General features: G+C 73.1%; 48 protein-coding genes, 1 tRNA gene and 2 riboswitches (2 of these 51 running past the window's edge). Of the genes, 20 read left to right on the plus strand and 29 right to left on the minus strand.

Annotated features, from left to right (window positions below; all coding sequences use genetic code 11):
• From dxs to ACIP37_RS09565, 14 genes are all read right to left on the minus strand, one after another.
• A protein-coding gene (dxs, locus tag ACIP37_RS09500) for a 1-deoxy-D-xylulose-5-phosphate synthase (protein ID WP_363585868.1) crosses the window boundary here: on the minus strand, window positions 1-51 show its beginning. It extends 1,860 nt beyond the left edge of the window; the window shows 51 of its 1,911 coding nt (coding positions 1-51); the start codon lies at window positions 49-51; its stop codon lies beyond the left edge, outside the window.
• Window positions 52-177: 126 nt separating this feature from the next.
• The gene (gene hpnH, locus ACIP37_RS09505) at window positions 178-1,206 is read right to left on the minus strand and encodes an adenosyl-hopene transferase HpnH (RefSeq protein WP_063350100.1); all 1,029 of its coding nucleotides are present in this window, start codon (window positions 1,204-1,206) and stop codon (window positions 178-180) included.
• A gap of 2 nt (window positions 1,207-1,208) precedes the next feature.
• Complete coding sequence (locus ACIP37_RS09510; protein ID WP_350875555.1) at window positions 1,209-1,889, minus strand: 1-hydroxy-2-methyl-2-butenyl 4-diphosphate reductase; 681 nt, start codon at window positions 1,887-1,889, stop codon at window positions 1,209-1,211.
• A complete protein-coding gene (gene shc, locus ACIP37_RS09515) occupies window positions 1,886-3,970 on the minus strand; it encodes a squalene--hopene cyclase (protein WP_363616924.1) in 2,085 nt (694 codons plus the stop codon). Before shc ends, ACIP37_RS09510 begins: the two co-directional genes overlap by 4 nt.
• 7 nt (window positions 3,971-3,977) lie before the next feature.
• A complete protein-coding gene (locus ACIP37_RS09520) occupies window positions 3,978-5,066 on the minus strand; it encodes a polyprenyl synthetase family protein (RefSeq protein WP_400805306.1) in 1,089 nt (362 codons plus the stop codon).
• 221 nt (window positions 5,067-5,287) lie between these two features.
• On the minus strand, window positions 5,288-6,724 hold the full coding sequence (gene hpnE / locus ACIP37_RS09525) for a hydroxysqualene dehydroxylase HpnE (RefSeq protein ID WP_400805235.1): 1,437 nt from the start codon (window positions 6,722-6,724) through the stop codon (window positions 5,288-5,290).
• A gap of 142 nt (window positions 6,725-6,866) precedes the next feature.
• Window positions 6,867-7,724, minus strand: coding sequence for a presqualene diphosphate synthase HpnD (gene hpnD, locus ACIP37_RS09530; RefSeq protein WP_350875695.1), 858 nt, complete (start codon window positions 7,722-7,724; stop codon window positions 6,867-6,869).
• Window positions 7,725-7,765: 41 nt separating this feature from the next.
• Window positions 7,766-8,746 carry a squalene synthase HpnC gene (hpnC, locus tag ACIP37_RS09535; protein WP_400805304.1) on the minus strand — a complete coding sequence of 327 codons (981 nt, stop codon included), beginning with the start codon at window positions 8,744-8,746 and terminating at the stop codon, window positions 7,766-7,768.
• A gap of 258 nt (window positions 8,747-9,004) precedes the next feature.
• Window positions 9,005-9,814 carry an ABC transporter ATP-binding protein gene (locus ACIP37_RS09540; protein ID WP_350875547.1) on the minus strand — a complete coding sequence of 270 codons (810 nt, stop codon included), beginning with the start codon at window positions 9,812-9,814 and terminating at the stop codon, window positions 9,005-9,007.
• A complete protein-coding gene (locus ACIP37_RS09545; protein ID WP_363585864.1) occupies window positions 9,807-10,748 on the minus strand; it encodes an ABC transporter permease in 942 nt (313 codons plus the stop codon). Before ACIP37_RS09545 ends, ACIP37_RS09540 begins: the two co-directional genes overlap by 8 nt.
• Before the next feature lie 136 nt (window positions 10,749-10,884).
• Window positions 10,885-11,784 (minus strand): glycosyltransferase, encoded by a 900-nt coding sequence (locus tag ACIP37_RS09550; protein WP_363585863.1) that lies wholly within the window; start codon window positions 11,782-11,784, stop codon window positions 10,885-10,887.
• Window positions 11,781-12,518 carry a CDP-alcohol phosphatidyltransferase family protein gene (locus ACIP37_RS09555; protein WP_400805302.1) on the minus strand — a complete coding sequence of 246 codons (738 nt, stop codon included), beginning with the start codon at window positions 12,516-12,518 and terminating at the stop codon, window positions 11,781-11,783. Before ACIP37_RS09555 ends, ACIP37_RS09550 begins: the two co-directional genes overlap by 4 nt.
• 91 nt (window positions 12,519-12,609) lie before the next feature.
• Window positions 12,610-13,671 carry an iron-containing alcohol dehydrogenase family protein gene (locus ACIP37_RS09560; protein ID WP_400805232.1) on the minus strand — a complete coding sequence of 354 codons (1,062 nt, stop codon included), beginning with the start codon at window positions 13,669-13,671 and terminating at the stop codon, window positions 12,610-12,612.
• Window positions 13,659-14,414 (minus strand): phosphocholine cytidylyltransferase family protein, encoded by a 756-nt coding sequence (locus tag ACIP37_RS09565; RefSeq protein WP_363616914.1) that lies wholly within the window; start codon window positions 14,412-14,414, stop codon window positions 13,659-13,661. The genes ACIP37_RS09560 and ACIP37_RS09565 overlap by 13 nt, the downstream gene beginning before the upstream one ends.
• A 493-nt stretch (window positions 14,415-14,907) precedes the next feature.
• Here ACIP37_RS09565 and idi point away from each other — a divergent pair, with 493 nt between their 5' ends.
• Window positions 14,908-15,564: an isopentenyl-diphosphate Delta-isomerase gene (idi, locus tag ACIP37_RS09570; protein ID WP_350875539.1), complete on the plus strand. Its 657-nt coding sequence runs from the start codon at window positions 14,908-14,910 to the stop codon at window positions 15,562-15,564.
• Between the two features lie 32 nt (window positions 15,565-15,596).
• Here the strand turns inward: idi and ACIP37_RS09575 are convergent, their stop codons facing one another.
• Complete coding sequence (locus ACIP37_RS09575; RefSeq protein WP_400805300.1) at window positions 15,597-16,124, minus strand: ATP-binding protein; 528 nt, start codon at window positions 16,122-16,124, stop codon at window positions 15,597-15,599.
• 384 nt (window positions 16,125-16,508) lie between these two features.
• Here ACIP37_RS09575 and ACIP37_RS09580 point away from each other — a divergent pair.
• Window positions 16,509-16,593 (plus strand) — tRNA-Leu (locus ACIP37_RS09580).
• Window positions 16,594-16,932: 339 nt separating this feature from the next.
• Window positions 16,933-18,606: an APC family permease gene (locus ACIP37_RS09585; RefSeq protein WP_363585862.1), complete on the plus strand. Its 1,674-nt coding sequence runs from the start codon at window positions 16,933-16,935 to the stop codon at window positions 18,604-18,606.
• A gap of 130 nt (window positions 18,607-18,736) precedes the next feature.
• On the opposite strand, the gene ACIP37_RS09590 is transcribed toward ACIP37_RS09585, so the two are convergent.
• Window positions 18,737-19,726, minus strand: coding sequence for a class I SAM-dependent methyltransferase (locus ACIP37_RS09590; RefSeq protein ID WP_363585861.1), 990 nt, complete (start codon window positions 19,724-19,726; stop codon window positions 18,737-18,739).
• A gap of 591 nt (window positions 19,727-20,317) precedes the next feature.
• On the opposite strand from ACIP37_RS09590, the gene ACIP37_RS09595 reads away from it, so the two are divergent.
• Window positions 20,318-21,748, plus strand: coding sequence for an aldehyde dehydrogenase family protein (locus tag ACIP37_RS09595; protein WP_363585860.1), 1,431 nt, complete (start codon window positions 20,318-20,320; stop codon window positions 21,746-21,748).
• A 106-nt stretch (window positions 21,749-21,854) separates the two neighbouring features.
• Here ACIP37_RS09595 and ACIP37_RS09600 read toward each other — a convergent pair whose 3' ends face one another.
• Window positions 21,855-23,345 (minus strand): glycine hydroxymethyltransferase, encoded by a 1,491-nt coding sequence (locus ACIP37_RS09600; RefSeq protein WP_400805113.1) that lies wholly within the window; start codon window positions 23,343-23,345, stop codon window positions 21,855-21,857.
• A 29-nt stretch (window positions 23,346-23,374) separates the two neighbouring features.
• Window positions 23,375-23,470, minus strand: a riboswitch (ZMP/ZTP riboswitch).
• Between the two features lie 305 nt (window positions 23,471-23,775).
• Here ACIP37_RS09600 and ACIP37_RS09605 point away from each other — a divergent pair.
• From ACIP37_RS09605 to ACIP37_RS09620, 4 genes are all read left to right on the plus strand, one after another.
• Complete coding sequence (locus ACIP37_RS09605; RefSeq protein WP_363585858.1) at window positions 23,776-24,741, plus strand: ABC transporter permease; 966 nt, start codon at window positions 23,776-23,778, stop codon at window positions 24,739-24,741.
• 75 nt (window positions 24,742-24,816) lie between these two features.
• Window positions 24,817-26,568, plus strand: a complete 1,752-nt coding sequence (locus tag ACIP37_RS09610; RefSeq protein WP_363585857.1) for an ABC transporter substrate-binding protein — start codon at window positions 24,817-24,819, stop codon at window positions 26,566-26,568.
• Window positions 26,569-26,691: 123 nt separating this feature from the next.
• A complete protein-coding gene (locus tag ACIP37_RS09615) occupies window positions 26,692-27,684 on the plus strand; it encodes an ABC transporter permease (RefSeq protein WP_063350084.1) in 993 nt (330 codons plus the stop codon).
• Between the two features lie 106 nt (window positions 27,685-27,790).
• On the plus strand, window positions 27,791-29,431 hold the full coding sequence (locus ACIP37_RS09620; RefSeq protein WP_363585856.1) for an ABC transporter ATP-binding protein: 1,641 nt from the start codon (window positions 27,791-27,793) through the stop codon (window positions 29,429-29,431).
• Here ACIP37_RS09620 and ACIP37_RS09625 read toward each other — a convergent pair.
• Window positions 29,428-29,694: a hypothetical protein gene (locus ACIP37_RS09625; protein ID WP_400843575.1), complete on the minus strand. Its 267-nt coding sequence runs from the start codon at window positions 29,692-29,694 to the stop codon at window positions 29,428-29,430. The two genes, ACIP37_RS09620 and ACIP37_RS09625, sit on opposite strands and share 4 nt — an antisense overlap.
• A 41-nt stretch (window positions 29,695-29,735) precedes the next feature.
• Between ACIP37_RS09625 and ACIP37_RS09630 the strand changes: the two genes are divergently transcribed.
• Window positions 29,736-30,167: a cytidine deaminase family protein gene (locus tag ACIP37_RS09630; RefSeq protein WP_400805106.1), complete on the plus strand. Its 432-nt coding sequence runs from the start codon at window positions 29,736-29,738 to the stop codon at window positions 30,165-30,167.
• Between the two features lie 118 nt (window positions 30,168-30,285).
• The gene (locus ACIP37_RS09635; protein WP_400805104.1) at window positions 30,286-30,849 is read left to right on the plus strand and encodes an EF-hand domain-containing protein; all 564 of its coding nucleotides are present in this window, start codon (window positions 30,286-30,288) and stop codon (window positions 30,847-30,849) included.
• Window positions 30,850-30,931: 82 nt separating this feature from the next.
• On the opposite strand, the gene ACIP37_RS09640 is transcribed toward ACIP37_RS09635, so the two are convergent.
• Window positions 30,932-31,507, minus strand: a complete 576-nt coding sequence (locus ACIP37_RS09640; RefSeq protein WP_363585852.1) for a TetR family transcriptional regulator — start codon at window positions 31,505-31,507, stop codon at window positions 30,932-30,934.
• Between the two features lie 149 nt (window positions 31,508-31,656).
• On the opposite strand from ACIP37_RS09640, the gene ACIP37_RS09645 reads away from it, so the two are divergent.
• From ACIP37_RS09645 to ACIP37_RS09670, 6 genes are all read left to right on the plus strand, one after another.
• Entirely contained in the window at window positions 31,657-32,250 is a 594-nt protein-coding gene (locus ACIP37_RS09645) for a dihydrofolate reductase family protein (protein ID WP_363585851.1), read from the plus strand.
• A gap of 121 nt (window positions 32,251-32,371) precedes the next feature.
• A complete protein-coding gene (locus ACIP37_RS09650; protein WP_063350078.1) occupies window positions 32,372-32,791 on the plus strand; it encodes a gamma-glutamylcyclotransferase family protein in 420 nt (139 codons plus the stop codon).
• Window positions 32,792-32,894: 103 nt separating this feature from the next.
• Window positions 32,895-34,133, plus strand: coding sequence for a precorrin-6y C5,15-methyltransferase (decarboxylating) subunit CbiE (gene cbiE, locus ACIP37_RS09655; protein ID WP_363585850.1), 1,239 nt, complete (start codon window positions 32,895-32,897; stop codon window positions 34,131-34,133).
• A complete protein-coding gene (gene cobM / locus ACIP37_RS09660; protein WP_387814506.1) occupies window positions 34,130-34,891 on the plus strand; it encodes a precorrin-4 C(11)-methyltransferase in 762 nt (253 codons plus the stop codon). Before cbiE ends, cobM begins: the two co-directional genes overlap by 4 nt.
• Window positions 34,892-34,896: 5 nt before the next feature.
• Complete coding sequence (locus ACIP37_RS09665; RefSeq protein ID WP_400805102.1) at window positions 34,897-35,640, plus strand: cobalt-precorrin-6A reductase; 744 nt, start codon at window positions 34,897-34,899, stop codon at window positions 35,638-35,640.
• 138 nt (window positions 35,641-35,778) lie between these two features.
• The gene (locus ACIP37_RS09670) at window positions 35,779-36,282 is read left to right on the plus strand and encodes a DinB family protein (protein ID WP_400805100.1); all 504 of its coding nucleotides are present in this window, start codon (window positions 35,779-35,781) and stop codon (window positions 36,280-36,282) included.
• A 71-nt stretch (window positions 36,283-36,353) separates the two neighbouring features.
• Here ACIP37_RS09670 and ACIP37_RS09675 read toward each other — a convergent pair whose 3' ends face one another.
• Window positions 36,354-37,883 (minus strand): UDP-N-acetylglucosamine 1-carboxyvinyltransferase, encoded by a 1,530-nt coding sequence (locus ACIP37_RS09675; RefSeq protein WP_363579107.1) that lies wholly within the window; start codon window positions 37,881-37,883, stop codon window positions 36,354-36,356.
• A 137-nt stretch (window positions 37,884-38,020) separates the two neighbouring features.
• Window positions 38,021-39,190, minus strand: a complete 1,170-nt coding sequence (locus tag ACIP37_RS09680; RefSeq protein WP_400805290.1) for a cobalt-precorrin-5B (C(1))-methyltransferase — start codon at window positions 39,188-39,190, stop codon at window positions 38,021-38,023.
• Window positions 39,191-39,588: 398 nt separating this feature from the next.
• Here ACIP37_RS09680 and ACIP37_RS09685 point away from each other — a divergent pair, with 398 nt between their 5' ends.
• Window positions 39,589-41,328, plus strand: coding sequence for a TIGR03767 family metallophosphoesterase (locus tag ACIP37_RS09685; RefSeq protein ID WP_400805097.1), 1,740 nt, complete (start codon window positions 39,589-39,591; stop codon window positions 41,326-41,328).
• Window positions 41,329-41,416: 88 nt separating this feature from the next.
• Here the strand turns inward: ACIP37_RS09685 and ACIP37_RS09690 are convergent, their stop codons facing one another.
• The 3 genes from ACIP37_RS09690 to ACIP37_RS09700 are packed head-to-tail and all read right to left on the minus strand — an operon-like array spanning window position 41,417 to window position 44,870.
• Complete coding sequence (locus ACIP37_RS09690; RefSeq protein ID WP_400805096.1) at window positions 41,417-42,937, minus strand: precorrin-2 C(20)-methyltransferase; 1,521 nt, start codon at window positions 42,935-42,937, stop codon at window positions 41,417-41,419.
• Window positions 42,934-43,560 (minus strand): precorrin-8X methylmutase, encoded by a 627-nt coding sequence (locus ACIP37_RS09695; protein ID WP_063350072.1) that lies wholly within the window; start codon window positions 43,558-43,560, stop codon window positions 42,934-42,936. Before ACIP37_RS09695 ends, ACIP37_RS09690 begins: the two co-directional genes overlap by 4 nt.
• Window positions 43,557-44,870: a hypothetical protein gene (locus ACIP37_RS09700; RefSeq protein WP_400843578.1), complete on the minus strand. Its 1,314-nt coding sequence runs from the start codon at window positions 44,868-44,870 to the stop codon at window positions 43,557-43,559. Before ACIP37_RS09700 ends, ACIP37_RS09695 begins: the two co-directional genes overlap by 4 nt.
• A gap of 167 nt (window positions 44,871-45,037) precedes the next feature.
• Window positions 45,038-45,123, plus strand: a riboswitch (cobalamin riboswitch).
• Between the two features lie 301 nt (window positions 45,124-45,424).
• Here ACIP37_RS09700 and cobN point away from each other — a divergent pair.
• The gene (cobN, locus tag ACIP37_RS09705) at window positions 45,425-49,123 is read left to right on the plus strand and encodes a cobaltochelatase subunit CobN (RefSeq protein ID WP_400805092.1); all 3,699 of its coding nucleotides are present in this window, start codon (window positions 45,425-45,427) and stop codon (window positions 49,121-49,123) included.
• A gap of 89 nt (window positions 49,124-49,212) precedes the next feature.
• A complete protein-coding gene (lnt, locus tag ACIP37_RS09710) occupies window positions 49,213-50,883 on the plus strand; it encodes an apolipoprotein N-acyltransferase (RefSeq protein ID WP_400805090.1) in 1,671 nt (556 codons plus the stop codon).
• 100 nt (window positions 50,884-50,983) lie between these two features.
• Here the strand turns inward: lnt and ACIP37_RS09715 are convergent, their stop codons facing one another.
• The 4 genes from ACIP37_RS09715 to gdhA all read right to left on the minus strand — a co-directional run bounded on the left by ACIP37_RS09715 (window position 50,984) and on the right by gdhA (window position 55,351).
• On the minus strand, window positions 50,984-51,748 hold the full coding sequence (locus tag ACIP37_RS09715) for a VOC family protein (RefSeq protein ID WP_400805088.1): 765 nt from the start codon (window positions 51,746-51,748) through the stop codon (window positions 50,984-50,986).
• A 76-nt stretch (window positions 51,749-51,824) separates the two neighbouring features.
• Window positions 51,825-52,733 (minus strand): NADP-dependent oxidoreductase, encoded by a 909-nt coding sequence (locus ACIP37_RS09720; RefSeq protein WP_400805086.1) that lies wholly within the window; start codon window positions 52,731-52,733, stop codon window positions 51,825-51,827.
• A 243-nt stretch (window positions 52,734-52,976) separates the two neighbouring features.
• On the minus strand, window positions 52,977-53,846 hold the full coding sequence (locus ACIP37_RS09725; RefSeq protein WP_363616867.1) for an AraC family transcriptional regulator: 870 nt from the start codon (window positions 53,844-53,846) through the stop codon (window positions 52,977-52,979).
• Window positions 53,847-53,962: 116 nt separating this feature from the next.
• Window positions 53,963-55,351 (minus strand): NADP-specific glutamate dehydrogenase, encoded by a 1,389-nt coding sequence (gene gdhA, locus ACIP37_RS09730; RefSeq protein WP_363579129.1) that lies wholly within the window; start codon window positions 55,349-55,351, stop codon window positions 53,963-53,965.
• 349 nt (window positions 55,352-55,700) lie between these two features.
• On the opposite strand from gdhA, the gene ribA reads away from it, so the two are divergent.
• The gene (gene ribA / locus ACIP37_RS09735; protein WP_363579131.1) at window positions 55,701-56,330 is read left to right on the plus strand and encodes a GTP cyclohydrolase II; all 630 of its coding nucleotides are present in this window, start codon (window positions 55,701-55,703) and stop codon (window positions 56,328-56,330) included.
• Window positions 56,331-56,373: 43 nt separating this feature from the next.
• Here the strand turns inward: ribA and ACIP37_RS09740 are convergent, their stop codons facing one another.
• Window positions 56,374-57,056, minus strand: the end of a protein-coding gene (locus ACIP37_RS09740) for a hypothetical protein (protein WP_400805083.1). The gene runs 2,734 nt beyond the window's last position; only the last 683 of its 3,417 coding nucleotides appear in the window; its start codon lies beyond the right edge, outside the window; its stop codon occupies window positions 56,374-56,376.

The raw sequence follows: 57,056 nt of genomic DNA on the forward strand, positions 1-57,056 counted from the left end.
CGGAAGCTTTCGCAGTTCGGCCGGGGACGTGACGCTGGAGAGCAGTGACATGGGTACACCTCACGACTCGGAGTGGTGCGGTGGTGCCGCCGCCCGGCGGGAGCGGGGCCGGCCCGGGCGCGGGGCCCGGGCCGGATGGGGTGTCCTCGGGAGCGGTGGCGCGGTCGAACGACCGGCTCAGTGGCCGCGGTTGGCGCCGATGGTCTCGGTGATGGCGCGCAGCGACTCCTTGAGCGAGCCCATGGTGGCGAGTACGGCGGTCGGCTCGTAGCCGCAGTGCGCCATGCAGTTGGCGCAGCGCGGGTCCTTGCCGCGGCCGTACTTGCTCCAGTCGGTCTTCTCGACGAGTTCGCGGTAGGTGGGCACGTAGCCGTCGGCCATCAGGTAGCAGGGCCGCTGCCAGCCGAACAGCGAGTAGTTGGGGATGCCCCAGGGGGTGCACTCGAAGTCGGCCTTGCCCTCCAGGAAGTCCAGGAAGAGCGGGCTGTGGTTGAGCCGCCAGCGGCTCCGGTTGCCGCCGGCGAAGGCCTTGCGGAAGAGCTCCCGGGTCTGGTCGACGCCGAGGAAGTGCTCCTGGTCGGGGGCCTTCTCGTAGGCGTAGGCCGGGGAGATCATCATCTCGTCGACCTTGAGCTCGTCGTTGAGGAAGTCCAGCACCTCGATGATGGTCTGCGGGGTGTCGGTGTTGAAGAAGGTGCTGTTGGTGGTGACCCGGAAGCCGCGCCGCTTGGCCTCCTTGATCGCCGCCACCGCCTCGTCGAAGGTGCCCTCCTTGGCCACCGACTCGTCGTGCCGCTCGCGCATGCCGTCGATGTGCACGGCGAAGGTGAAGTACGGCGAGGGCTTGAACTTGTCCATCTTCTTGCGCATCAGCAGCGCGTTGGTGCAGAGGAAGACGTACTTGCGGCGCTCGACGAGCTGGCGGACGATCTCGTCGATCTGCGGGTGCATCAGTGGCTCGCCGCCGGCGATCGAGACCATCGGGGCACCCGACTCCAGGACCGCGCCGACCGCCTGGGCCACCGGCATCCGCTGCTTCAGCACACCCGCCGGGTGCTGGATCTTGCCACAGCCCTCACAGGCGAGGTTGCAGGCGAACAGCGGCTCCAGTTCGACGATCAGCGGGAACTTGTCCCGGCGCTTGAGCAGCTTCTGCTGCATGAGGTAGGTGCCGACCCGCACGGTCTGGCGCAACGGCATGGCCATGGCTAGCTCGCCTCCTGGGGGAGCGTCGAGGATGTGGGGTGGTTCAGGTCCGCGGGGCCGGGCCGGGACTCCTGCCGGTACCAGTCGACCAGGGCGGGTACCGCCGCCCGCAGGGTCCGCCAGGCACGCACCCCGGCCGGGAGGGTTCCGAGCCGCAGCAGTTCGCGCTCGGGGGTGTCCACGACCACCCGCAGGACGGCGGCGGGCAGCGTCGGCCGCCGTTCCCGCAGCGCGGCCAGCACGGCGGCGGCCTCCATGTCGACGGCGAGCGCGCCCTGGAGGTGCAGGGCCCGCCGTTCGAGGCCGCGGACGACGTGGTCGGCGGTGTGGTGCACCCCGGCGTGCGCGGTCAGGCCGAGCTCCTTGAGGGCCCTGGCGAGCTCCGGTCCGGAGTCGACGGGGTACAGGTGCCCCTCCGCGTCGCGCACGCCGTCGGCGACCACGATGTCGCCCGGCAGCACGCCCGGACCGACCGCGGCGCCGAAGCCGGCCACCACGACCGCGCCGTAGCCGCCGGGGGCGGAGCCGAGCAGCCGGCGGACGGTCAGCGCGGCCCGCCGCCGGCCCATGCCGGTGCGCACCAGCACCGGCGGCCCGCCGGCCGCGCCGCGCCAGTCGCCGCCGCGCAGCGCCCAGACCTCGGGGCCCAGCGCGCAGAGCACCAGCAGCGGTGCGGTGGTCACCGCGCCGCCCCGATCGCCGGGGTGTCGCCGTTCCTGCCGCCGAAGGCGGGGCTGCCGTGCAGGTAGCGGCCGAGCGCGGTGACCGGGAAGACCAACCGGTACAGGTGGTAGTTGATGGAGAAGTCCCACGGGAAGCCGGTGCCGGTGAACTGCGGCTCGTCCCAGGTGCCCTCGGGCAGCTGGGTGCGCACCAGCCAGTCCACGCCGCGTTCCACCGCCGGGTTGGCCCGGCCGTCCGGGCCCTCCCCGGCCGCGAGCAGCGCCATCAGCGCCCACGCGGTCTGCGAGGCGGTGGAGTCGCCGCGCCCGGCCCAGCGGGCCGGGTCCTCGTAGGAGCGCATGTCCTCGCCCCAGCCGCCGTCGGTGTTCTGCCGGTCCTCCAGCCAGCGGACGGCCCGCCGGATCGCCGGGTGCTCGTCCGGGACGCCGGCCGCGACCAGGGCGGGCAGCACCGAGCCGGTGCCGTAGATGTAGTTGGTGCCCCAGCGGCCGAACCAGGAGCCGTCCGCCTCCTGGTTGTGCAGCAGCCACTCGACGCCGCGCCGGGTGCGCCGGTCGCGGGCCCGGCCGGTCTCGGCGAGCATCTCCACCACGTGGGCGGTGACGTCGGCGGACGGCGGGTCGACCACCTCGCCGAAGTCGCAGAACGGCAGCTTGTTGGGCAGCGTGCTGGTGTTGTCGACGTCGAAGGCGCCCCAGGCCCCGTTCTTGGACTGCATGCCGAGGTTCCAGAGCACGCCGCGGTCCATCGCCGCATCGACCTTGGCCGGGTCGGGGTGGTCGACCCGGCCCAGCGCGAGCACCACCTCGGCGGTGTCGTCGATGTCGGGGTAGGTGTCGTTCTCGAACTCGAAGGCCCAGCCGCCGGGGGCCAGCGAGGGCCGCTGGACGGACCAGTCGCCGTCCTTGCGGATCTCCTCGCCGAGCATCCAGTCGACGGCCGAGACCAGCGCCGGGTGGTCGGCCGGCAGCCCGGCGTCGACCAGCGCGATGGTGGCCAGGCAGGTGTCCCAGACCGGGGACTGGCAGGCCTCCAGCCAGCGGCGGCCGTCCTCGGTGTGCACGGTGAAGCGGTCGAAGGAGGAGAGTCCGGCCTTCATCACCGGGTGCTCCAGCTCGTAGCCCTCCAGGTGCAGGGCGATCAGCGAGTACACGGCCGGCGGCTGGATGCCGCCCCAGCAGCCGTCGGCCTCCTGCCGTTCGACGATCCAGCGGCAGGCCTGGGAGACGGCGAGCCGGCGTAGCGGGCGCAGGGCGCGGTGGTGGTAGGCGTGCAGGACCTTGTCGAGGCGCTCGAAGAGGCCGTCCCAGCTGGTGGCGGGGGCGAGCGGCCGGTCGGGGTAGGGGTGGTCCGGGTCGGTGTGCAGCTCGGTGAGCGGGAAGGGCGCCGGACGGACGGGGCGGTGGGCCGAGACGACGGTCAGCGGGACGATGGTCTGGCGGGCCCAGCAGCCGAAGGCGTAGATGTTCAGCGGCAGCCACTTGGGCAGGAAGATGATCTCGGGCGGCATCTCGGGGAGCCGTTCCCACGGCCACCAGCCGAAGAGCGCGAGCCAGATCCGGGTGAAGACCCGGGCGGCCGCGATGCCCCCGGCGGAGCGGACGTACCGCGCGGCGGCCACCATGTGCGGGGCCTCGGGGTCGTCGCCGGCGAGTTTGAGGGCGACGTACGCCTCGACGGTGGTGGACAGTTCGGCCGGCCCTCCGTGGAAGGTGGCCCAGGTGCCGTCCTCCCGTTGCTGGGACCGGATCCACTCGGCGGTGGCCTTGGTCTGGTCCTCGGTCCGGATCCCGAGGAACTGCCGCAGCAGTAAGTCCTCGGCGTCCATCGTGACGTTGGTCTCCAGGTCGCCCTTCCACCAGCCCTCGGAGCTCTGCAGCGAGAGCAGGTGGGTGGTGGCACGGGCCAGGGCCTCCTGCGCGTCGGCCGCTCCGAGGTCCGCCTCACCGGCCGGCCGGAGCTGGTCGGTGTCTTCGGGCTGCCACCGCCCGGCGCCCAGCAGGGTCGGGGGGCGGTCGCCCACCGCGACCGGCTCGGAATCGTACTCAGGGTCGAGCCGGCCGTCCGCGGTTGCTGTCAACGTAACGTCACCTCTCTCGTACCACCACGAATTCGGCGAGTGCGACGAAGTGCTCGCGCACCTCGTCGGACATGGGCACCTCGTCCAGGGCGGCGAGGGCAGTCGTGTGCTGGCGGCGGGCTTCCTCCTGGGTCCAGGCGCGGCCGCCGGCCTCTTCGATCAGCGCGGCCCGGGCGGCGAGCTCGGGCTCGCCCTCCTCGCCGCGGCCCTTCGGGTCGGCCAGCTGCTCGGCGAGCCGGCGCGAGGCCGCGCCGCCCTCGGCCAACGCGGCGGCGACCGGCAGGGACTTCTTGCGCTGGCGCAGATCGCCCCAGTGCGGCTTGCCGGTGACCTCGGTGGCGCCCCAGATGCCGAGCAGGTCGTCCACCGCCTGGAAGGCCAGGCCCAGGTGGTGGCCGTAGCGCTCGAGCGGTTCGGAGACCTTGTCGTCGGCCCCGGCCAGGACGGCGCCGATCGCCGAGGCGGCCGCCAGCAGCGCCGCGGTCTTGCCGCCCTCCATCTCCAGGCACTCGGCGACGGTGACGCTGTCGCGCTGTTCGAAGGCGACGTCCATGGCCTGGCCGTCGATCAGTCGGCGGGTCGCCGTGGTGAGCAGCCGGACGGCCCGCGCGGCGTCGGTGGGGCTCGTACCGCCGGGCACCGCGGCGTCGAGCAGCACCTCCGTGCCGAGCGTCGCCAGGGCGTCGCCGACCAGGATCGCCTGAGCCGGACCGAAGACCGTCCAGGCGGTGGCCCGGTGCCGCCGGGTCTCGTCACCGTCCATCAGATCATCATGGAGCAGGGAGAAGTTGTGCACCAGTTCAACCGCGACCCCGCCCGGCACGCCGACCTCGGCGGCGGCGCCGGTGGCCCGGGCGGAGAGCAGGGCCAGGGCGGGGCGCACGGCCTTGCCGCCGTCGCCCTTGGACGGAGTGCCGTCCCGGTCGATCCAGCCGAAGTGGTACGCGGCGACGGTGTCCATCGGTGCGGCCAAACGGGCGACGGCGGACCGTAGCGGCGGGGTGCAGAGCGTGCGGCTGCGGGCCAGCAGCTCCGGCACCGAGACCGGTTCGGCGTGCGCCGTGCCTCCGACGGCGCTGCCGGTGCGTGACTCCACGTGCGTTCCCTCTCCCTCGTGGTGCCGGACCGCCCGGGGCTGCCGGGTGCTTGCGCTGTCGGTGCGGCTGGTGTCGATGTGGCCGGTGTCGATGCGGCTCGGGTCGGTGCGGCTGGTGCCGGTGTCACCGCTGTCAGTGCCGCCGGTGCGGCCGGTGTCGTTCCCGCCGCGGTCGACGGGAGGCCCGCCGGCTCTGGCGGGGTCCCCGGCGGCGCCCGCCGTCACCGGGGCCACCTCCCGTCGCCCCGATCCACCGGGAGCCGGCTGCCGGCCGCGGCGAGCGCCGCGTCGGCCGCGGCGTGGCCGCTGCGCACGGCCCCCTCCATGGTCGCGGGCCAGCCGGTGGCCGTCCACGCGCCGGCCAGCAAGAGGCCGGGGACGTCCGTGCGGGCCGACGGGCGCAGCAGCGCGCTGCCGGGCGCCGGGTCGAAGGTGGCGGTGCGCTCACGGGTGACGAAGAAGTCCAGCACCTCGGCCCCGGCGGCGGCCGGGAGCAGCCGTGCCAGCTCCGGCAGGTACCGGCGGCGCAGCTCGGCGACCGGCAGGTCGATCTCGTCCTGGACGGCGGACTGCGAGAGCGCCAGGTACTGGGCTCCGGGGTGGGCCCGGCCGAGCCCGGTGCCGGCCAGGCCGGAGTGCGCGGTGCGGTCGAAGACCCACTGCACCGGGGAGCCGAGGGCGGCGAAGAACGGCCGCCGCAGCACCTTGCGGTCGTAGACCACGTGCACGTTGAGGATCGGCGCGGTGCCGAAGTCGGCCAGCCGGTCCTGGCCGGGGAGGGCGTTCGGGGGCAGCAGGGCGGCCGCGCTGTCCTGGGCGCCGGCCAGCACGACGGTCTCGGCGGCGAGCGGCTCCGCGTCGCCTTCCAGATGGACGGCGTGCTGGGGCACCGCCGGCTTGAGCTCCGCGACGCGGGCGCGCAGCAGCACCTTCACGCCGGCGCGTTCCAGCTCGGCGAGCGCCCGGTCGTGGTGGATCACGCCGAGCGGGACGGCGGCCGTGCCGATGTCGGAGGCGCCCGGGTCGGAGAGCAGGCCGGTCTTGAAGACCATCGCCGCCAGCGCCAGCGACACCTGGTCGGCCCGGGCGTTCAGGGTGGCGACGCCGACCAGGTCCCAGAGCGCGGCGAGGGTGTTCGCGTTCTGCCCGTTGCGGCGCAGCCACTCGCCGAAGGAGATCTCGTCCAGTGCCGGGTCGGCGAGGTCCAGGCCCTGGAGCGCCAGCGCGCCGCGGACCACCCGGGCGCGGTCGGCCGGCCCGAGGTGCGGGTAGCGGGCGAGGCTGCCGGCCAGGTGCAGCGGGACGGGCAGGCCGGCCCGGCGCAGCCGCCCGAGGGTGCGCACCGGGGCCGCGTCCGGCCCGGAGACGGAGAGCACCGGGACGTCCAGCCGGTCCTGCAGGTGGACCAGCCGGGCGGCGCCGAGCCGCTCCAGCAGGCCGCGGTAGGCGGTGCAGCAGCGCAGGTACACGTGCTGGCCGTTGTCGACGGTCAGCTCGCCGCGCTGGAAGGAGAACGCCAGCCCGCCGAGCCTGGGCCGCCCCTCGACCAGCGTGACCCGGTGGTCGGCCTCGGCCAGCCGCAGCGCGGCGGTGATCCCGGCCAGGCCGCCGCCGACCACCACGGCGGCCGGGCGCGCGGCATCGGCTCGCCCGGTCATCGGCCCTCCCCCTCGCGATTGCTGGACCGCCCTGCGGCGGTCGCTCCGGCCGGCACGCTCGTGACCGGCCCGGTCGTGGTCAACACTGCTCTGCCCGCTTGTGATTCCCCGCTGACACAGCGTGACAGAACTGCGGTGAGAATCAAGAACGCCCCCCGGCGAGCCCGGAAAGCGCGACGTACGCCTTCTCCCAGCCCGGCAGCGAGACCCGGCCGCGCAGTACGGACTCGGGGTCGGCGGCGATCCGGCCGAGCAGCCGGTGGTAGATCCCCGCCATCGCGGCGGTGCAGGCCCGGCTGCGGCGGTCGAGCATGGGCAGCAGCCGCAGGCCCTCCTCGAAGGCGGCCTGGGCGCGGGCGGCCTCGAAGGCCACCAGGCCGGTGAAGTCGGCGCCGACCGGCGGCCTGGGCAGCGCGAAGCCCTGCTCGCAGCCGAACCGGGCCAGGTCCTCGGCGGGCAGGTAGGTGCGGCCGTTCAGGGCGTCCTCGCGCAGGTCGCGCAGGATGTTGGTGAGCTGCAGGGCCAGGCCCAGGGTGTCCGCGTAGCCCGCGCCGCGCTCGGGGTCGTCGCAGCCGTACACGCCGAGCGAGAGCCGGCCGACCGAGCCGGCCACGCAGCGGCAGTAGACCTTCAGTTCCTCGTAGGTCTGGTACTCGGCGCCCTTGAGGTCCATCTCGACGCCGTCGATCAGTTCGTCGAAGCCGCCGAGCGGGATCGGGAAGCGCCGGGCCGCGTCGGCCAGGGCGACCTTGATCGGGTCGGTGTCGTCCTCGGCGACCGCCCCGGCGCGGACCTCGTCCACCAGTTCCCGGGTGCGCACCAGCGCCTCGGCCTTGCGGTCGGACGGGAGGTCCCCGTCGCCGATGTCGTCGACCCGGCGGGCCAGGGCGTACAGGGCCGACATGGCCAGCCGCTTGGGTTCGGGCAGCAACCGGATGCCGTAGCTGAAGTTGCGTGCCTGAAGTCCGGTGACTGCCTCGCAGTACCGGTACGCCGCCATGACCTGGGCCGACGCCAGTGGTGATGCCGCCACTCGGGCGTTCACCTTCCCTTCGCGAAGATGGCCGCCGCCTTCGCTGCGAGGCGGCGCTTGTCAGGCTTCGCCTGCTGCGCGAGCACGTCGTACCCGGCGTCCTCGATGGCCGCCAGGGCCGCGTACCCGCCGGCGGTGAATCCCGCCAGGAGCAGTCGAAGCCTCCCCCGAACCGTACCTACCAATGGCGCGCCGCGGTCGAGCAGGGTGCGGGCCCGCTGCACCTCGAAGGCGATCAGCTCGCGCACCGGGCCGCCGGCGGTGGGAGCGGCGAGGTCCGCCTCGGTGACGCCGAACCGGGCGAGGTCCTCGGCGGGGAGGTAGATCCGCCCGTGGGCGAGGTCCTCGGCGACGTCCTGAAGGTGTTCGACCACCTGGAGGGCGCTGCAGATCGCGTCGGACAGCTCGATCCGCTCGGGGGTGGAGACGCCGGCGATGGCCAGCACCAGGCGGCCGACCGGGTCGGCGGAGAGGGTGCAGTAGCCGATCAGGTCGTCGTAGCCGGCGTAGCGGGTGGTGGTCTGGTCCACCCGGTTGGCCTCGATCAGGCGGCGGAACGGCTCCGGGGTGAGCCCGTGCCGGTCGACCAGCGGCACGAGGCTGCGCAGCAGCGGGTGACGGGGGCCCTCGGCGGCTCCCGGGTGGAACGCCGCCTCGAAGACCCGGTCGAGATCGTGCTCCAGTCCGTCCAGCAGTGCGAGGCGGAAGGCGACCTCCCGCGGAGTCGGCGGGCCGGACTGGGCCGAAGGGGTGGCGGGAGGCGTGGCCTCGACCCCGAGCAGGGCGGCGGTGGCGGCCGGATCGGCCAGGTCGCCGTCGCCGGCGTCGTCGACCAGCCGGGCGTAGCCGTAGACGGCCATCAGGTCGTCGCGCCAGGCCGCGGGCAGGAAGAACGGGGCGACCGGGAAGTTCTCCGCGCCCGCCTTGTCCAGGGTCTCCCCCGCGGAGCGGTTCACCGACGTATCTCTGGGCTGGGCCGAAGCCGACACTGCTGTCACTCCCCCGTTCTACACCGCTGGGCATCACCGGCCCGACTCGGACACGCGTCCGAGCGGGGGCGCCACCTCCGGCACACCGCCCCCGCGCATACAGCCTGACACCACGGGGCGCGCCGGAGAAGAGCGCCCCGCCCGGCGCACGGGGGCGCTCACCCCCGCGGCGGCGGGCCACCCGGGGTACCGGCGGGGGCGCACGAACAGGGGGCCGGCCCCGGAAACCCCGGAACCGGCCCCCTGGACGGCCTGCGGTTACGGGCGCTCGCCGCGCTCGTAGCGGCCGACGACCTCTTCGGTCGGGCCGTCCATGATCAGCTCGCCGGCCTCGATCCAGATCGTCCGCTCGCAGACCTCGCGGATCGAGCTGTTGTCGTGGCTGACCAGGAAGACCGTACCGGCGGACTTGCGCAGTTCGTCGATCCGCTTCTTGCTGCGCTGCTGGAACGCCTGGTCGCCGGTGGCCAGCGCCTCGTCGATCAGCAGCACGTCGTGGGTCTTCGCGGCGGCGATGGCGAAGCGCAGGCGGGCGCCCATGCCGGAGGAGTACGTGCGCATCGGCAGCGAGATGAAGTCGCCCTTCTCGTTGATGCCGGAGAACTCGACGATGTCCTGGTAGCGGCTGCGCACGTCGGCCGGCGCCATGCCCATCGCCAGGCAGCCGAGGATGACGTTGCGCTCACCGGTGAGCTCGTTCATCAGCGCCGCGTTCACGCCCAGCAGCGAGGGCTGGCCGTTGGTGTAGATGCCGCCCTTCTCGGTCGGCAGCAGGCCCGCGATCGCGGCCAGCATGGTCGACTTGCCGGAGCCGTTGGAGCCGATCAGGCCGATCGCCTCGCCCTTGTAGGCGGTGAAGCTGACGCCGCGCACGGCGTGCACCTCGCGCACGCCCGCGGAGCGCTTGCGGCTGATGATGCGGCTCAGCGCCGAGGTGGCGCTGCCCTTGCCGGAGCCGGCGCCGTGCACCCGGTAGACGATGTGCACGTCGTCGACGACGACGGTGGGCTCGCGGGCGACGTCCGCGTCCCGGATGGTGTCCAGCTTGCTCAGTTCGACGTCAGCCACGGCCGTACTCCTCCTCGGCCTTCCAGAAGAAGACGTATCCGATCACGAACATCACGACCGCCCACCCGATGGCGTAGGTCCACTGGTGGTGCGGAAGTACCTGGTGCTGGGGCTGGTGCGGGTTGTAGATGATCGGCGCGAAGGCGTGCCGGAGCAGGTCCATGTAGACCGAGGCCGGGTTGAGGGACATCAGCGTCTGGATGTAGTCCGGCCATTCCTTGATCTTGTCCTCGATGCTGAACATCACGCCGGACAGGAACATCCAGGCCCGCATCACGAAGGGGATCAGCTGGGAGATGTCGCTGGTCTTGGAGCCGAGCCGCGCCATGACCAGGGCGATGCCCGTGTTGAACATCATCTGCAGCAGCAGGGCCGGGATGATCAGCAGCCAGGTCCGGCCCGGCTTGATGCCGCTGACCAGCACGGTGCCGACCAGCACCACCATCGAGATCAGCAGCTGCTGGAGCTGGATCACGGTGAACGCGATCGGCAGCGAGGCCCGGGGGAAGTGCAGCGCGCGGATCAGCCCGAGGTTGTCGGCGATCGCCCGGGTGCCGGACTGCACCGCGTTCTGGGTGAACTGGAAGACGAAGACGCCGATGCAGAGCCAGGCGATGTAGGTGTCCGGCGGGAAGTTGTCCTTGCTCTTCAGGATCACACCGAAGACCAGGTAGAACACCGCGCAGTTCAGCAGCGGCGTCACGACCTGCCACAGCTGGCCGAGCTTGGCGTCGGTGTACTGGGCCACCAGGCGGGCGGTGGCGAAGGCCCAGATGAAGTGGCGCCGGGCCCAGAGCTGCTTGGTGTAGGAGATCAGGCCGGGCCGCCTGCCGCTCACGGCCAGGCCGTACTTGTCCGCAAGCTGCTTGGGGGTCAGGCCCGCGTCCACCCCCCTGGGGGATGAGAGGCTGACGGGTTCACTCACTGTCGACACATTCGTCCTTCACGCGGGATCGGTCGGGGCGGCCGGTCGACGGGGGTCCGCCGGCCTTGCGCCGATGGGGATCCACTGGATCACGGGGAGAGTCCGGCCGGTGTGTGGTCACCGGCCGCAGCGATCGATCATTCGATCAGATGACCGGTGGCCGGCCCAGCCTGGTCAATCGCCAAACGGTACGCCATCGCATGGGCCGCCGCGGACCGCAGGGTTCGCGCCAGCCCGCCCGGAACCCGCCCCACCAGGCCTTCAGCGCCTCCGAGGAGGGGCGGCGGGCCAGGGTCAGCAGGAACCAGGTTCCCAGATAGAGAGGCACCAACAGGGCCGGAAGGTTCCGTCTGGCGAGCCAAACCCTGTTACGGGCAATGTTGTGGAAGTAGGTGGCGTGCCGGGCGGGCGAGGTCGTCGGGTGGTGCAGCACCACGTCCGCGCGGTAGTCGATGGCCCAGCCGGCGTCCGCCGCGCGCCACGCGAGGTCGGTCTCCTCGTGGGCGTAGAAGAACTCCGCGGGCAGCTGCCCGGCCTGCTCGAACACCGCGCAGCGCACGGCGGTCGCGCCACCCAGGAAGGTGGTCACCCGGGACGAGCGCAGCGGGTCGCTGGCGCGCAGCCGGGGGACGTGCCGGCGCTGGGTCACGCCGGTGTCGGGGTCGGCGATCCGGAAGGCCACGATGCCCAGCTCCGGGTCGGCGGTGAAGGCCTCGCGCAGCAGGCGGGCCGAGTCGGTGCGCGGCAGGTGCCCGTCGTCGTCCAGGAAGAGGACGGCGTCCACGTCCCGGCCGTCGCGGCCGAACAGCTCGATGCCGACGTTGCGCCCGCCCGGGATGCCGAGATTCTCCGGCAGCTCGACGCTGCGCACGCCCTCCGGCAGCGGCGGCAGCTGGGCGCCCTGGCCCACCACGGCCAGCTCGACCGCCGCGCCCTCCTGGGCGCGCACCGATTCGATCAGGGCGGCCAGTTCCTCGGGGCGGTTGCCCATGGTGATGATGACGGCTCCGAGGCGGAAGCTCTCCGCGCTGGTCGGGGCGCTCATCGCAGCCTGCTGGAGAGGACGATGCTCAGCAGGTGCAGCACGGTCTGCAGCATGGCGATCGCCGCCAGCGCCACCACCGCGACCCGGGTGAAGAACAGCCCGCCGTGGACGGCGTCGGCGATCCCGGCCGCGAGGATCAGCAGCGAGGCCTCGACCGCACCGACCAGTCGGTGGAACTTCAGGAAGGAGGCCGCCCGGCGGGCCTTGGCCACCGAGGACGAGCGCGGCACCGAGGCGCTGTCCTCGACCGCCATCAGGCCGCTGCGGGCCCGGGCCACGTCCACCAGGTCCGTCTCGGACTTGATCAGGATCGCGCCGAGCGCGGCCAGCGTGCCCAGGAACGCCCACTCCCAGTGCGAGCCGCCGCCCTCGCGGTGCAGCAGGTCGGTGGCGCGCAGGCCCAGCCCCGTGAGCAGGGCCGCCTCGGACATGTAGTGGCCGACCCGGTCCAGGTAGACGCCGGTGAGCGAGGTCTGCCGGCGCCAGCGGGCCACCTCGCCGTCCACGCAGTCCAGCAGCAGGTAGACCTGGATCAGCAGGGCCCCCAGGACCGCGCCCGCGATGCCCGGCACGACCAGCGCGGCGCCGGCCAGGACGCCGGTGAACATCATCAGGTACGTCAGGCCGTTCGGCGTGATCGCCGTCACGGTGGAGAGCACGCGGGTGATCCGCAGCGAGATCCGCCGCATGTACAGGCGCCCGGCCCAGTGCTCGGCGCTGCGGCGCTGGAGCATGCCCTCCGGGTGGATCACCGCGCGCAGTTCCTCGATCGAGGGCCGGCGGGTCAGGTCCACCGGGGGCCGCTCGGCGCCCGCGGTGGAGGGGTCAGCTGTTGACGGCTTGGACATAGTCGGCGTACGCGTCCCTGATTGCTGAGGGGGAGAGGTCGAGGTGCTCAAGGATGGTGAAGCGCCCCGGGCGGGTGTTCGGAGCGTAGTGCACCGCGTCGGTGAACTCCGCCTCGGTGAAGCCGATCTGAGCTGCGGTCACCGGCAGCCCGTGGCTCGCCAGGCGCTCCACGATCAGACCGGTCAGCTCGCGCTCGCCCCGCAGGAAGCTGGCGAACGCGGCGCCGAGGCCGACCTGTTCGCCGTGCTGGGCGGAACGCTTGGGGTACAGCACGTCCAGGGCATGCGAGATCTCGTGGCAGGCGCCCGAGGAAGGCCGGGTGCTGCCCGCGATGTTCATCGCGATGCCGGACAGTACCAGGGCTTCCGCGAGGGCCGTGAGGAGGTCCTGATCCTGAGTGTTACCTGGGTGCCGCAGCAGGTTCTCGCCGGCCGAGCGGGCCATCGCCACGGCCAGTCCGTCCACCGGCTCGCCGGTGACCGCGTGCGACAACTCCCAGTCCGCGCAGGCGGAGATGTTGGAGACCACGTCGCCGATGCCGGCTGCCACGAAGCGCGGCGGGGCCTGCCGGATCACATCCAGGTCGACGACGATGCCGATCGGGCTGGGCACCCCGTAGGAGCCGCGGCCGGCGTCGTTGTCGAGCGTGGAGACCGGCGAACAGATGCCGTCGTGGGCCAGGTTGGTGGCGACCGCGACCAGCGGCAGTCCGACCCGGGCGGCGGCGTACTTGGCGGCGTCGATGATCTTGCCACCGCCGAGGCCGACCATCGCGTCGTAGTGCCCGCCGCGCACCGACTCGGCCAGGCGCACCGCGCTGTCCAGGCTGCCGTCGTCCACGTTGTACCAGTCGGCGCCGGGCAGGGCCGGCTCCAGGCGCCGGCGCATCGCCGCTCCCGAGCCGTTGCTGATCGCCACCGCGATCCGGCCCGAGGCGGACAGCCGCTGGTCGGCGAGGATGCCGCCGAGCGCGTCCAGCGCGCCCGGGCGGACCTCGACGAACAGCGGCGACGGAACCAGCCGGGTCAGTACTGGCACGCGATCTCCCGCGCCTTCGCCAGGTCGTCGTGGTTGTCGACCTCGACCCAGGAGACCTCGCCGATCGGCTGCACGTCGATCCGCAGGCCGCGGTTGACCATCTCCTGGTAGCCGTCCTCGTAGTACAGCTGCGGGTCGCGCTCGTAGGTGGCGCGCAGCGCGTCGGTCAGGTCGACGGCGGCGGCGGGGTTGATCACGGTGACGCCGATGTACTCGCCGGTGGCCTCGGTCGGGTCCATCAGCTTGGTGATGCGGCGCATGCCGGCGGCCGGGTCGACGACGACCTTCATCTCCTCGTCGGCGAGCTTCTTCACCGTGTCGAGGGCCAGCAGGATGCCGGGGGCGGTGCCGGCCTCGACGAGGCGCCGGTTGCCCTCCAGCATGGTGCGCTGCACGGACGCCGGGTGCACGGTGTCGCCGTTGGCCAGCAGCAGGCCCTCGGCGAAGAGCTCGCGGGCGCACCAGAGCGAGTACGCGTTGTTCCACTCCTCGGCCTTGTCGTTCTCGACCAGGTGGAGCTTGACGCCGTACTTGCTCTCCAGGGCGTCCTTGCGGTCGTACACCGCCTCCTTGCGGTAGCCGACGACGATCGCCGCCTCGCGGATGCCGACCTCGGCGAAGTTGCCGAGGGTGAGGTCCAGCACGGTCCGCTCCCCGTCGACCGGCACCAGCGCCTTGGGCAGGGTGTCGGTGTACGGGCGCAGCCGGCGGCCGGCGCCGGCTGCCAGAACGAGGCCGATCATGCGGGGTCTCCTGATCCGTCGTGCGGTGCGCGGGGCGGTGCGCGCGGGGTGCCGGGGCACCGGCTTTCCGTCCGGCCGGGCCGCGAATCGGCGCGCCGGTGCCGCCGCGAGTGCGGGCACCGTGCCGTAAGCGATGGTAGGCGACCCGGGCGGCCGGCCCGAACGCGGCCGGGGGCTGCGAGGTGACGGGAGGGTGGCGAAGGAGTGATCGAACGCGCGGGCGAGGCAACGATCGAACGCGAGGGGAACGGATACCGAACAGTCCTGCTATTCCGATGACCCTTCCGGGAACGTATCGGGCCCATCTCTGCCCGGAATCGACCTGCCGACGGTCATGATCCGCCCGGTTGTGCGTGGGACCCGTACCCACCGCCACCCATACGGCAGACTGGAGCCCGACGCCGGCGCCGGTGCCCCCGCTGCGTCCGCTGCACCCGGTGTACCGGACGTACCCCGATGCTTCCGTTGCTCCCCCCCTCCCGAAAGAGGCCCCATGCCCCAGAGCCTGCCGACCAACCCGACACACTTCGACTCCGAGATCGACACCGGTCTCGACGTCGAGACGGACGTGACGGTCGCCCCGGGGGCCTCGACCGGGACCGCCGGCGCCGGTCCCGAGATCCTGCTGGAACTGGTCGACGACGAGGGCGTCACCACCGGCACCGCCGAGAAGCTCTGGGCACACCAGCAGCCCGGCCGCCTGCACCGCGCGTTCTCGGTGTTCCTCTTCGACCGCCAGGGGCGGCTGCTGCTCCAGCGGCGGGCGCTCGGCAAGTACCACTCCCCCGGCGTCTGGTCGAACACCTGCTGTGGCCACCCGTACCCGGACGAGCCGCCGTTCGTCGCCGCCGCCCGCCGCACCGCCGAGGAACTCGGCATCGCGCCGGCGCTGCTCTGCGAGGCGGGCACGGTCCGTTACGACCTGCCGGACGAGGCCTCCGGGCTGATCGAGCGGGAGTGGAACCACCTGTTCGTCGGGCTGGTGACCGCGCCCGTCGAGCCCAACCCCGACGAGGTGGACGACTACGCCTTCGTGACCGCGCAGGAGCTGCGGGAACTGCGCGCCGAGCGGCCGTTCTCGGTGTGGTTCGAGACGGTCTTCGAGGCGGCGCTGCCGGGGATCCGGGAGATCGCCGGGCGGGACTGGTAGGCGGGCGGGACCGGTCGGCGGGCCCGCGGCGCTCAGTCGTCGGTCTCCGGGGGGACGGGCAGCGAGGCCCAGATGACCTTGCCGCCCTCCCCCGTCCGCTCCACGTCGCACACCCCGCCGGCCTGCAACGTCACGCTCTTCACCAGCAGCAGGCCGCGGCCGCCGGTCCGCCCGGTGTCGCTCTCCAGCGCCTTCGGCCGGTACGGGTCACCGTCCTCGACCGACACCCGGACCCAGCCCCGGCGGACCGCCAGCTCGGTCGTCACCTCCGGCGACAGCTTCGCCGCGTGCGTCACCGCGTTGCTCACCAGCTCCGAGACGATCAGCAGCACGTCGTCCACCAGCTCCTGGTAGCGCACCCCGGCCATCCCCTGGGCCAGCAGGCGGTCACGGACCGCGTGCCGGGTCAGCGGCACCGAGGCCTCCTCGGCCGGCACCGGGAAGCGCCACACGCCCTCGACCGGTCCGGCGGGTGCGCGTTCCGGCCCGGCGCGTCTCGGCTCGGCGCGTGCGCGCTCCGGCCCGGCGCGTCTCGGCTCGGCCTTCGCCGCCCCGCTGATCTGCTCCACGTCCAGCCGCCCTTCGTCCGCGACCCGGGGGTGTCCGCGACCCGGGAATCAGGCGTTCCGCTCATGGCGCCCTCGATCCACAGAGGCTAGGAGAGGCACCGACGGGACCGTGGCACCGTCGACAACTTGCCCGTGTCGGACCGCTTCCGGCCGGAACGGACCGCAGCCACCGCCGGGGTCGACCGTTTCCTTCGCGCTCGCCACCACTTCGGCCGGGGTTCGCGCACCGTGGCGACCCATCCCAACCAGCCCGACCACCCCTGCCGACCCGGACGTCCCCCCACCCGGGGAAACGCAGGTGAGAAGCACTCCAGAACCCTGGTAATGTTCTCTCTGTCGCCGAGGGGGCGAGAAAAACCCCGAAGCACACACCCTGTCCGGGTGGCGGAATGGCAGACGCGCTAGCTTGAGGTGCTAGTGCCCTTTATCGGGCGTGGGGGTTCAAGTCCCCCCTCGGACACAACCGAATTCCCCGTGGGATCCGAAAGGAACCCGCGGGGAATTTCTTTTTCCCGGCGCGCCGCCGCCGTCCACGGGTTCTCGCGGGTTCTCCCGGATTCTCCCTGCGGACCGGGTGGCCGCCGCGGCGCTCGCGACCCCCCGCAACCGCTGTGACCCAGGCGACTTCTGCGGCTGTCGTGACCCGGAAAGCGGACACGAGATGGCAACGATCGGACAGTTTGAGCTTCCCTTGAGGTATTCGCCCCTTTTGGCCCCATAGGCTGTCTCCGTTTGTCCGGAAACCAGCACAAAAACCACGACACCACCCGATGAAACCCCGAGCGAGAGGACCGATACGTTGAGTGAGCCAGAGTCTCCGACGGCATCACATCAGAACTACCGGCGATCGCTCGGCACCATCAGCCTGACCGCCGTGGGGCTCGGATCCATCATCGGATCCGGGTGGCTGTTCGGCGCCGAGCGCGCCGCCCGGCTGGCCGGCCCCGCGTCGATCCTGGCCTGGGTGATCGGGGCCGCGGTGGCACTGACCATCGCGCTCACCTACAGCGAGCTCGGGTCGATGTTCCCCAAGGCCGGCGGCATGGTCCGGTACGGCCAGTACTCGCACGGCTCGCTGGCCGGCTACCTCGCCGCCTGGGCCAACTGGATCGCCATCGTCTCGGTCATCCCCGGCGAGGCCACCGCCTCCGTCCAGTACATGAGCTCCTGGCACTTCGGCTGGGCGCAGGGGCTGTACAACGGCAAGGAACTCACCCTGAGCGGGGTGGCACTGGCCAGCGTGCTGCTGGTCGGCTACTTCGTCCTCAACTGGTTCGCCATCACGATGTTCGCCAAGACCAACACGGCGATCACCGTCTTCAAGGTCATCGTCCCGACCCTGACCGCCGGCGCGCTGCTGTTCGCCCACTTCGACACCGCCCACTTCACCGACCACGGCGGCTTCGCGCCGAACGGCTGGAGCGCCGTGTTCACCGCCGTCGCGGTGTCCGGCATCGTCTGGGCCTTCAACGGCTTCCAGTCCCCGCTCAACCTGGCCGGCGAGGCCCGCAACCCCGGCAAGTCGCTGCCCAAGGCCGTCATCGGCTCGATCCTGATCGCCCTGGTGATCTACGTCGCGCTGCAGATCGCCTTCCTCGGTGCCATCCCGGCCGCCGACCTGTCGCACGGCTGGAGCAGCCTCGCCTACACCTCGCCGCTCGCCGACCTCGCGATGGTCTGGGGCCTCAACTGGCTCGCCCTGCTGCTGTACGCGGACGCCTTCGTCTCCCCCAGCGGCACCGGCATGATCTACGCCGCCACCACCTCGCGCATGATCCACGGCGTGCAGGAGAACGGCCACCTGCCGAAGATCTTCGGCAAGGTCGACGCCAAGACCGGCATCCCGCGCCCGGCCCTGGTGCTCAACCTGGTGGTCGCCTTCCTGTTCCTCGCGGTCTTCCGCGGCTGGGGCTCGCTGGCCGAGATCGTCTCGGTCGCCACCGTGATCTCGTACGTCACCGGCCCGGTCGCCGTGATGGCACTGCGCCGCCTCGCCCCGGACCTGCCCCGGCCGGTCCGGCTGCGGGCCATGCCGGTCATCGCCCCCGTGGCGATGGTGTTCGGCTCGCTGGTCCTGTACTGGGCCCGCTGGCCGCTCACCGGCAAGGTCATCCTGCTGATGGCCGCCGGTCTGCCGATCTGGGCCTGGTACGAGCTGCGCAAGCCGTGGGCCGAGCTGAAGCCGCACCTGAAGGCGGGCGCCTGGATGGTCGCGTACCTGTTCGTGATGGCCGGTGTCTCCTGGGCCGGCAGCACCGACTTCGGTGGCCAGGGCTACCTGCCCGAGGGCTGGGACCTGCTGGTCGTCGCGGCCATCGCGCTGGCCTTCTACCACTGGGGCGTCGCCAGCGCCTGGGCCAACCCGTCCCTGGCCGCCGTCCGGCGCGAGCTGGCCGAGGAGGCCGCGGCCGGCGAGGGCGCCGACGGCCCTGCGGGCTCCGGGCGGGAGCCGCGGGAGGCCTCGCGGGCCTGAGGGAGCGTGCAACGCCGAAGGGTCGGTCGAGTCGTCGACCGGCCCTTCGGCGTTGACGGGGGCCGGATGGGACAGGACGGGGCGGGGTGCCGGGTCCCGGTCGGACCCGTCGGCCGTCGGGGGGCGGCCGTCAGCCGCGGCGGGCGCGGCGGATGACGGCGGTGACGACCGGGGGGAGCAGGTCGCGGGCGGCGCGCTTGGCGACATTGGCCGGGCGGCGCAGTTCGGCGGCGCGGGCCCGGCGGGCGGCGAGGTCGCGGGCGGCCTCCTCCTGGGCCTCCTGGGCTGCCCGGCGGGACTGCGAGGCCTCGTTCCGGGCCGCCTCGGAGGTCAGCCGCCGGTGGTGGCGGGAGGGGCGGAACGCGTCGATCCCGTCCGAGCTTCCGGTCATCCGGAGCACCTGCTGCCCGTTCAGGGTCTCGGAGCTGAGGTAGCAGCCCTCGGCGAGGTCCACCCGGTCGAGCAGGTCGCGCTGGAACGGCTCCGGATCCCCCCAGGTGCCGTAGAACTTGCACTCGGTCAACATGATCGGCTTGAGCCCGTGGTTGAAGACCGCGCCCCAGGTCGCGGCGGCCACGCCCGGGGTGTGCTGCGAGCGGTAGTCGTCCAGGACGACGACACCCTGGTCCTGGAGCGCGACCCGGGCCACCTGGAGGTCGCCCACGACGTGCTCGTACAGGTGCGAGGCGTCGATGTGGATGAAGCGGAACGTGCCCGCCGCGATCCGCCCGCCGGCCAGGACGGAGGTCGGGGCCTGGATTATCTCCGGCAGTTCCTCGTGGAAGGCGAGGTAGTTGACCTCGAAGGCCGAGCGGGTCAGCGACTTCCGGTAGGAGATGTCCATCTCGGCCGCGTTCTCGTCGTCCGGCGCGTCCGAGTCGAAGAGGTCACAGACGGTGAAGGACTCGCCGGGCTGGAGGTGCTCGCCGATCACGATCGCGCTGCGGCCCAGGTACGCACCCATCTCCAGCAGGTCGCCGGTGACCCCGGTCTTCTCCTGCCGTCCCATGAACCAGTCGAACGAGTGCCGGTCATGCTCCCAGAACCAGCCCGGAACGTCGTCCAGCACGGCTGGTTCGGCAGGCCGCTGCGACTCGTCCTTCAACGCGGCATCGGTCACGGGATGCTCCTTATGCGGTACGGATGACCTGCGGATTTGAGCCAGATCTCAGCCCGGTGGCAGCCCCCGCCCGACCGTGGGACACGCTGGTCCCGGACCATGTGCACCACTACGAACCACTGGCAACAGTAGTGCCTCACCGCTGAGTTCGCTGCAATCTACAGCGGTGCCCGCGGGCGTGAGGAGCTTTTCGCGCAATGATTTTCGCGGACCGTCGTTTCGCTGCCGGAGGGTGAACACGGAGCCTTCGGGACGGTTCGTCCGGTGTCCCGCGGCGGCGGACCACGGCGCGACCGGTCGCGCCGCACGCTGATCGTCAACTGGACGTCCAACGGCGGGCGGTGGAGCTGACGGCGGAGGCGGTGGGGGGCGGCCCGGTGCCGTGGCCGTGCGAGGCCCTTGAGCGGTCGGACGAGCGGCGCGCGGGCGCGGGGCCGAGCCGTCCGACGAGTACACCGCGCGGTTCGCCCCGGGGTGACCCGTCGGCCCACCGGGCCGGATTGGCTCTTGCGCGCGGCCGACCGGGCCGCCTTGACTGGCCCTTTGACTAGCGCTGTTGGTCAATCGGCCGACCGGATGAGAGGACACTCGGTGCAGCAGCACGCGGAGTACGGCGACCAGTACATCGACGGCGCCTGGCGGCCCTCCCTGGATGACGCCGGGTCGATCGAGGTGCTGAACCCGGCGACCGAGCAGGTGCTCGCCACCGTGCCGGCCGGCGGGCCCGCCGACATCGACGCCGCGGTCGCCGCGGCCCGCCGGGCGGCCCGCGGCTGGGCGACGACCGCCCGCGCGGACCGGCTCGCCCTGCTGACCCGGTTGCGGGACGGAATCGCCGCCGCCCAGGAGGAGATCACCGCCACCGTGGTCGCCGAACTCGGCGCCCCGGTCGGCTTCGCCGCCGCCGTGCACGCCGGAGCGCCGCTGACCGTGGCGACCTCCTACCTGACACTGCTCGCCGAGCACCCCTTCGAGGAACGGATCGGCAACTCGGTGGTGCTCGCCGAGCCCGCCGGGGTGGTCGCGGCGATCACGCCGTGGAACTACCCGCTGCACCAGATCGTCGCCAAGGCCGTCCCGGCCCTGGCGGCCGGCTGCCCGGTGGTCCTCAAGCCCGCCGAGGACACCCCGCTGGTGGCCCGGCTGTTCGCCCGGCTGGTGCACGAGGCGGGCTTCCCCGCGGGCACGTTCAACCTGGTGACCGGAACGGGCGTGGTGGCGGGTGCGGCGCTCGCCGCCCATCCGGGCGTGGACATGGTCTCGTTCACCGGATCCACCGCCGTCGGCCGACAGGTCGCCGAGACGGCGGGCCGGGGCCTGAAGCGCGTCGCCCTGGAACTCGGCGGCAAGTCCGCCAACGTGGTGCTGCCGGGCGCGGACCTGGCCCGGGCGGTCAACGTCAACATCGCCAACGTGTTCGCCAACTCGGGCCAGACGTGCAGCGCGTGGACCCGCCTGCTGGTGCACCAGGACCAGTACGAGGAGGCCGTCGCGACGGCCGCGAAGGCCGCCGCCAAGTACGCCCCGGGCGATCCGACCGACCCGCAGACCCGGATCGGCCCGCTGGTCAACGCCAAGCAGCTGGCCAGGGTGCGCGGTTACGTCGAGGGCGCGCTCGCCGCGGGCGCCCGGCTGGTCGTCGGCGGCGCGGAGCCCGTCCCCGGCCTGCCCGCCGGCTTCTACGTCCACCCGACCGTGCTCGCCGACGTCACGGGGGACATGGCGATCGCCCGGGAGGAGGTGTTCGGCCCCGTCCTGGTGGTCCTCCCCTACCGGGACGAGGACCACGCCGCCGAACTCGCCAACGACACCGAGTACGGCCTGGCCGGCGGCGTCTGGGCCGCGGACACCGACACCGCCGCCGCCTTCGCCCGCCGCCTCGACACTGGCCAGGTCGACCTCAACGGCGGCCGCTTCAACCCGCTCGCGCCGTTCGGCGGCTACAAGAGCTCCGGCCTCGGCCGCGAACTGGGCCGCCACGGCCTGGAGGAGTTCCTCCAGTGCAAGTCGCTCCAGTACTGACCGCGGCGCCGAGCGGGGTACCGGCCGCGGCACCGGCTCCGGGCCCGCCGCACGTGGGGCGGCGGGCCCGGGGGTTCGGGCATCGAGGCCGGTCGGGCGGGGCCGGTCAGGTGAGGTCGACGCCCGGGTAGAGGGGGAAGGGGGCGAGGAGGTCGGCGGCGCGCTTGGCGACGCCGTCGCGCACGGCGTCGTCGAGGCGGTACTGGGCCTTGGAGGGGGCGCCGCCCGCGGTGGTGGTCGGGGTGGTGGCGCGCAGCACGGTGTCGATCAGGGCGGCGATCTCGTCCATCTCGGCGGTGCCGAGGCCGCGGGTGGTGAGCGCCGGGGTGCCGAGGCGCACGCCCGAGGTGTACCAGGCGCCGTTCGGGTCCTGCGGGACGGAGTTGCGGTTGGTGACGACGCCCGAGTCCAGCAGCGCCGCCTCCGCCTGACGACCCGTCAGACCGTAGCCGGAGACGTCGGCGAGGACGAGGTGGTTGTCGGTGCCGCCGGTGACCAGCCGGCCGCCGCGGCGCAGCAGGCCCTCGGCGAGCGCCCGGGCGTTGTCCACGACGGCGCGGGCGTAGGTCCGGAACTCGGGCCGGCGGGCCTCGGCGAAGGCGACCGCCTTGGCGGCCATGACGTGCGAGAGCGGCCCGCCGAGCACCAACGGGCAGCCGCGGTCGACGTGTTCGGCCAGTTCGGTGTCGCACAGCACCATGCCGCCGCGCGGGCCGCGCAGCGACTTGTGGGTGGTCGTGGTGACGATCTGGGCGTGCTGGACGGGGTCGTGGTCGCCGGTCAGCACCTTGCCCGCGACGAGGCCGGCGAAGTGCGCCATGTCGACCATGAGGGTCGCGCCGACCTCGTCCGCGATCTCGCGCATCCGCCGGAAGTCGACCAGTCGAGGGTAGGCGGAGTAGCCGGCGACCAGGATCAGCGGGCGGAACTCCCGGGCGGTCTCGCGCAGCGCGTCGTAGTCGATCAGGCCGGTGGCCGGGTCGGTGCCGTAGCTGCGCTGGTCGAACATCTTGCCCGAGATGTTGGGTCGGAAGCCGTGGGTGAGGTGGCCCCCGGCGTCCAGGGACATGCCGAGCATCCGCTGGTTGCCGAGCGACTGGCGCAGCTGCGCCCAGTCCTGCTCGGTGAGGTCGTTGACGCCCCGGACCTTGGCCCGCTCCAGCGCCGGGCTCTCCACCCGCCGGGAGAGGACGGCCCAGAAGGCCGTGAGGTTGGCGTCGATGCCGGAGTGCGGCTGGACGTAGGCGTGGTCGGCGCCGAACAGGGCGCGGGCGTGCTCGGCGGCGATGGTCTCGACGGTGTCGACGTTGCGGCAGCCCGCGTAGAAGCGCCGGCCCGCGGTGCCCTCGGCGTACTTGTCGCTGAGCCAGTTGCCCATGGCGAGCAGGACGGCCGGGGAGGCGTAGTTCTCGCTGGCGATCAGCTTGAGCGAGGCGCGCTGGTCCTCCAGCTCCCGGCCGATGGCGGCGGCGATCCGCGGCTCCACGCCGGCGACCACGTCGAGGGCGCTGCGGAAGGCGGTGTCGGCGGCCTCGCCGGCCGCGGTGTGCGGGGCCTGGGCGGCCTCAACGGCATGAGGGGTGTGCGGGGTGGCCAAGGCGGTCTCCTCGTGGTGCACGGACGAGTACGGACGGCCCAGGCGCTCGGCAACTGTCGTGCGGGTGCACGGAGCCGCTTCCCGATGGTCGGTTCCATCCGTGCGCGCCAGTCGCGGCTCCCCGGGATCGTACCAATGCCCGGGGGGATGTGGCGGAGATCTCAGGATTCGGGACGGCACGCCCGTTTCGCCCCTCGATGTCCGTTCTTCCGCAACGCCGGTATTGCGGCGCAATGACGCCGAATGAAGCCGCAATACGCGCCGAAACAATGCCGGGAAAAACCGCCGGAGGTGATTTGCGGACCTCCCCGCGCATCCGGTCTGATGGCGCTCGAACGGCCGACGGGAAACCCCCGGGGGCCGGTTCGGAAATGCACACCAGCGCACCCTCACCCACAGGGCGGCGGAGAATTCGGGGAGTACGCCTCTCATGGCCGTGGTCGAAACAGCAGCGGGCTCCGTCCCCGCACCCGCCGCGCCGAGGCTGCTCGGCCGGCTCCTGCGCGACCGGGTCGGCGCCGCCGCCCTCGCCGTCGTCCTGCTCTTCCTGCTGCTCGCCCTCGCCGCCCCGCTGATCGCCGCCCTGTACGGGAAGAACCCGGTCGAGCACTACGGCCAGAACTCCCCCGGCCTGCTCAGCGACAGCGGCCTGCCCGTCCTGCCGAACGGCGGCATCTCGGGCGACTTCTGGTTCGGCCTGGAGCCGGGGCTCGGCCGGGACGTCCTGACCCAGTTGCTCTACGGCATCCGCACCTCGCTGCTGATCGCCTTCGCCTCCGCCGCCGTGACCACCACGCTCGGCGTGCTGGCCGGGGTCGCGGTCGGCTACCTCGGCGGGATCGCCGACCGGCTGTTCGGCTTCCTGGCCAACGTGCTGCTGGCCTTTCCGACCCTGCTCCTGCTCCTCGCGCTGAGCCCCGTCATCCAGTCCCGACTGGTCGATCCGGGCACCGCGGAACCGGAGTGGATGCAGTTCCTGGTGCTGATCCTGGTCTTCTCCGCGTTCGGCTGGATTCCGCTCGCGCTTTCCCTGCGGGCCACCGTGCGGTCGCTCCGGGAAAGGGATTTCGTGCAGTCCGCCCGGGCCCAGGGCGCCGGCCGATTCCATGTCGTCGTCCACGAACTGCTGCCGAACGTCCGCTCGCAGCTGCTGGTGCACGCCACCATGGCGGTGCCGACCTTCGTCGCCTCCGAAGCGGTGCTGTCCTTCCTCGGCGTCGGCATCACGGAGCCGATCCCGGACTGGGGGCGGATGATCTCCCGCGGCTCCGAGGTCTTCCAGGCCGATCCGACCTACATGGTCTTCCCCGGTGTCGCCCTGCTGCTCTTCGTGCTCGCCTTCAACCTGCTCGGCGACGCCGTCCGGGACGCGCTGGACCCGCGCGCCGCCCGCTGAGCCCCGCCCTTCTCCGTCCATCACCCCAAGCCCGCCCCGACCCGCCCCGGCTCCCGGGGCAAGGAGAGATTCGCCATGCGCTGGACCAGACCGTCCCTCGCCGTCGTCGCCACCGCCCTGCTGGCGACCGCCTGCTCGGCCGGCGCGGGCACCGGCCCGGCGCCCGCCGGGGCGGCCGCCAAGGAGACGTCCCCGCTGACCGCCGCGCTCGGCGGCGAGAAGGAGAGCGCCGGACCGGCCCCCGCCGTTGCCGGCGCCCGCGTGGGCGGCACCGTGAACGTGTACAACAGCGTCGAGTTCCGCCACCTCGACCCGCAGAAGGTCTACGCGGGCGCGACGTACAACGCCTCGCTGCTCTGGGGCCGCCAGCTGACGCAGTACCAGGTCGTCGACGGCAAGGCCAAGCTGGTCGGCGACCTGGCGACCGACACCGGCACCTCCGGCGACGGCGGGCGCACCTGGACGTACAAGCTCAAGGACGGCGTGGCCTGGGAGGACGGCAAGCCGATCACCGCCCAGGACGTCAAGTACGGCATCGAGCGCAGCTTCGGCAAGGGCTACGAGGTCGGCCCGCCGTACTGGCCGCAGTGGCTCACCGGTGAGGCCAGCTACGAGGCGGCGCGCGCCAAGTACGCCGGCCCGCAGGACGGCGACCTGGCCGCGATCGAGACGCCCGACGAGCACACCATCGTCTTCCACTTCCCGCAGCCGCAGGCCGACGTCCCGTACATGGCCGCGCAGTCCTCGTCCTCGCCGGTGCGCCGGGACAAGGACACCGGGACGGACTACGACCGGCAGCCGTTCGCCACCGGCCCCTACCGGATCGTCGAGCACGTCCAGAACACCCGCATGGTGCTGGAGCGCAACCCCGCCTGGAAGGCCGAGACCGACCCGATCCGCAGCCAGTACCCGGACAAGTTCGTCTTCACGTTCGGCAAGGAGGCGCTCAACATCAACCAGGAGATCCTGTCCGGGCGCGACGGCGGCGCCAGCGCCACCACCGCCTCCGACGTGCTCTCCCCCGAGCTGTACCAGACCGCCGACACCGACCCGAAGGCCAAGGACCTGGTCGTCTCCGGGCGCCAGGGCGCCTTCGTCACCCAGCTGGTGATCAACAACGAGCGGGTGCCGGACGTCGAGGTCCGCAAGGCCCTGCACCTCGGCTACCCCCGCCAGCAGGCCCGCCAGGTCCAGGGCGGCTCCCGGATCGGCGAGCTCGCCACCACGCTCAGCTCGCCGGCGCTGATCGACTGGGAGAAGTACGACCTCCACCCGGTCAAGCCCGAAGGCGACCCGGAGGCCGCCAAGGCCGCGCTCGCCAAGGCCAAGCAGGCGCCGACGAGCCTGACCTACGGGTACAAGAACACCCCGGACGGGCAGCGCACCGCGCAGGTGCTGGTGGACGGCTTCGCCAAGTCGGGCATCACCATCGTGCCCAAGCCGATCGACCCCAAGGCGTTCCTGGACGAGGTGCACCGCGCCGACTCCCCGTACGACCTGTTCGAGGAGACCTCCTCCGTCGACTGGCCGACCCCGTCCACGCTGATCCCGTTCTCCTTCGACGGCCGCGCCGGCAGCGACCTCAACTCCGCGCGCTACCGCAACCCGGCGGTGGACAAGGAGATCGACCGGATCAACCAGATCGGCGAGCCGCGCGCCAAGGCCAAGGAGCTGTACGCGCTGGAGAAGACCGTGATGCAGGACGTCCCGGTGCTGCCGTTCGTCTACGCGAACGTCAACCAGGTGCGCGGCTCCAACGTCGGAGGGGCGTTCATCCACCCCATCTACGGCACGGTCAGCCTGGCGTGGCTGTACCTGAAGTCCTGACCGCCGCACCCGCCCCCGCGCCGGTCGGTGCGGGGGCGGGCCCCTGAACTCCCGCACTCCCCGTGCACTCCACGTAGTCCTGCCCCGCGTACGCCTCCCCGTCCCGTCGACCCCGGACCGGCCATGCTCTCCTTCGCCCTGCGGCGGACCCTCCAGGCCCTCGCCGTCCTGGTCGCGGTCTCCGCCGCCGCCTTCGCCCTCTTCTACGCCGCGCCCGCCGACCCGGCCCGCGCCGCCTGCGGCCCGCGCTGCGACAGCGGCCAAGTCGCGGCGGTGCGCCAGAGCATGGGCCTGGACCAGCCGCTGCTCACCCAGTACACCGACTACCTCACCGGGGTCGTCGCCGGGCGCGACATCAGCGACGTGGACGGCTCGGTCATCCACTGCGACGCGCCCTGCCTCGGCTACTCCTACCGGCTGCACCAGCCCGTCACCGAGGCCCTGGCCGACCACCTGCCGGTCACGTTCTCGCTCACCGCCGGCGCCCTCGCCGTCCTGCTGGTGCTCGGCCTCGGCACCGGGTTCGTCTCCGCGCTACGGCACGGCGGCCGCACCGACCGGCTGCTCTCCGGCTTCACCCTCGTCGGCGCCAGCGTGCAGATCTACTTCCTCGGATACGTCGCCCAGTGGGCACTGGTCTACTCCACCGGCCTGCTGCCACTGCCCTCCTACACCCCGCCGACCGAGGACCTCGCGGCCTGGGCGGGCGGGCTGCTGCTCCCCTGGCTCGTCCTCGGATTCGTCAACTCCGCCGTGTTCGCCCGGCTTTCACGCTCCCAGCTGCTGGAGACGATGAACGAGGAGTACGTCCGCACCGCGCGCGGCAAGGGCCTCGGCCGGCTGCGCGCCCACCTCAAGTACACCTCGCGCGGCGCCGCCGGGCCGCTGGTGCAACTGCTCGGCCTGGAGGCCGGAGTGCTGCTCGGCGGGGCGGTCATCACCGAGACGGTGTTCGGGCTGAACGGGGTCGGGCGGTTCGCCGCCCAGGCGGTGTCCGGGCAGGACCTGCCCGCAGTGGTCGGCGCGGTACTGCTGGCCGCCTGCTTCGTGGTGCTGTTCGTCGCGCTGGCCGACCTGGTGGTGGCCTGGCTCGACCCGCGAATCCGCCTGAGCTGACTGGAGCCGTTCGATGACGTCCACTGTTGAGTCCGTGCCCGGGGGCGCGCCCGGAGCCGTGTCGGAGGCCGTTCCTGGGCCTGGTGCCGCGCCTGCCGCAGAGCCCGTGCTGAGCGTTCGCGATCTGACCGTCACCTTCGCCGACCCGCGCGGCGGCGCTCCCGTGACCGCCGTCCAGGGGCTCTCCTTCGACCTGGCCGCCGGTGAAGTCCTCGGCCTGGTCGGCGAGTCGGGCTCCGGCAAGTCGGCCACCGGACTCGCCGTCCTCGGCCTGCACGACCCGCGCACCACCACCGTCACCGGCTCGATCCGGCTGGACGGGCAGGAGCTGGTGGGCGCGACGGAGTCAGCGCTGCGTCCGGTCCGGGGCGGCCGGGCCGCGCTGGTCTTCCAGGACGCGCTCACCTCGCTCAGCCCCTTCCACGGCGTCGGCGCCCAACTCGCCGAGATGTACCGGCTGCACCACCCCGGCGCCGGTCGCGCCGAGGCCCGCCGACGCGCCGCCGCGATGCTCGACCGGGTCGGCATCCCGGCCGCCCGGGTGCGTGACTTCCCGCACCAGTTCTCCGGCGGGATGCGCCAGCGGGTGATGATCGCCATGGCGCTGATGAACGACCCGCAGGTGCTGATCGCCGACGAGCCCACCACCGCCCTGGACTCCCGAGTGCAGCGGCAAGTCCTCGACCTGCTCAGCGAGTTGCAGCGCGAGCACGGCACGGCGGTGCTGCTGGTCAGCCACGACCTCGGCGTGGTCGCCGGAACGACGGACCGCACGCTCGTGCTGCGCGGCGGCGTCCAGGTCGAGTCCGCGCCGACCGCCGAGCTGCTGGCCGCGCCGCGCGAGCCGTACACCCGCGCACTGGTCGGGGCGGCGCTCACCCTGGACTCCGTACCCGGCTCACCACTGCCGACAGTTGACGATCCGTCACCCGTCGCCGCATTCGCGCCCCGGGCTGTCGGGCGCCCCGAGCGCTGGCTCGTCGAGGTGGCGGACCTCGCCGTCCACTTCCCCGGACGGCGCCGCCTCCCCAGCCTGCGCGCCGAGCCCGTCCGGGCAGTGGAGGGCGTAGGACTGCGGATCGCCCCCGGCGAGACGCTCGGACTGGTCGGCGAGTCCGGCTCCGGCAAGTCCACCACCGCCCGCGTCCTGGCCGGCCTCCAACAGCCCACCTCGGGAACGGTGTTGTACGACGGCCAGGACGTCACCCGCCCGGGCCGGGAGCTGCGGCGCCGGCTCAGCCGGGAGATCCAGCTGGTCTTCCAGGACCCGTACGCCTCCCTCAACCCGCGCCGCACCGTCGCCCAGACCCTCGACACCCCGCTGCGCCTGCACACCTCACTCGACGCGGCGCAGCGGCGGGAGCGCTCAGCCGAACTGCTGGACCAGGTCGGGCTGCCCGCCGCCCACCTGGACCGCTACCCGCACGAGTTCTCCGGCGGACAGCGCCAGCGGATCGGCATCGCGCGGGCCCTCGCCCCGCAGCCGCGCCTGATCATCGCGGACGAACCGGTGTCGGCCCTGGACGTCTCGGTCCAGGCGCAGGTGCTCAACCTGCTGATGGAGCTGCGCGAACGCCTCGGCGTCGCCTTCCTGTTCGTCTCGCACGACCTCGCCGTGGTACGGCACTTCTGCGACCGGGTGGCCGTCATGCACCGGGGCCGACTGGTCGAGTCCACCGACCGCGACCGCCTGTTCAGCGCGCCGCACACCGAGTACACCCGGGAACTGCTGGCCGCGGTGCACTAGCGCTGGCGCCGGTCCTCGCGGGGGGCGGCGGCCGTGAGGGGACTGGCCGTGGCCTCGCGGGGGTCGGTGGGGAGGAGTGCGTAGAGGCGCATGTCGCGGCGCTCGTCGTCGTACCCGGCGGAGGCGGCCGGGACGGTCGTGACCAGCGGGACGTACGGGTCGGTGCCCGCCTCCCGGACCACGGCGAGGTCGGTGAGGCGCCAGGGGCGAAGGATGAAGGGGCCCTCGTAAAGCGTTGGCACGATCAGGGGCCCTCGGTCCATGCTCGAAGCCTGTCATGTGCGATCAAGGAGCCCCAGCGAATATGTCCACCAGCGATCAATCCGACTCCGCAGGAGACCGCGCAGCCGTCGACCGCGAGCTCGTCGAGGCCGCCCGGGCGGTGGCCCGGCGCTACTGCCGGGGCGACAACCACACCGTCGCGGCCGCCGGGCGCAACGCCGACGGGCGGATCGTCACGGCCGTGAACGCCTACCACTTCACCGGCGGCCCGTGCGCGGAGCTCGTCCTCATCGGCGCGGCCGCCGGCCAGGGCGCGTACGACCTCACCACGGTCGTCGCGGTCGGCGACCAGGACCGGGGCGTCGTGCCGCCGTGCGGCCGCTGCCGGCAGGTGCTGCTCGACTACTTCCCGACGGTCGAGGTCATCGTCAAGCGGGGAACGGAGCTGCTCGCCCTGCCCATCCTCGACCTGCTCCCCGAGGCGTACGTCTGGGCCGAGCACCAGGACGGCTAGCGGCCCTGCCTTCGAGTCGCCCGAGTGGCCGTTCGCCCGTCGTTCGGCTGCGCGAGCGCGACTCCAGGCACTAGCGTGCTGGCGACGTGTCGTAGTGATCGCCAACCGAGGGGGCACATTGTCGGACGACCTGCTCACAGCAAAGATCAACCACGGGTTCGACCACCTCGACGCCGACGGCGACGGGCTCCTCACCGAACGGGACCACGCCCTCATGGGCATCGCCGTCGCCCGCTCGCTCGGCCACCAGGAGGGCTCGGAGGCCGAGGCCGTCATCGTCCGCGCGTACCTGACGGTCTGGCACGACCTGCACCTCGCCCACCTGCCCGCCGGCACCGAGGCGATCACCCGCGAACAGTTCGTCCGCTCGACCGGCGCCCTCTCCGACGACCCCGAGGCCGCGCGGACCAGCTTCGGCGCACTCGCCGACGCCTTCCTCGCCGTCGCCGACACCGACCGCAGCGGAACGGTCGACGCCGGCGAGTTCTTCGTCTTCCAGCGCGGCCACTTCGCCGGCCTCTCCCGCGACGACGCCGACGAGGCCTTCCGCCACCTCGACCGCGACGGCGACGGCACCCTCTCCGCAGCCGAGTTCACCAGCGCGATCATCGAGTTCTGGACCAGCCGCGACCCCGACGCCCCCGGCAACTGGTGGACGGGCGAGCCCCCGCACACCCTCTGACACCCCCTCCGGCAGAGCCGCCCCCTCGCCCGCCGGAACGCGAGGCCGGCGGCCCGCCCAACTCGCCGTGCCCGCCGGGTGGTCAGGTGGCGGGGACGATGCGCTCGACGATGGTCTCGATCAGGGCGGGCAGGGTGTCGGTGCCCAACACCTCGGGCAGGGTGAGGTGTTCGACGATCAGGCCGGTCATCGCGAGGTAGAGGACGAGGACGGTCTCGCGGTCGCCGGGCAGTCCTCCGTCGAGGTGGTAGGCGACGTTGGCCTCCAGCTGCTCGCGGATGGTGCCGGTGAGCTGGGCCCGCAGGCCGGGGCGGCGGGTGGCCTCCAGGCGCAGTTCGAGCATCGCGAGGTAGCCGGCCCGGTCGGCGGAGATGCGGCGGATCAGGTCGTGCATCAGGGCGGTGACCAGGGCGCGGTCACGCGGGGCCCGCAGCAGGTCGGCGATGACGGCCGGGTCCGGGGTGAGCCGGTGGTGGATGTGCCGGGCGGTCTGGTGGAGCAGGTGGTCGCGGTTGGCGAAGTAGTTGGAGGCCGTGCCGTTGGGGACGCCGGCCTGCACGTCGACCGCGCGGAAGGTGAGGCCGCGGGCGCCGTCGCGGGCGAGGACCTCGATGGCGGCGTCGGCGAGGGCGGTGCGGCGGGCGGGGTTCTGGACCATGGGCCGATTCTCTCTCGCGGGGTTTTCGGGGACCGGGGCGCCCGGGCCTGAAAACATCCTGGCAACCACTATGGCTGGAGTACTATAGTCGGAGTGGTTAGGCGACAGGCCGCGCGGTCCGCGCCGCTTCCCGACTCCAGAGGACCTGCATGCGCAAGCTCAGCTACTTCATCGGCACCACCATCGACGGCTTCATCGCCGGCCCGGACGACAGCTTCGACTTCTTCGCGCCGTTCCTCACCGAGGACTACACCTCGGCGCTCTTCGCCGAGTACCCGGAGACCATCCCCACCCCCGGCCGCGCGGCGTTCGGCATCGCGGAGGCACCCAACAAGCGCTTCGACACCGTCGTCATGGGCCGCGGCACCTACGCACCGGGGCTGGCCGTGGGCCTCACGAGCCCCTACGCCCACCTGCGGCAGATCGTGGTCTCCCGCACCCTCGGTGCCGGCCCGGACCCGGCGGTGGAGGTCACCGCGGAGGATCCGGTGGCCCTGGTCCGCAGGCTGAAGCAGCAGGACGGGCTCGACATCTGGCTCTGCGGCGGCGCCGACCTGGCCGGCCAGCTGCTGCCCGAGATCGACGAGTTGATCATCAAGCAGTACCCGGTGGTGGCTGGGTCGGGCATCCCGCTGTTCCGCGCGGAGTTCGAGCCCCGCGCCTTCACGCTCACCGACAGCCGCGTCTTCGAGCACGGCAACGTCGTCCTCACCTACGCGCGGACCACCCCGGACGCCGCCTGACGCCCACCACCGGGCGGACGCGCGGGGCGCGGGGCACGGGACACACGGGGCGAGAGGCGCTATCGCGGCGCGGGCACGAGGACGTACCGTGGGCGCTCCCCCAAGCCGAGAGGTCGAACCCGTGTCCGAGGAGGCCCTGCCGTTCTTCGTCTACGGCACCCTGCGCAGCGGCGGCCGCAACCACGCCGCCCACCTGGCCGGACGCTGCGCCGACATCCGCCCGGCCGTGCTGGACGGCGCCACGCTGCACGACGGCCCCGGGTACCCGTACGCGGTGCCGGACGCGACGCCCGGGCGCCGGATCGTGGGCGAGCTGATCACCGTACGGCCCGGCGCGTACGCCGGAGCGCTCGCGGCGCTGGACCGGCTGGAGGACTGCCGGGCGGACGGGACCGGCCTGTACGTACGGCGGCGGCTGCCGGTGCGGACGGCGGCGGGCGAGGTGCGGGAGGCCTGGGTGTACTTCGCCGGGCCCGTCGTCGAGAGCCGGCTGCGGGAGCGGCCCGCGGTGATCGACTCGGGGGACTGGGCGGACCGGTAGCGGGGGGCGGGCGGGAGACGACCGGCCGGATACCGCCAGGTAGGCTGCCCCGACAGTTGTTCTCTCTACTCACGGCGCCCGCCGAACGACAAGGAGCCACCCGGTGCCCGAGCTGCCACCCCCGATCACCGTCGTCGGGATCGGGGCCGACGGCTGGCCCGGCCTCTCCACCATCGGCCGCGCCGCCCTGCGGGCAGCCGAGGTGGTCGTCGGCGGCCCCCGGCAGCTGAACCTCCTCCCCCACGACGAGGTCGCCGCCGAGCGCGTCCCGTGGCCGTCCCCCCTGCGCCCGGCCGTCCCCGGACTGTTCGCCGCGCACGCGGACCGCCGGGTCGCCGTCCTGGCCAGCGGCGACCCGATGTTCCACGGCATCGGCCGCACCCTCGCCGAGACGGTCGGCGCCGGGCGACTGCGCGTCCTGCCGCACCCCTCCTCCGTCTCCCACGCCTGCGCCCGACTCGGCTGGCCGCTGGAGTCCACCGAGGTGGTCAGCCTGGTCGGCCGCCCGCTGGACACCCTCGCCCTGGCCCTGAACCCCGGCCGCCGCCTGCTCGTGCTGAGCGCCGACGCCACGACCCCGGCCGCCGTCGCCGCGCTGCTCACCGCGCGCGGCTACGGCGCCGCCCGCCTGCGCGTGCTCGAACAGCTCGGCGGCCCGACCGAACGACAGCTCGACGGCACCGCCGACGGCTGGCCGCACCCGCCCGGCGACCCCCTGAACGTCATCGCGGTCGACCTCGGCGACGGCCCCCGCAGCTCGCTCGTCCCCGGCCTGCCCGACGCCGCCTACGAGAGCGACGGCCAGCTCACCAAACGGCACGTGCGCGCCGCCACCCTCGCCGCCCTCGCCCCCTCCCCCGGCGAACTGCTCTGGGACGTCGGCGGCGGCTCCGGCTCGATCGCCGTCGAGTGGCTGCGCGCGCACCGCGACTGCCGGGCCGTCAGCATCGAACGCGACCCGGTGCGGGCCGAGCGGATCGCCCGCAACGCCGCCGCCCTGGGCGTGCCGCGGCTGCGCGTGGTGACCGGTCCGGCCCCCGCCGCGCTCGCCGAACTCCCCACCCCCGACGCGGTGTTCATCGGCGGCGGCCTCACCGCGACCGGTCTGCTGGACAGTTGCTGGGCCGCCCTGCGGCCGGGCGGCCGGCTGGTCGCCAACACCGTGACGCTGGAATCCGAGGCGCTGCTCACCGAGTGGTACCGGCGCCACGGCGGGGAGCTCGTCAAGCTCGCCGTCGCGCACGCCGTCCCGGTGGGCGGCTTCACCGGGTGGCGGCAGGCCATGCCGGTCACCCAGTGGTCCGCCGTCAAGCCCAACACCCCTCAGGAGAACGCGTCGTGACCGTCCACTTCATCGGAGCCGGCCCCGGCGCCGCCGACCTGATCACCCTGCGCGGCCAGCGCCTCCTGGCCCGCGCCGAGGTCTGCCTCTACGCCGGCAGCCTGGTGCCGCGCGAACTGCTCGACGAATGCCCGCCCGGCGCCCGCCTCGTCGACACCGCGCAGCTCAACCTGGACCAGATCATCGCCGAGCTGGTCCGCGCGCACCAGGCCGGACAGGACGTGGCCCGGCTGCACTCCGGCGACCCGTCCGTCTTCTCCGCCGTCGCCGAGCAGATGCGCCGCCTCGACGCGGCCGGCGTGCCGTACGAGATCGTCCCCGGCGTGCCCGCCTTCGCCGCCGCAGCGGCCGCGCTCAAGCGGGAGCTGACCGTCCCGACCGTCGGCCAGACCGTCATCCTCACCCGGATCGCCAAGCGCGCCACCCCGATGCCCGAGGGCGAGGACCTGGCCACCCTCGGCCGCAGCGGCGCCCTGCTGGTGCTGCACCTGGCCGCCGGATACGTGGACGACGTCGTCGAGCAACTGCTCCCGCACTACGGCGCCGACTGCCCGGCCGCCGTCGTCGCGATGGCCAGCCGCCCGGACGAGCTGGTGCTGCGCGGCACCCTCGCCGACATCGCCGGGCAGGTCAAGGCCTCGGGCGTGGTGCGCACCGCCGTCATCCTGGTCGGACGGACGCTGGCCGCCGAACAGTTCCGCGACAGCCACCTCTACTCGGCGGAGCGCGAACGCCCGCACGAGCCCTGCGGGGCGTGAACCCCATGACCCGGCACGTCCTGATCCTCGGCGGGACGACGGAGGGGCGGGCGCTGGCCGCCGCACTCGCCGAGCTGCCGTCCCTGCGGGTCACCAGTTCGCTGGCCGGCCGGGTCGCCCAACCCCGGCTGCCCGCCGGAGAGGTGAGGATCGGCGGCTTCGGCGGCCCCGAGGGGCTGGCCGACTGGCTGCGCGGCGAGCGGGTCGACGCGGTCGTCGACGCCACCCACCCGTTCGCCGCCGGGATGTCCCGCAACGCGGCCCTCGCGGCGGCGGCCACCGGCGTACCGCTGCTGGTGCTACGCCGCCCCGGCTTCGCACCGGTCGCCGGGGACCGCTGGCTCCCCGTCCCCTCGCTCGCCGCCGCGGCCGAACTCCTGCCCGGCCTCGGGCGACGGGTCTTCCTCACCACCGGGCGACAGGGCATCGCCACCTTCGCCCACCTCGACGGGGTCCACTTCCTCGCCCGGTCAGTCGACCCGCCCGAGCCCCCGTTGCCGCCGTCCTTCGAAGTCCTGCTGGACCGGGGGCCGTTCACGCTCGACGGCGAACGGGCACTCCTGCGCGAGCACCGCATCGACGTCGTGGTCACCAAGGACAGCGGCGGCGCCGCGACCGCACCCAAACTCACCGCCGCACGCGAACTCCACCTGCCCGTGATCATCGTGCGGCGTCCGCCGGTCCCGGACGGCGTACCGGTGGCCCCGGACGTACCGGGCGCGGTGCGGTGGTTGCAGCACCTGCGCTAGAACGGCGGGTCGGGTCGGCCGAACCGACCGGGCCCGACCGGGCCGACCGGGCCGACCGGGCCGACCGGGCCGACCGGGCCGACCGGGCCGCAAGAAATTACCGGGCGGGTTTCGGCGCCGCACCGGCAGGATGGGCCGATGGCAGACGATCACCGCACCACGACCCTGCGCACGGCCGACGAACGGGCCACCCTGGCCAGCTTCCTGGACTACCAGCGCGACACGCTCGCGTTGAAGTGCGCCGACCTCACCCCCGAACAGCTCCGCACCCGGGCCCTCGAACCCTCCGGTCTCTCCCTGCTCGGGCTGGTCCGCCACCTCGCCGAGGTGGAGCGCAGCTGGTTCCGCAACGTCCTCAACGACGAGGCCAAGCCCGCCTTCTGGAAGAACCCCGACGGCTCCTTCGCCGAGTTCGACGCCGACACCGCCGACCCGGACGAGGCCTTCGCGGTCTGGCGCCGCGAGTGCGACCACGCCCGGCAACTCGTCGCGGCCACCGAGTCGTTGGACGTTCTGGGGCACTACGGCGAGGAGGTCTTCTCGCTGCGCTGGATCCTCACCCACATGATCGAGGAGTACGCCCGCCACAACGGCCACGCCGACCTCCTGCGCGAACACCTCGACGGCACCACCGGCGAGTAGCCGAAACGGCCGACCAGCCCCAACGCGTGGGGCCGGTCGGCCATCCGACTGCCATTCGGATCCGGATCGGATCAGATGTCGCGGAAGGTCTCGATCTGCGCGCCGATGGAGTTGAGGCGCTCGGCGAGGTCCTCGTAGCCGCGGTTGATGACGTAGACGTTGCGCAGGACGGAGGTGCCCTGGGCGGCGAGCATCGCGAGGAGGATGACGACCGCGGGGCGGAGCGCCGGCGGGCACATCATCTCGGCGGCGCGCCAGCGGGTGGGGCCCTGGACCAGGACGCGGTGCGGGTCGAGGAGCTTGACGTCGGCGCCGAGGCGGGTCAGCTCGGTGAGGTAGATCGCACGGTTGTCGTAGACCCAGTCGTGGATCATCGTGGTGCCGTGGGCGGCCGCGGCGATGGCCGCGAAGAACGGCACGTTGTCGATGTTGATGCCGGGGAACGGCATCGGGTGGATGGTGTCGATCGGCGCGGTCAGCTTGGACGGGCGCACGGTGAGGTCGACCAGGCGGGTGTGGCCGTTGTGGGCCCGGTACTCGGGGGTCCGGTCGTAGTCGAGGCCCATCCCCTCCAGCACCGCGAGTTCGATCTCCAGGAACTCGATCGGCACCCGGCGGATCGTCAGCTCGGAGGAGGTGACGACGGCGGCGGCGAGCAGGCTCATCGCCTCCACCGGGTCCTCGGCCGGGGTGTAGTCGACGTCGCAGGTGATCTCCGGGACGCCGTGGACGGTGAGGGTGGTGGTGCCGATGCCCTCGATCCGCACGCCCAGCTTCTCCAGGAAGAAGCACAGGTCCTGGACCATGTAGTTGGGCGAGGCGTTGCGGATGACGCTGACGCCGTCGTGCCGGGCGGCGGCCAGCAGGGCGTTCTCGGTGACGGTGTCCCCGCGCTCGGTCAGCACGATCGGACGGTCCAGCGGGGTGCCCGGCTCGACCGAGGCGTGGTAGGCGCCGCCGGTGGTGGCGACCTCCAACCCGAAGCGGCGCAGCGCGGTCAGGTGCGGCTCGACGGTGCGGGTGCCGAGGTCGCAGCCGCCCGCGTACGGGATGGCGAAGCGGCTGGCGCGGTGCATCAGCGGGCCGAGGAACATCAGCACGCTGCGGGTGCGGCGGGCTGCCTCGACGTCCATCGCCGCGAGGTCGAGCTCGGCGGGCGGGGTGAGTTCGAGGTCGCGGCCGTCGTTGGTCCAGCGGCTCTTGACGCCGATGCTGGTGAGCACCTCGAGGATGCGGTAGACCTCTTCGATCCGGGCGACGCTGCGCAGCGTGGTGCGTCCGGTGGTCAGCAGTGAGGCGCAGAGGATCGCGACGCAGGCGTTCTTGCTGCTGCGGACGTCGATGGCGCCGGAGAGTCGGGTGCCGCCGGCGACCCGCAGGTGCATCGGGCCGGAGTAGCCGAGGGAGACGATCTCGCTGTCGAGGGCTTCGCCGATGCGCGCGATCATCTCAAGGCTGACGTTCTGCTTGCCCTGCTCGATGCGGTTGACCGCGCTCTGGCTGGTGCCGAGGGCCTCGCCGAGCTGCGCCTGGGACCAGCCGCGGTGCTGGCGGGCGGTACGGATGAGGGTGCCGATACGGGTGAGGTAGTCGCCTGTCACTCGCCAGACCATATCTCATGGTTGAGATGACAACAGAGCCGGGGGTGGGTGTGACACTCCTTTTGTCCGTTTCTCGCCCCGCATGAACGTCAGATCTTCACATCACCAGGTGGTATTGCCGCGATTCTGTGAGAGCGTCACGGCCCGAGCGGCTCCGCCCTGCCGACGACGGTGCCCGCGCGGTCGATGCAGATGACGTCCACCGCCACCGGCGAGCCGACCAGCACGCCGAGCGCCGTCGCCCGCGCCGCCTCGGCGACCAGATCGCCCAGCGGCACCCCGGCCGCCCGGCACAACTGCACCGCCTCCAACCCGGTGTTGGCGGCGGCCACCGCCTCGGCCAACACCCCGTCGGCCCCGCCGCGCCGCGCCAGTTCTGCCAGGTACCCCTTGTCCACCTGGGAGCGCGCCGAGTGCAGGTCGAGGTGACCGGCGGCGAGCTTGGACAGCTTGGCGAAGCCGCCCGCGATCGTCAGCCGGGGCACCGGGTGGCGCTTGAGGTACTTGAGGACGGCGCCCGCGAAGTCGCCCATGTCGAGCAGCGCGTCCTCGGGCAGTCCGTGCACGGCGACGGCGACCTTCTCGGAGGTCGAGCCGGTACAGCCGGCCACGTGGGTGCGGCCCGCCGCCCGGGCCACGTCCACGCCGCGGCGGATGGAGTCGATCCAGGCGGAGCAGGAGTAGGGGACGACGATGCCGGTGGTGCCGAGGATGGACAGGCCCCCGAGGATGCCCAGCCGTGGATTCCAGGTGGAACGGGCGATCTCCTCGCCGTGGTCCACGGAGATCTCGACCACCACGTCCCCGCTGCCGCCGTGCGCGGCGGCCACCTCCGCCACGGCGTCGCGGATCATCTGCCGGGGCACCGGGTTGATCGCGGGCTCGCCGACGGGCAGCGGCAGGCCCGCCTTGGTGACCGTCCCCACCCCCGGTCCGGCCCGGAACACCACTCCGGCGCCGGGCTCGCCGGCCCGCACCGTCGAGCGGATCAGCGCGCCGTGGGTGACGTCGGGATCGTCGCCGGCGTCCTTGACCACGGCGGCCATCGCGCTCGCCGGCTCGGGCGGGACGGCGGCTCGACCTCCGGCCGCGAGGACCCCGGCGGCCAGTCCCCCGGCCCTGGGGGCGAGTTCCTCGGCGGTGAGCTCCTCGGCGGCGAGGGCGAAGGCCGGCTGCTGGCCCTTGGGGAGGGTGATGGTCACCGGGTCCGGGAACTCGCCGGTGAGCAGCGCGGTGTACGCGGCCTTGGTGGCGGCGGTGGCGCAGGCGCCCGTGGTCCAGCCGTGCCGCAGGCCGCTGCTCTTCAGCTGGCCGGCCCGGCCCCCGGCTTCGGCTCCGGCCTCGGCCGCCGCTTCGGCCCCGGCCTTGCCCCCGGCCTCGGCTCCCGCTTCGGCTCCCGCTTTGGCCACCTGCGTCTCGCTTCCGACTCCGTTGAGGTGCGGCCGCACCGACCGTCGGTACCGATTTTCCCCCATTCGCCTGACCGCGCCCCGACCGGGGGCGGTCAGCAGGGCCCCGCGACCCGGTGTCCGAGTCGGGGAGTGGCCGCTGCCCCGCGTTCCCGAAGAGTTCTCCGCACGGGCCTCGCACCTCGTGCCTACCAGTGAGTAATCTGGCGGTCCGCCAGAGGCGGGTTCATGACACGGGGTCCGGTGTCCGGGTTGTCCGGCCGGGCCATCAGCATGTGGGGGTTCTTGTGGCAGGGATGAGTCGGCGTACGTTCCTCACCGGTACGTCGGTGGCCGCCGCCTGGTCGGCCTTGTCGCTGGGCGGCGGGCAGTTCGCCTCGGCGGCGGAGCGCGAGCGCGCACTGGCGGCCACCGCCGCGCGGGCGGTCAGGACGACAGGCACCACGCTCGACCAGGTGGCCACGCCCGTCGGCACCGGCGGGTACAAGCGACTGACGGCCGGGCCGGGCTGGCCGCTGGTGGTACGCGGCGACCTGGCGGCGCCGGGCACCGGGCGGGACGACCGGCGGACCGGGCTGGCCAGCTTCGTCCAGTTCAGCGACCTGCACCTGGTGGACACCGAGTCCCCGGTGCGATTCGAGTACCTGGCCCGGTTCAACGGCAGCGCGTACCGACCGCAGGAGGCCCTGAACGCCCGCGGCGTCTCGGCCCTCGTCGAGCGGGTCAACGCGCTCGACGGCGGCCCCTACACCGGGATGCCGTTCAGCATGGTGATGGCCACCGGCGACAACACCGACAACCATGAGCAGGCCGAACTCGACTGGTACCTCACCGTCATGGGCGGCGGCCGACTCGCCCAGAACACCGGCGACCCGAACCGCTACGAAGGCGTGCAGAACTCGGGCAACGCCGCCTACTGGAACCCCGAACTCGCCTACAGCGACGGCTACAAGGCGAAGGGCTTCCCGCAGATACCGGGCTTCCTCGACGCCGCCGGCCGGCCGTTCGACGCGCCGGGCCTGCGTACGCCCTGGTACACGACGGTCGGCAACCACGACGACAGCCTTGAGGGTTCGCTGCCGGACCTCGGGCTGCTGAACGACCTCTACACCGGCCAGTACAAGCTGGAGGGCTGCAACGACGCGGACGCGGCCCAGCTGATGGACTCGCTGCGCCGCGACCCGGCCGGCGCCGCGCTCCTGCTCGCGAAGCTGCTCGCGAGCGGCGACGCGGTGCGCCGGATCACCCCGGACGAGCGCCGACGGCCGTTCACGCTCAAGGAGTTCGCCAAGGCCCACCTGAACCCGGCGCACACCGGCGCCGGCCCGTACGGGCACGGTTTCACCTCGGACATGGTGGGCAGCGGCAAGCTCTACTACACCTTCCGCATCTCGGAGAAGGTGGTCGGCATCAGCCTGGACACCACCAACCAGGCCGGATTCGCGGACGGTTCACTGGGCACCGCGCAACTGCGCTGGCTGGAGCAGCAGTTGAAGGCGCACAGCGGGCACTGGTACGACACCGACGGACGCAAGGTGACGGGCGGCAGCACGGACGAGGTGATCCTCCTGTTCAGCCACCACACGAGCACCACCATGGGCAACCTGCTGCCCGACCCGCGCAACATCTTCGAGAAGCGGCACGACGGCAACGAACTGGTGGCGCTGCTCCAGCGCTACCCGAACGTGATCGCGTGGGTGAACGGGCACACCCACATGAACAAGGTCACGGCGCACGGCCACGCCGTGCCGGAGCGGGCGTTCTGGGAGATCAACACCGCCTCGCACATCGACTACCCGCAGCACGGGCGCATCATCGAGATCGCGGACAACGGGGACGGCACGCTCTCCCTGTTCACGACGCTGATCGAGTCCTCCGCACCGTACGGCACGGACTTCGGCAGCGCCTCGGACGCCAACCTCGCCGCGCTGTACCGCGAACTGTCGTACAACGACCCGAACGGCCGGCCGGCGGCGCTGCTGGGCGCGGGCGAGGACCACAACACGGAGCTGGTGATCGCCAAGCCGACCCGGTGACGGAGGCGGCGGCGAACAAGTAACAGAAAACAGATGACAGCTAACAGATGATGAAATCTGTTAGCTGTCATCTGTCAGTCGTCGCCCGCTACTCCTCCGGGTACCGCCGCGGCGTCCAGACGACCTCCACGCCGCCGCCCCGCTCGACCGCCCGGGTCTGCGAGGAGCCGATCAGCAGGATCGTCCGCATGTCGACCAGCGCCGGATCCAGCTCGCCCAACCGGACGATCCGCACGCGCTCGGTCGGCCCGCCGACGTCGCGCGCCATCACCACCGGCGTCTCGGGCGCGCGGTACTCCAGCAGTAGGTCCCGGGCGAGGGCGACCTGCGTGGTGCGCGACTTCGAGCCCGGGTTGTAGAGCGCGAGCACCAGGTCCGCCTCGGCCGCCGCGTGCAGCCTGCGGGCCACCACGTCCCAGGGCTTGAGCCGGTCCGACAGCGACACCACCGCGTAGTCGTGCCCGAGCGGGGCGCCGGCCCGGGAGGCGGCCGCGTGGGCCGCGGTCATCCCCGGGACGATCCGCACCGGGACGTCCCGGTAGGCCTCCTCGCAGGCGACCTCCAGGACGGCGGTGGCCATCGCGAAGACGCCCGGGTCGCCCGAGGACACCACCGCGACCTTGTGCCCGCGGCGGGCCAGTTCGAGGGCGTACTCGGCGCGCTCCGACTCCACCTTGTTGTCCGAAGCGTGCCGCCGCTGCCCCGGCCGCTCGGGCACCCGGTCCAGGTAGGTGGTGTAGCCGACCAGGTCGGTCGCCTCGGCCAGGACGCCGCGCGCCTCGGGGGTGAGCCAGAGCGGCCCGGCCGGACCGGTGCCGATGACGGCCACCGCGCCGGCACCGTCCGTCCGCCGCTCCACCGGCTCCAGCGGCGCGACCTTGCTCGGCAGCACCGCCACCGAGAAGTACGGGACGGTCTCGCCCTCGACCTCCGCGAGCGGCAGGATGCGCTCCCCGTCCATGAACGCGCGCTCGACGTACTGCGCGTCGTCGAGCCGTCCGGCCCGCTCCAGCGCCCGCCGGACGGCCGGGAAGGTGCGCCCCAGCTTCATGATCACGGCGGAGTCGGCGGCGGCGATCCGCGCCGTCAGCTCCTCCTCGGGCAGCGTGCCCGGGATGACGGTGAGCGTCTCCTCGGCCTCGGTCAGCGGCTGGCCGAGCCGGGCGGCCGCGGCGCTGACGGAGGTCACACCCGGCACCACCTCGGTCGGGTAGCGGTGCGCGAGCCGCTTGTGCATGTGCTGGTACGAGCCGTAGAACAGCGGGTCGCCCTCGGCGAGGACCACGACGTCGCGGCCGGCGTCCAGGTGGGCGGCCAGCCGGGCGGCGGCCTCCTCGTAGAAGTCGTCCAGCGCGCCCCGGTAGCCGCCCGGGTGGTCGGTGGTCTCGACCGTGATCGGGTAGACCAGCTTCTCCTCGACCTGACCACCCATCAGATAACGCTCGGCGATCGAACGCGCGATGGACCGGCCGTGCCGGGCACTGTGATAGGCCACCACATCGGCCTTGCCGATGAGTTCGGCCGCCCGGACGGTCACCAGCGACGGGTCGCCGGGGCCGAGCCCGACGCCGTAGAGCCGGCCGACACCAGGGATTTGACGATCCGTCACTCTTCTTCGCTCGCAATCGCGTTGACGGCGGCGGCGGCGATCGCGCTGCCACCGCGCCGGCCGCGCACCACCAGGTGCTCCAGGCCGGATGGGTGCTCGGCCAGGGCCTGCTTGGATTCGGCGGCGCCGATGAAGCCGACCGGGACGCCGATCACCGCGGCCGGGCGCGGCGCACCGGCCTCGATCATCTCCAGCAGCCGGAACAGCGAGGTCGGCGCGTTGCCGACGGCCACCACCGCGCCCTCCAGCCGGGGCAGCCACAGTTCCATGGCGGCGGCGCTACGGGTGTTGCCCATCTTCCGGGCGAGTTCCGGCACGGACGGGTCGGTGAGGGTGCACACGACCTCGTTGTCGGCGGGCAGCCGCTTGCGGGTGACGCCGCTCGCCACCATGTTCACGTCGCACAGGATCGGCGCCCCGGCCCGCAGCGCCGCGCGTGCGGAGGCGACCACGCCCGGCGAGTACACCAGGTCCTCGACCAGGTCGACCATCCCGCAGGCGTGGATCATCCGCACCGCGACCTGGGAGACGTCCGCCGGGAGGGCGGCCAGGTCGGCCTCCGCACGGATGGTGGCAAAGGACTGGCGGTAGATGGACGCACCGTCCTTCTCGTACTCGATCACTTCGTGGTCCTCCTGGCCTCGGCGACCGCCTCGGCCATCTCCTCGTTCGTCACGTCCACGGCCGCCCCGGCGGACGCCGGACCGTTCACCGTCACCCGGTAGCCCTGCCCGGTGGCGAGCACGTCCACCCACCGCCCGGCCGGATGACCGCAGCGCCGTTCACACCCCGACCAGTGCACCGGGAGACCGGCGGCCGGAAGGCCCATAACCGGCGGGCTCCCGGCGACGGCCGCCGCATCGAGCGCCCGCGCCGCGTCGGCCCGGACGTCGGCCCGCGAGTTGGCGCACCCCGGCAGCCCGGTGCAGGCGGTGGCCCGCTCCCAGGGCGAGCCGGGCGCGGTCCGGAACCCGGCCGCCGCCAGCGCGGGCAGCCGGTCGGCCGGCGCCCCCGGCAGCACCGCGCCGCGCCAGGGCGTCAGCCGGATCTCCCCGGCGCAGGCGCCCGCGAGTTCCCGCCACTGCGCGGCACCGGCCCGGCCGAAGCGCATGCCCACCGACAGCCCGCCCGCCACGGCCCCGCCCGCCACCGTGGCGAGCGGGCCGACCGTCCGGACCACACCGGCCGTAGGGACCACGCCGACCGCGGGCGCGGCCCCGGCGAAAGCGGGCACCGGCACGGGCCCGGCCGGCAGCAGCTCGGGGACCTCGCGCAGGTGCCAGGCCTTGCGCCCGCTCTCCCGCAGCACGTCCAGGAAGGTCCGGGCCGCGTCGAGCACGGCCGTCACCTCCTGCCCTGCCGGCACCGGACGCCCGTGGGCGGCCCGTCCGAGGCGCAGCAGCGCCGACCCGTCCGGGCCTGCGATCAATGTCACATCGGCGTCGAACGCGGCGACGTCGCCCCGCCCGTCGTCCAGCGCGAACAGGAACTTGCCGGAGAGTCCGGCCGCCCAGTCGCTCGCGCACAGCCGCGCGTCCAGCTCCCGCACCCAGGCCTGCACGTCGGCGAAGCCGTGTCCGTCGAGCCCGGCGAGCGGGGAGGCCACGATGTTGCGGACCCGTTCGTGCGTGTCCGAGGGCAGCAGGCCGACGGCGCGCAGCCGTTCGGCGAGTTCGGCCCCGCAGTGCGAAGCCAGGCCGCGGAGTTGGACGTTGCCGCGGGAGGTGGTCTCCAGTTCGCCGTCGCCGAGCGCCTCGGCGGCGTCGGCCAGCGCCAGCGCCTGACGGACCGTCAGCAGGCCGCCGGGCAGGCGGACCCGGGCCAGGGCGCCGTCGTCGGCCGGGTGTAGACGAAGGGCCCCTGGGCAGGCGTCCGCGCGCCCCCGGTCGGGCACCGCGGCGCCCGGCGCGGTGGCGTCGGGTGTCGGTGGCATGGCCGCGAGCATACAGATGATCCGATCGGTTGCCTTTGTCCGTCGCCTCACACCCCGGGCGCTCCGGGCGGCCTCCCCGGGATCGCCCTCCCCCAGGTCAGCCGCACCCCGTACGATGCTGGCGGACGGTCCCCGCGGGCCGTCCGCACGCCAGCGACGGCGCAGGGGAGGAAACCGGTGCAAGCCCGGTGCGGTCCCGCCACTGTGACCGCGGTTCACCGGGAGACCGGACGGCCGCGGGAGCCAGGAACTCCTGCCGTCCTCCACCGGCCCGGGGCGCGGACCCCGAGGAAGGCTCGAAGAGCAATGCGCTGCCGCATGCCCGCGCCCGGGTCCCCGGGCGCCTCACGCCCGCCCGACTCCGGGCGCTTCGCCGACGCCTCGGCGCCCCTTCGGTCGCCGGCCACGCGCCGTCGCTCGCTTTCGTCCGCCAGATGCCACGCGCCTTCGTCCGCCGCGCACCACGCGTTTTCGTCCGTCGCTCGTCACTCGTCACTTTCCACGCCGGCGCGCCCTTCGGCTCGGGGCGGCTCCGAGGCCGGGAGGGCCTTCGCATGATCCTGCTGCTGTCGACGTCCGACACCGACCTGCTCAGTGCCCGCGCCGCCGAGGGCCCGGTCCGCTACCGGCTCGGCAACCCGGCCCGGCTCACACCCGAGGACCTGCCCGCGCTGCTGGAGGGCACCGACCTCGTCGTGGTCCGCCTGCTCGGCGGTCGCCGCGCCTGGCAGGAGGGCCTGGACACGCTGCTGGCCGGCCCCCGCCCGGTGATCGTGCTGACCGGTGAACAGGCCCCCGACGCCCAGCTGATGGAGCTGTCCACCGTCCCGGCCGGCATCGCCGCCGAGGCGCACGCCTACCTCGCGCACGGCGGCGCCGCCAACCTCGCCGAGCTGGCCGCCTTCCTCTCCGACACCGTGCTGCTGACCGGCCACGGCTTCGCCCCGCCCGCCTCCGCCCCGGCCTGGGGGCCGCTGGAGCGCGAAGCCCGTACGCAGGACGGCCCGACGGTCGCGGTGCTCTACTACCGCGCCCACCACATGAGCGGCAACACCGCCTTCGTCGAGACGCTCTGCCGGGCGATCGAGGACCAGGGCGCGCAGGCCAGGGCCTACTACTGCGCCTCGCTGCGCGGCGCCGAGCCCGAACTGCTGGCCGCGCTCGGCGAGGCCGACGCGCTCGTCACCACCGTGCTCGCCGCCGGCGGCACCCGCCCGGCGGACGCGCAGGCCGGCGGCGACGAGGAGGCCTGGGACGCGGGCGCGCTCGCCGCCCTGGACCGGCCGATCCTCCAGGCGCTCTGCCTCACCTGGTCACGCGCCCAGTGGGAGGCCAGCGACGACGGCCTGTCCCCGCTGGACACCGCCACCCAGATCGCGGTGCCGGAGTTCGACGGCCGGCTGATCAGCGTCCCGTTCTCCTTCAAGGAGCTGGACGAGGACGGCCTCACCGTCTACGCCGCCGACCCGGAGCGCGCCGCCCGGGTGGCCGGCACCGCCGTCAAGCACGCCCGGCTGCGGCACATCCCGGCCGCCGAGCGCCGCCTCGCGCTCGTGCTGTCCGCCTACCCGACCAAGCACGCCCGGGTCGGCAACGCCGTCGGCCTGGACACCCCGGCCAGCGCGATCCGCCTGCTGAACCGGCTGCGCGCGGAGGGCATGGACCTGGGTTCGGACCTCCCCGGGGTGGACGGAACGAACGGGGACGGCCACGACGGCTCCCACGACGCGTCCTCCGACGGCTCCCGCAAGGGCTCCCACGACGCGTCCCAGGACTCCTCGCTCGACGCCTCCCACGAGGGCGACGCCCTGATCCACGCCCTGATCGCCGCCGGCGGCTACGACCAGGACTGGCTCACCGAGGACCAGCTGGCCCGCAACCCGGTGCGCATCCCCGCCGCCGACTACCGCCGCTGGTACGCCACGCTCCCGCAGGCGCTGCGCGAGCAGGTCGAGGAGCACTGGGGCCCGGCCCCCGGCGAGCTCTACGTCGACCGCTCGCAGAACCCGGACGGCGACATCGTGCTGGCCGCGATCCGCTCCGGGAACCTGCTCGTCCTGATCCAGCCGCCGCGCGGCTTCGGCGAGAACCCCGTCGCCATCTACCACGACCCCGACCTGCCGCCGAGCCACCACTACCTGGCCGCCTACCGCTGGATCGAGGCCGCGCAGGCCGACGGCGGGTTCGGCGCGCACGCCGTCATCCACCTCGGCAAGCACGGAAACCTGGAGTGGCTGCCCGGCAAGACCGCCGCGCTGTCCGCCGAGTGCGGCCCGGACGCCGTCCTGGGCGATCTGCCGCTGATCTACCCGTTCCTGGTCAACGACCCGGGCGAGGGCACCCAGGCCAAGCGCCGCGCCCACGCCACCCTGGTCGACCACCTCGTCCCGCCGATGGCCCGCGCCGACTCCTACGGCGACATCGCCCGCCTGGAGCAGCTGCTGGACGAGCACTCCAACATCGCCGCGATGGACCCGGCCAAGCTGCCCGCGATCCGCGCGCAGATCTGGACCCTCATCCAGGCCGCCAAGCTGGACCACGACCTCGGCCTGGACGAGCGCCCCGAGGACGACGGCTTCGACGACTTCCTGCTGCACGTCGACGGCTGGCTGTGCGAGATCAAGGACGCCCAGATCCGCGACGGCCTGCACGTCCTCGGCCAGGCGCCGGCCGGCACCGACCGGGTCAACATCGTGCTCGCCATCCTGCGCGCCCGCCAGATCTGGGGCGGTGTCAGCGCGCTGCCGGGCCTGCGCGAGGCGCTCGGGCTGGACGAGGCCGCGCTCACCCTCGGGGCCACCGACGCCGCCGAGGCCCAGGCCCGCGCCCTGGTCGAGGCCATGGAGGCGCAGGACTGGGCGGTCGAGGCGGTGGAGAAGGTCGCCGCCGGGCTGCCGGAGGCCGTCCACGAGGTGCTGACCTTCGCCGCCACCCAGGTGGTGCCGCGACTGGCCGCCACCACCGACGAGCTGGACGCCGTGCTGCACGCGCTGCGCGGCGGCTTCGTCCCGGCCGGGCCGTCCGGCTCGCCGCTGCGCGGCCTGGTCAACGTGCTGCCGACCGGCCGCAACTTCTACTCCGTCGACCCGAAGGCCGTCCCGAGCAAGCTCGCCTGGGAGACCGGCCAGGCGCTCGCCACCTCGCTGGTCGAGCGGTACACCACCGACAACGACGGCGACTACCCGCCCTCGGTCGGGCTGTCGCTGTGGGGCACCAGCGCGATGCGCACCGCCGGCGACGACATCGCCGAGGCCTTCGCCCTGCTCGGCGTCCGCCCGGTCTGGGACGACGCCTCGCGCCGGGTCACCGGCCTGGAGCCGATCACCCTCGCCGAGCTGGGCCGCCCGCGCATCGACGTGACGCTGCGCATCTCCGGCTTCTTCCGCGACGCCTTCCCGCACGTGGTCGCCCTGCTGGACGACGCGGTGCGCCTGGCCGCCGCCCAGGAGGAGCCCGCGGAGCAGAACTTCGTACGCGCCCACGTCCAGGCCGACCTCGCGGTGCACGGCGACGAGCGCAAGGCCACCGTCCGCGTCTTCGGCTCCCGCCCGGGCACCTACGGCGCGGGCCTGCTCCAGCTGATCGACAGCCGGGACTGGCGCACCGACGCCGACCTGGCCGAGGTGTACACGGTCTGGGGCGGCTACGCCTACGGCCGCGGGCTGGACGGGCGGCCGGCCCGCGAGGAGATGGAGACCGCGTACAAGCGCATCACCGTCGCCGCGAAGAACACCGACACCCGCGAGCACGACATCGCCGACTCGGACGACTACTTCCAGTACCACGGCGGCATGGTGGCCACCGTCCGGGCGCTCACCGGCAAGGCGCCGACCGCCTACATCGGCGACTCGACCCGCCCGGAGACGGTCCGCACCCGGACGCTGACCGAGGAGGCTGCCCGCGTCTTCCGCGCCCGGGTGGTCAACCCGCGCTGGATCGAGGCGATGCGCCGGCACGGGTACAAGGGCGCGTTCGAGATGGCCGCGACGGTGGACTACCTGTTCGGCTACGACGCCACGACGGGCGTGGTCGCGGACTGGATGTACGAGAAGCTCACCCAGGAGTACGTGCTCGACCCGGTCAACCGGGAGTTCCTGACCGGCGCCAACCCGTGGGCGCTGCACGGGATCAGCGAGCGGCTGCTGGAGGCGGCCAGCCGCGGGCTGTGGGAGCAGCCCGACCCGGAGCTGATCGCGCAGTTGCAGGCCGCGTTCCTGGAGACCGAGGGGGACCTGGAGGGCGACGAAGGCTGAGTCACGGGGGTGGCCACCAGTGTTCCCGTAGCCCATTCGGGTGACAGGAACACTGGTGGCGTAGTCCGTCCAAGCGGACAATACGGGGCATGCCCCGCCGCCTCGCCCTCACCAGCCCCGCCCGGCGCACGCCGCACTCCTCGCACCCCGATCACCCCGGGCACTCCAGGCACTCCTCGGATCCCGGGCACCCCCGGCGCCCCGAACCTCCCGGGCACTCCGAACACGGCGGGCACCCCGGAAACGGCGGCCACCCGCAGGCGCGCCCGCACCGCTACCGCGCGCGGTTCGGTGCCCTGGCGGCCGGGGCCGTACCGGTGCTCGCCTTCCCGGCGCCGGGGCAGGCCTGGCTGGCGTGGGTCGCGCTCGTCCCCGGGATGCTGCTGATGCAGCGCGCGCCCGGCGGGCGGGAGGCGGCGGTGCGCGGGTGGTGGTTCGGGGCGGGCTTCATCCTGACCGCGATGTACTGGCTGGTCCCGTCCATCGGGCCGGGACTACCGGTGCTCGCCGTGCTGTTCGGGGCGCTCCAGGGCGGCTTCGGGTACGCCGTCCACCGGCTGCTGCACCCGCCGCTGACCGGCCGTCGGGCACTGCTCGCGCTGCTCGTCGTCCCGGCGGTCTGGGTGACCACCGAGTACGCGCGCTCCTGGGACGCGCTCGGCGGGCCGTGGGCGCTGCTCGGCGCCACCCAGTGGCAGCACCCGGCGATCCTCGGGCTGGCCTCGACCGGCGGGATCTGGCTGGTCAGCACGGCCGTCGCGGCCGCCAACACCGGGGTGCTGATCGTCCTGACCACCGTGCACCGGCGGCCGCGCGCCCTCGCGGCGCTGACCACCGTCCTGGTCCTGGCCGCCGGCCCGCTGCTGTTCGCGCTGCGCGACGCCCCCGCCCCGGCCGGGGCGGTCACCGTCGCGCTGGTCCAGCCCGGCATCGTGGACGACCCGCAGGCCCGGTTCGAGGCCAGCGCCCGGGCCACCGCCGCGCTCGGCGGACAGCCGGTGGACCTGATCGTCTGGGGCGAGAGCAGCACCACCGCCGACCTCGACCGCGACCCGGCCGCGCTCGACCGGCTGCGCCGACTCTCCACCGTCACGGGGGCCCAGATCATCGCCGGGGAGGACGCCCGCAAGGCGGACGGGCGGATCTCCAAGGACGCGGTGCTGGTCTCCCCCGCAGGCGTGCTGGACCGCTACCGCAAGATCCGGCTGGTGCCCTTCGGCGAGTACATCCCGCTGCGGCCGGTGCTCGGCTGGATCGCCGGCGTCAGCCGGGCGGCCGGCGAGAACCGGGCGCCCGGCACCGCCTTCCACGTCCTGCCGGCCACCGACCGGGCCGGCGGGCCGCTGCCGGTCGGCGCGCTGATCTGCTTCGAGTCGGCCTTCCCCGACCTGGCCCGCACCGCCGCGCGGGACGGCGCCCGGGTGCTGGTCTACCAGTCCTCCACCTCGACCTTCCAGCACACCTGGGCACCCGAACAGCACGTCTCGCTGGCGGCGATCCGGGCCGCCGAGACGGGCCGGCCGGCCGTGCAGGCCTCGCTGACCGGGGTGTCGGCGGCCTTCGACGCGCAGGGCCGCGAGCTCGCCCGGCTCGGTACCGACGGCACCGGAGCGCTGACCGTCCGACTGCCGCTCACCGAGCCCGGGACGCTGACCTGGTACGACCGGATCGGCGACGTGGTGCCGATCGGCGCGCTGCTCGTCACGGCGGGCGCGACGGCGGCGGCGTGGCGCTCCAGCCGCAGTCGGCGCCCGGCGTGAGGGCGGAGGCTGCGCCCGACGGGAGGACGGCGGGGTCCTCGGCAGGGGCGTCGGCAGGGGCGTGGGCAGGGGCGTGGGCAGGGGCGTGGCCTCCGGCGGGTCAGCCCTCGGTGCCGGCCAGGTAGACGCCGAACGACGCGCCCTGCGGGTCGCGCAGCACGGCGATCCGGGGGCCGCCCGGCACGTCGGTGGCCGCCATCAGCACGTCCGCGCCGAGGCCGCTCGCCCGGGCGACGGTGTTGTCGACGTCGGCGACCGAGAAGTAAGGCAGCCAGTGCGGCGGCACCTGCGGCGGAAAGCGGTCGTCCATCACCAGCATGCCGCCGAAGTCATCGCCGCCCAGGCCCCACTGGGTGTACTGCTCGGACGGGCTGACGGACCAGCCGAAGACCGCCGGGTAGAAGGCGGTCGCACCGGCCGGGTCGCGGGTGAGCAGTTCCACCCAGCCGAGCGAGCCCGGCTCGTTGAACACACCGGCGCCCGCGAACGCGCGGGCCTGCCAGAGCAGGAAGACCGCGCCGGAGCTGTCCCCGACCACCGCGAAGCGGCCGAGGTCGGACGCGTCGGTGGGCTCCTTCAGGACCTTGCCGCCGGCGTCCTCGACCTTCGCGACCGTGGCGTCGGTGTCGGTGACCGCGAAGCAGGTCGACCAGGCGATGGGCTGCTGCGGCGCGAACCGCGGGCTGACGGCGGCCGCCGGGGCGTCGCCGAGGAACATCTGGGTGTAGCCGTTGGCCTCGGGGCGCACATCGGCCTCGGCCCGCCAGCCGAACAACTCGCTGTAGAAGGTGCTGGCGGCGGCCGGGTCGGAGGTGCCCAGCTCGACCCAGCAGGGGCCGCCGATGGTCACGGAGTTCTGCTTCATGGCTTCTTCTCTCGACTTCTTCTCTCGGTTCTCGATCTCTCGGTCTTCACTGACTGATCGTCACTCTTGATTCGAGTCAAGCGACTTCGATGACCACCTTGCCGCTGGCGTGGCCGGACTCGACGAAGGCGAGCGCCTCGGCGGCCCGGGCCAGCGGGTAGCGGCCGGTGATGTGCGGGTCCAGCTCACCGGCGGCGACCAGGGCCGCCAGCGCGGACAGGGTCTCGGACGTCGTCGAGCGGGTGATGTAGCGGCCGCCGAGTTCCGCCACGGTGGCCGGGTCGGCGGTGCTGACCAGTTCCGTACGGTCCGTGCGCACGGGGGCGGCGGCCCGCAGGGCGTCGCCGCCGACCAGGTCGAGGATGCCGTCGACGCCGTCGGGCGCCGCGGCCGCGATCCGTTCGGCGACGCCGTCGCCGTAGCGGACCGGCACCGCCCCGAGGGACTCCACGTACGCGTGATTGGCGTCGCTCGCGGTGCCGAGAACGGTCAGGCCGCGACTGCGGGCGATCTGGGCGGCCGTGCTGCCGACACCGCCGGCGATGCCGAGGATCAGCAGCGTCCGGCCGGCGCCGAGGCCGAGGTCACGGACGGCGTCGTCCGCGGTGGCCGCCGACACGGGCAGGACGGCGGCCTGGTCGAAGCCGACACCCTCGGGCTTGAGGGCACTCAACTCGGCGCGCATCAGCGTCTGTTCCGCGTAGGCACCGGCGGCCGCGAGGCCGAACACCTCATCGCCCGGGGTGAACCCGGTGACCCCGGGGCCGACTTGCAGGACCACGCCCGAGGCCTCCTGGCCCATGACGGCGGGGAGTTCGCCCTCCCGGCCGAGCAGGCCCGTGCGGATCTTCCAGTCCACCGGGTTCACCCCGGCCGCACCGACCGCGATCGCCAGTTGCCCGGGGCCGGGCTCCAGCGCCGGGCGGTCCAGGAACTCCTGTGTCTCCGGCCCGCCGTAGTCGACGAAGCCGAATGCCTTGGCCATCGGTGATCCCACTCCTCGGGTAGCGGCTGCGATCCCCCGTTCTCCCCCGCCCCAGCATGCGGGCGGGGGAGGACGGGTGCGGGCGCTGCTGGGCCGAACGGGGGCGGGCGGGGCGGCGGGCGGCGGCAGTGGGCGTTGGCGGGCATTGGCGGGCGAACAAAAAACAGATGACAGATAACAGATTTCGAAATCTGTTATCTGTCATCTGTTTTTTGTCAGTTGTCAGCTGTCAACGGCCGTCCGTCAGCGCAGCGCCCGTGCCACCGGGATCCACAGCTGGGCTTCCGCCTGGCCGTCCGGCAGGAACCGGGTACGCAGGATCTCCGGCCCCGGCCGGAACTCGTACGGATTGGACGGGAACCACTGCGTGAAGACGTCCCGCCACATCTCCTGGAGGGCCTTCGGGAAGGTCCCGGTGTTGGAGAAGGCCGCCCAGGTCCCCGCCGGCACCTCCCGAACGTCCAGGCCGTCCGGGACGACGGTGCCCGCGTCCGCCACCACCGCGTGGTAGTAGTCGAGTTCGACACCCTCTTCGCGGCTCTCCGAGAAGAACTCGGTGACCGAGAGGATGCCTTCCGGCTCACGGCCCGAGAGCGCCGAGATCCGGTCGACGGTCTCCTGGCCGAGCCCCTTGATGAACGAGGCGATGGCCGGGTTCACCCCCTCGTGCACCAGCGGGACCCGAGCCCGCCGACCGATGATCCGGAAGTCCGGCTGCTCGATGATCCGGTATTCCATACTGCTGCTTCCCTCCACGACGAGTCGGAAGGACATCCGGGGTTGGGACTTGAGCACCGCGCCCTCGCGCCGGGCCTCACCGGGCCCGACCCCGTGCATCGCCCGGAACGCCCGGGCGAACGCCTCCCCCGAGGTGTAGCCGTACCGGATCGCGACCTCCAGCAACGTCCGCTCCCCGCCGAGGACTTCGGCCCCGGCGACGGTCAACCGCCGGCGCCGGACGTAGTCCGACAGCGGCATCCCGGAGAGCATCGAGAACAGCCGCCGGAAGTGGTACTCCGACGTCATCGCGATCCGGGCCAGCTCGGCGACCTCGACCTCCTGGTCCAGGTTCCGTTCGATGTGGTCCATCGCCCGGTTCAGGTGTTCCAGCACTCCGACCCCGTCCTTCCCTTACTGATCACCACCGTAGGAAGGACCCACCCTGCCGCACCCGACAATCGGTGCCCGATCCGGTCGGGTACCGATCGCCGGGTGACGGGCGGCAGGGCTCAGATCAGGCCCTGGGCCAGCATCGCGTCCCCGACCAGCTCGAAGCCGGCGATGTTCGCGCCCACCACGTAGTCGCCCGGGTGGCCGTAGCGCTCGGCGGTGGTGAAGCAGGAGTCGTGGATGTGCTTCATGATCCCGGCCAGCCGCTCCTCGGTGCGGGCGAAGGTCCAGGAGTCGCGCGAGGCGTTCTGCTGCATCTCCAGGGCGCTGGTGGCGACGCCGCCCGCGTTCGCCGCCTTGCCCGGGCCGAAGGCCACCCCGGCTTCCTGGAACACCCGGACCGCCTCCGGGGTGGTGGGCATGTTGGCCCCCTCGGCGACCGCCAGCACCCCGCCCCGCACCAGGGCCAGCGCGTCCGTCTCGGTCAGCTCGTTCTGGGTGGCGCAGGGCAGCGCGACGTCGCAGGGCACGCTCCACACGCCCGGGCCCTCGACGAACCGGACGTGACTGCCGCGTAGTTCGGCGTAGTCGGCGACCCGGCCGCGCCGGACCTCCTTGACCTCCTTGAGGAGCGCGAGGTCGATGCCCTTCTCGTCCACCACGTAGCCGGTGGAGTCGGAGCAGGTGAGCACGGTCGCGCCGAGCTGCTGCGCCTTCTCGATCGCGTAGATGGCGACGTTGCCGGAGCCGGAGACGACGACCCGGCGCCCGTCCAGGCTCTCGCCGCGGCTGTGCAGCATCTCGGCGGTGAACAGCACGCAGCCGTAGCCGGTCGCCTCGGTCCTGGCCTGCGCGCCGCCCCAGCCGAGGCCCTTGCCGGTGAGCACGCCGGTCTCGTAGCGGTTGGTGATCCGCTTGTACTGGCCGAACAGGTAGCCGATCTCCCGGCCGCCGACGCCGATGTCCCCGGCGGGGACATCGGTGTGCTCGCCGAGGTGGCGGTACAGCTCGGTCATGAAGGACTGGCAGAACCGCATGACCTCGGCGTCCGAGCGGCCCTTGGGGTCGAAGTCGGAGCCGCCCTTGCCGCCGCCGATCGACAGCCCGGTGAGCGCGTTCTTGAAGATCTGCTCGAAGCCGAGGAACTTGACGATGCCGAGGTTCACCGAGGGGTGGAAGCGCAGCCCGCCCTTGTACGGGCCGAGGACGCTGCTGAACTCCACCCGGAAGCCCCGGTTCACGTGGATGTCGCCGGAGTCGTCCGTCCACGGCACCCGGAACATGAGCTGCCGCTCGGGTTCGCAGATCCGCTCGATGATCCGGGCGTCGACGAACTCGGGGCGGCGGGCGAGCACCGGCCCGAGGGTCTCCAGGACCTCGTGGACCGCCTGGTGGAACTCCGTCTCACCCCTGTTCCGGCGGACCACGTCCGCGTAGAGCGCCTCGATCACGCGCTGCTCGGCGTCGAAGGAGGTCGGGGAGGTGGCGGCGGGAGGGGTTGTGGGCATCTGATCAGGACCTTCCGTGGTCGTCGGTGCTCGTTCGCGAGGCATTCCCGTGCCCAGGAAACGGGGGAATCCTCGCAGTGTCCACAGTCCGGCTCCCGACGCATCCACATGCTGAAACCCCCACGCCTCGCGGACCGTACGATCCACCAGCGCCCTCGCGTCCGCACGGAGCCCGGCTGAACCACGGTCCGTAGTCGCATCGGGCACGGGCGGTATTTAGTTGTTCAAATTGGAACTACCGAGTACGGTCATCGACATCCGCTCCACCCCGGGCCACCCGGCCCGCCCCTCTCGACCCCATCGATTCGTCGGTTCGCCGACCCATCTCCTCATCGACGGAGGCCCACCCATGCCGCAGCCCGGTCCCGCCACGGTGCGCTCGCGTGTGCGCATCCCGCTGACCTTCTCCGACGGCTACCGCGCCGAGGCGGAGGCCCTCACCTTCCACGACCTCGCCGACGGCGCCGAACACCTGGCGCTCGCGTTCGGCGAGGTGCCGGAGGGCGGGACGCCACTGGTGCGCCTGCACTCGGAGTGCCTGACCGGCGACGTCTTCGGCTCGGACCGCTGCGACTGCGGCCCGCAGCTGCGCGAGTCGGTCGAGCGGATCACCGAGGCCGGCGGCTACCTGCTGTACCTGCGGCAGGAGGGCCGGGGCATCGGGCTCTACAACAAGCTGGAGGCCTACTCCTTGCAGGACTCCGGATTGGACACGTACGACGCCAACACGGCGCTCGGCCTGCCCGAGGACGGCCGGGACTACACCGCCGCCGCCCAGATGCTCACCACCCTCGGCGCCACCGGCATCGACCTGCTGAGCAACAACCCGGACAAGGCGCAGCAGCTGGCCGACCTCGGGATCACCGTGCGGCGGCGGGTGCCGACCGGCGTGCACCTGTCCGCGAGCAACGTGCGCTACCTGCGGGCGAAGGTGGAGCGGACCGGGCACTCGATCGAACTGTCCCGGCTGGTCGGCTGAGCCGGATGACGGCCGGACCGGATGACGGCCGGACCGTCAGCCGTCAGCCGTCCACCCCCGCACCCGCCCCCCGCGCCCGGACCGTGCGCAGCACCCCGTACGCCGCGAGCGGGAGCGCGACCAGCAGCGCGGCCCAGAACGCGCCGTGCCCCCAGAACTCCGCGACGGCCGCGAGCTGCCCCTTGAACACCGGGATCCGCAGCGCCTCGACCGGGCCGAGCGGTCCGGGCCAGGCGCCGAGCACCAGGGTGGCGGGGATCCAGCAGCCGAGGAGCGCCCGGGCGGTACCCGGCGTCCCCAGGGTGCTCGCGAGGGAGACGACGGCCAGCAGGACGACGAACCCGGACTGGTAGGCCGCGCCGGTCCGGCCGGTCCCCCAGGAGTCCGGCGTCGGGTGGTGCCCGGTGGCCGCCAGCCGCACCTCGACCGCCGCCCACAGCAGCAGGGCCAGCACACAGGTGCTCCCGAGCGCGAAGAGCACGCGGTCACGGGCGCCCACGGGGCCCGTCCGCCACTGCTTGCCGTCCCACCGTGCCGCCGCGCCCCGCCCGGCGAGCCGCCGCCAGGCCTCCCGCACCTGCCGCCGGGCCTCGTGCGCGGGCTTCAGCAACCGGTCCGCAGCGCGCTCGATCAGCGCGAACGACGCCACGATCGCCGCCACCGCCGCGAAGCCGGCCCAACTGCCCATCCCGCCCTCGAACATGACCACCCGCTCAGCCACCGGTC

This window comes from Kitasatospora sp. NPDC088861, assembly GCF_044750105.1.
Lineage (GTDB): Bacteria > Actinomycetota > Actinomycetes > Streptomycetales > Streptomycetaceae > Kitasatospora.

What these genes read in the sequence shown, in the direction of transcription:
- ACIP37_RS09610 (WP_363585857.1), top strand. Translation starts at nt 24,817, where the DNA reads ATGCGCTGGACCAGACCGTCCCTCGCCGTCGTCGCCACCGCCCTGCTG.
- ACIP37_RS09665 (WP_400805102.1), top strand. Translation starts at nt 34,897, where the DNA reads ATGACCCGGCACGTCCTGATCCTCGGCGGGACGACGGAGGGGCGGGCG.
- ACIP37_RS09625 (WP_400843575.1), bottom strand. Translation starts at nt 29,694, where the DNA reads ATGGACCGAGGGCCCCTGATCGTGCCAACGCTTTACGAGGGCCCCTTC.
- ACIP37_RS09670 (WP_400805100.1), top strand. Translation starts at nt 35,779, where the DNA reads ATGGCAGACGATCACCGCACCACGACCCTGCGCACGGCCGACGAACGG.
- ACIP37_RS09645 (WP_363585851.1), top strand. Translation starts at nt 31,657, where the DNA reads ATGCGCAAGCTCAGCTACTTCATCGGCACCACCATCGACGGCTTCATC.
- hpnD (WP_350875695.1), bottom strand. Translation starts at nt 7,724, where the DNA reads ATGGCGGCGTACCGGTACTGCGAGGCAGTCACCGGACTTCAGGCACGC.
- cobN (WP_400805092.1), top strand. Translation starts at nt 45,425, where the DNA reads ATGATCCTGCTGCTGTCGACGTCCGACACCGACCTGCTCAGTGCCCGC.
- ACIP37_RS09605 (WP_363585858.1), top strand. Translation starts at nt 23,776, where the DNA reads ATGGCCGTGGTCGAAACAGCAGCGGGCTCCGTCCCCGCACCCGCCGCG.
- ACIP37_RS09685 (WP_400805097.1), top strand. Translation starts at nt 39,589, where the DNA reads ATGAGTCGGCGTACGTTCCTCACCGGTACGTCGGTGGCCGCCGCCTGG.
- ACIP37_RS09715 (WP_400805088.1), bottom strand. Translation starts at nt 51,748, where the DNA reads ATGAAGCAGAACTCCGTGACCATCGGCGGCCCCTGCTGGGTCGAGCTG.
- ribA (WP_363579131.1), top strand. Translation starts at nt 55,701, where the DNA reads ATGCCGCAGCCCGGTCCCGCCACGGTGCGCTCGCGTGTGCGCATCCCG.
- idi (WP_350875539.1), top strand. Translation starts at nt 14,908, where the DNA reads ATGCCCCAGAGCCTGCCGACCAACCCGACACACTTCGACTCCGAGATC.
- ACIP37_RS09700 (WP_400843578.1), bottom strand. Translation starts at nt 44,870, where the DNA reads ATGCCACCGACACCCGACGCCACCGCGCCGGGCGCCGCGGTGCCCGAC.
- hpnH (WP_063350100.1), bottom strand. Translation starts at nt 1,206, where the DNA reads ATGGCCATGCCGTTGCGCCAGACCGTGCGGGTCGGCACCTACCTCATG.
- ACIP37_RS09550 (WP_363585863.1), bottom strand. Translation starts at nt 11,784, where the DNA reads ATGAGCGCCCCGACCAGCGCGGAGAGCTTCCGCCTCGGAGCCGTCATC.
- lnt (WP_400805090.1), top strand. Translation starts at nt 49,213, where the DNA reads ATGCCCCGCCGCCTCGCCCTCACCAGCCCCGCCCGGCGCACGCCGCAC.
- ACIP37_RS09555 (WP_400805302.1), bottom strand. Translation starts at nt 12,518, where the DNA reads ATGCTCCAGCGCCGCAGCGCCGAGCACTGGGCCGGGCGCCTGTACATG.
- hpnE (WP_400805235.1), bottom strand. Translation starts at nt 6,724, where the DNA reads ATGACCGGGCGAGCCGATGCCGCGCGCCCGGCCGCCGTGGTGGTCGGC.
- ACIP37_RS09615 (WP_063350084.1), top strand. Translation starts at nt 26,692, where the DNA reads ATGCTCTCCTTCGCCCTGCGGCGGACCCTCCAGGCCCTCGCCGTCCTG.
- gdhA (WP_363579129.1), bottom strand. Translation starts at nt 55,351, where the DNA reads ATGCCCACAACCCCTCCCGCCGCCACCTCCCCGACCTCCTTCGACGCC.
- ACIP37_RS09630 (WP_400805106.1), top strand. Translation starts at nt 29,736, where the DNA reads ATGTCCACCAGCGATCAATCCGACTCCGCAGGAGACCGCGCAGCCGTC.
- ACIP37_RS09640 (WP_363585852.1), bottom strand. Translation starts at nt 31,507, where the DNA reads ATGGTCCAGAACCCCGCCCGCCGCACCGCCCTCGCCGACGCCGCCATC.
- ACIP37_RS09565 (WP_363616914.1), bottom strand. Translation starts at nt 14,414, where the DNA reads ATGATCGGCCTCGTTCTGGCAGCCGGCGCCGGCCGCCGGCTGCGCCCG.
- ACIP37_RS09720 (WP_400805086.1), bottom strand. Translation starts at nt 52,733, where the DNA reads ATGGCCAAGGCATTCGGCTTCGTCGACTACGGCGGGCCGGAGACACAG.